The sequence below is a fragment of the Maribacter sp. PR1 genome (assembly GCF_028464145.1).
Taxonomy (GTDB): domain Bacteria; phylum Bacteroidota; class Bacteroidia; order Flavobacteriales; family Flavobacteriaceae; genus Maribacter.
On sequence record NZ_JAQPCG010000003.1, the window covers coordinates 1 to 57,671 of the forward strand.

Consider the following 57,671-nt stretch of genomic DNA (forward strand, 5'->3'; position numbering starts at 1 on the left):
AAGTGGCCTGCAACGGTTATTTGAACCCCGTCAAAACAAGCCGAAATTTGTCATTGACTTTTGATTGATAAAAGAAAAAGCCGCTTAGAGCGGCTTAAAAGGACATGCTTTTTTGAATATTAATGGCTTGTGCAACGGTTACCGTTGTGGGCTGCAGTTATTATTAGTTTATTCCAAATTTCAATTGTCGCTCATATTCTTTATTATCAAAATAGCCTTTTGATTCTTGGATTAGTCCATCCTTGTTTAAAGTCCATTCTTCAATTCCGCTAATTTTAACTTTATTTCCAGTTCCTTTGGTGCCGTTATTTGTTCCAGTAAGTGTCCAATAAAACCGAGTTTTATCTGATTTGGTGGTCAAACTGTCAAGTGAAACAACCATATCTGGAAAAGTCTCCATAAATCCTTTTGCGACATTTGTTATCGCTTCAGTTCCTTTTGCTGATGAGCCATCATTTATCTGTAGAACGCCATCTTCAGAGAAAAAGGATGAGACAAAATTCGGTTTTTGACTACACCAAGCTTGTGCATATCCACGAGCAAAGATTTTCAAATCATATTTCTTTTTTTCTTTAGAAATTTCCTCTTTAGTCCAAGATATGTTGAGTATTTTCCAATTCCCATTTTCTTTGATGAATGTAAAATGGTTTATTTCTCTTGTTTGAGGAATACCCCATCTGTATAGAATACAATCAGCTCTTGCTAAAGCTAACTGACCTTCCGTAATTATTATGTCATAGTCATTAGGTATCTCACAGTAAGGACTACGTTCCATCTTTTCTACACTTTCAAAGAAATCCTTAATTGCTATTTCTGAATTAGACCAAGTTCCATCTTTTAAAATGCTTATTCCAAGCATTGCCTTATCGGACATCATTGAATCCAATGCCAAAAGATTATAATTTCCAGCATTGAACAACAATTCGTTGATAGTTGTTTTTATTTTTTCTTCATCTGGATTATGTTCTGTTCCCGTTGTTTCGGTTGGAACAATTTCAGAAACTTCGCAATTATTTTTTTCTTGGTTACAACTTAAAACAAACGTACCTATTGTTATAAATGATAATATTACATATCTCAATTTTTTATTCATAACTAGGTTTTCTTTAATTGCTGCCAACGCCGCGCTATGCGCAGTCCGTCAAATTTTTATGGAAATATAGTGAAAACCGTTAACGATAAGATAGTTATCTGTCCTGTTTTTGGGTATCGTGAAGCTCATTATCGGTCGTCGATAAGGCTATGAAGTGGCCGTATATCTTGGCTTTCATGGTATTGGGATTAAAAATTGGACGACCTGATTGCTTTTAGCGTCCTAATATGTAGCGTTGAACAGCCGTAGCGGCGTTCTTGGTTGATAGGTCCCTTATCCTACGGTCCTTGCAATCCGGCATAGCGCGGCGATGATGTCCACGCGCTTTTGGTGCGATGACTGCGCTAGCAGTGCAACAAAAGTAAGCCGCAGGCGATCGACCGGGCGGAACTATAAAGCAGTATCGTTTTAACGATTAAGCGTACTATACTCTAATTTTTTTCTAAAACAAACACTGTTCTCTATTCCCTCATAAGGCGGGTAGTTTGCGGAGACCTCGTAACCATTCTTTTTATAAAGGGCTATAGCTTCGGGTTGGCGTAAGCCCGTTTCCAAAACACAATAGGTAAATCCCATTTCCTTGGCCCAAATCTCGAGGGCCAATAGTATTTTTGAGGCAATTCCTTTACCGCGCATTTCCGGATTTACGTACATGCGTTTTACCTCCACGCTTTGTTCATCAAAACTTTTAAAGGCACCACAACCCATGGTAATGCCATCCTCGGAATATAGGATGCAGTGTTTTAGTTGGTCAATGCCATTGAATTGGGAGTAAAAGGCGGTATCCTCCCCGTCGCGCTCCGCCAAATCGGCATCGAGCAATTGTACCAGATTAATAAAGGCTTCGTTCGTCGAATCTGTCCTTAAAATTTCTTCCATGTCCCATGTATTCAATTAAACAGATATGCTTACACCATTGGAAGTGGCACCGTTGGCATCAAAATAAAAATCTATCCTCCCCAAGTTTACCCCAAAACAACCTACTTGGTTCACCAAAACTTCCCTATCGTTGGCATTGGTCACTATAGTGGGCCTTTCCAAAAAAGTATGGGTGTGGCCACCAATAATCAAATCGGTATGTTTTGTTTTTTTACCTAAAGTCAGGTCATCTGTCCGGTTCTCATTTTCATAGCTGTACCCCATATGGGAAAGACAGACAATGAGGTCGCAGTTTTCGGTTTCCTTTAATTGGGTTTCTATATCCCTCGCAATCTCATAGGGGTCCAGGTATTCGGTTTCCTTATATAGCTTTTGGGTTACCAGGCCTGCCAATTGTATACCCAGTCCATAAACACCTACTTTAATACCATCTTTTATATACGTTTTATAGGGTTTTGTTTGCCCGTCCATCACGGTATTGGTAAAATCGTAGTTCGCAATTAAAAAATCAAACTGGGCGTGGGGCATTTGTGCCAGGAGTCCATCGATGCCATTGTCAAAATCATGGTTGCCGATGGTAGCGGCATCATACTTAAGTTTGCTCATCAATTTAAACTCCAATTCCCCGCCATAAAAATTAAAATAGGGCGTTCCCTGGAAAATATCACCGGCATCAAAAAGCAGGGTATTTGGGTTTTCTTCCCTAATTTTTTGAACCAATCCCGCCCTGCGGGCCAAACCGCCCAACCCCGGAAAATCTGCATGATCTTTGGGAAAAGCATCGATATGGCTATGCACATCATTGGTATGGAGAATGGTAAGGTGTTTTTCACTCCCGGAGGAGCAAGCATTCAAAGTGAGTCCACCGGCACCGATCAGCGTGGAGGTGGCAACAGTATTTTTAATAAATTGTCTTCTTTTCATACTTAGCTTAGTCCAATTTATAATATCTTAAATCTACCTTGGGTGAAAGGGTATCTACTTTGGAAAAATAATCGATCATGGCGTTCCTGATTTTGTAATCGATATCCGTCACCTCCAATGCATCCTTAAAAAACACCATATCATCACCACCCGATACCAAATAGTCCGATGTGGCCACGTAATAATTTCGGTTTGCATCAAATGGTTGACCTTGAATTTTTATGGATTTAATGCTATCATCTTTATTCAGAACAAGTTCAATACCCGCAACGGGGTGCGCTCTTTTGGATGTAATAAGGTAGGTCAACATTTCCTTTACGGAAGGGCCGGAAAGTTCTACGACCACGGTATTGTTTTCAAAGGGCATTACCTCAAATGCAGTCCTTGCGGATACATTTCCTTTACTAATACTGGAGCGAATGCCACCATGGTTCAATAGCACAAAATCAAGGTTCTTTCCAGTCCTACGCTTAAAAATGGGAGCGGCCTGTTCAAGGATAATATCGGCCATGAGGTTACCTGCAGTGGTATTATAACTTCCGTCCGTCTTGGTAATATCTAGCGAGGCATAGGCCAAAGTACTGTCCAAAACATTTTCTACATGGTTATGGTAGGGAAGGATAAACTGTTCAAGGGAGTTCACAGCCTGTGACGTACTATCAATTTTTAGTTCCTTCCCGGTAATATGGGATAATTTTTTAGGTGCTTCCTTGCACGAGTATCCCATTACTATTGTTATAAATACAACAAAATGTTTTATTTTTAAACAATCAAAGTGTTTTAACTTCGTCATACAGTTGAACGGATATTATTTACATTTGTAGAAATGTAAAAATACATGTTTTTAAAAGGAATTAAGGACAAGTTTAAACAGAAATCCGGCCTTAAATTTATAAAGCAGGAACTCGAAAAACCTGGTTATGTAAGTACTAGGAAGAAAGGGATAAGTTCTTTGGGTTGTATCGTGGATTTGGACAAATTTGACAAGTCAGATCTGTTCTATCAGTTTTTGGATGATTTCTCTTTAAGGCCCAATGCCGTAAAGATTATTGGTTATAAGAGCTATTATGACAAAAACTCTCCGTATGCTACGCCAATCTTTTCAGATAAGGATTTGGGTTGGAACGGTGAAATTCAGAACAGCTATGCGTTGGAGTTCTTGAGTAGGGAGTATGATTTGCTGGTGAATTATTACGATGAGAACAACCTGCTTTTAAACTTAATGTCCATTAAGACCAAGGCGAGAATGAAAGTCGGTTTTGGAGATGTAGGTCCCGATTTCAACGATTTGATATTGGAAACGCCAATATCCGATTTTAAAACGTTCAAGGAAGAGTTAAAAAAGTATTTAGGCGTTTTTAAAGAAATATAAGTTAGACACGAATGAAAGAGTTAATGGGTACAGGTGTGGCATTGATTACCCCGTTTAAAGCGGATGGTAATATAGATGTGGATGCCTTAATGGATATTGTTTCCTTTAACATAAATGGCGGGGTAGACTATCTGGTGGCTCTGGGGACAACGGCAGAGTCGGTAACACTAACCAAAAAAGAAAAGCAGTTGGTGCTAGAAACCATTGTACGTGCCAATAATGAAAGACTCCCATTGGTTGTTGGGGTAGGAGGTAACAATACGGCAGGCGTTGTTGATGACCTACATACCTTGAACCTCTCTCCCTTTGATGCTGTACTCTCCGTATCTCCCTATTATAATAGACCCACACAAGAAGGTATTTATCAACATTTTAAGGCCATTTCGGAAGCGTCGTCACTCCCTATAATCATGTATAACGTACCTGGTAGAACGGGGAGCAATATGCTTCCTGGTACCACAATACGTTTGGCCAAGGACTTTGATAATATTGTGGCGATAAAGGAAGCTTGTGGAAATATGATTCAGGTCATGGAATTGATAGACCACAGACCAGAAGGATTTTTGGTGCTTTCCGGGGATGATATTACCGCATTACCAACTATTCTAGCGGGTGGGGAAGGTGTTATATCCGTGATAGGACAAGGGCTACCTTCCGAGTTTTCACAGATGGTCCGTTTAGGGAGAGCTGGTGAAAATGAGGAAGCCTATGAATACCATTACCTGTTGCAAGAGGGAATGGGTCTTATTTTTGAGGAGGGAAACCCGGCCGGAATAAAGGCGATATTCGAAGTTTTGGGAATGTCCGGAGCGTCGGTGAGATTACCGCTAGTGGAGGCGAGTCCTTCGCTAAAAAACAAGATTGCCCATTTTATAGCCTCACTTTCAAGGATACCTGCATAGGTAATTTGCGTTAAATCTTACCCAAAATCAGCTATTTTTAGAAGGAATGACCCTATTTTTGACGGGTTAAAAATGTTTTTTAAATCCATTGGGAATCACTAATTTTGCAAAATGTTTTTTAAAATGAGGCAATTTTTTGTTTTAGGGTTGTTGTTGATTGTTTTTCAATCCTGTAGCGAATACCAGAAAGTTCTGAAGAACGACGATGTTAAAGCCAAATATGATATGGCCGAAAAATACTATGATGAAGGTGATTTCAGGCGTGCCAATAGATTGTTTGAACAAATAGCTCCGAAGTATGTAGGTAAGCCTCAAGGAGAACGGGTTATGTTTTTTCTTGCGGACAGTTATTTTGAACGTGGGGATTATAACATGGCCGGTTACCAATTTGAGCGCTTTATAAAATCCTACCCCAAAAGCGAAAAACTTGCCCAAGCTTCTTTTTTAGGTGCCAAGAGTTATTATATGTTATCGCCTCGATATTCCTTGGATCAAACGGATACGGATAAAGCCTTGGTGAAATTACAGAATTTTATCAATGTCTATTCTGAGTCGGAATATTTTGATCAGGCTAACGAGATGGCCCAGGAGCTCACGACTAAAAAGGAGAAAAAAGCGTTTGAGATCCTAAAACAATATAATAAGCTTGGTGAATTCAACTATGACATGTTGAAATCGGCTATTGCAGCTAGTGATAATTTTATTTCGGATTTTCCAGGTTCGGAATTTAGGGAAGATGCCTATTTTGTAAAGGTTGATGCGCTGACACATTTAGCCATGAATAGTTTTGAAAGCTTACAGGAAGAAAGACTAAACGAGGCGCGAGAAGCTTACAATACCTTGAAGAAACAATATCCGAATACCAAATTCGAAAAAGAATCGGCCGATATAATTGCCCGAATCAATAGTGAATTACAAAAATTCAATACAGAAGAATCAAAATAAACAGTTTTCATTATGAACATGAACGATTTAAAGAACTCCAAGGCTCCCGTTTCTACGGTTACCGTCAACAGAAATGAATTTGACAAGCCTACGGATAACATTTATGAGGCAATTTCCATTGCGGCCAAGCGTGCAATTCAGATCAACTCTGAAATAAAGAAGGAGTTGTTGGAAAAATTAGAGGAGTTTGCAACATATAGCGATAGTTTGGAGGAAGTTTTTGAAAACAAGGAACAGATCGAAGTTTCCAAGTTCTACGAAAAGTTGCCGAAACCTCATGCTTTGGCAGTAGAGGAGTGGTTGAACGACAAAATCTACCACAGAAATACAGAGAAAGACGCATAAGAACATGTTGAACGGCAAAAACATCCTCTTAGGCATTACCGGAGGGATTGCTGCTTATAAGACCACATTTCTTGTTCGCTTATTAATAAAAGCTGGCGCTAACGTTAAGATAGTTCTTACCGAGAGCGCCAGCTCTTTTGTTTCATCACTGACCTTGGCGACCTTGTCCAAAAACCCTGTGGTCTCCAATTTTGTCAAAACCAAAAATCATACGACCGATTGGAACAACCATGTAAAACTGGGGCTTTGGGCAGACCTAATGCTTATTGCCCCTGCCACGGCCAACACGCTTTCTAAAATGGCGTCCGGTACTTCGGATAATTTATTACTGGCTTGCTATCTCTCGGCTAAATGCCCGGTCCTTTTTGCTCCAGCCATGGACTTGGACATGTACCATCATCCTACCACCAAAAAATCCTTCGATACGCTTCAATCTTATGGCAACATAATGATTCCTGCTACTTCGGGAGAACTGGCAAGTGGTTTGTATGGCGAGGGGAGAATGGCGGAACCGGAGGATATTATGGCCTTCATTCAAAATTACTTATCGCAAGGGCTGCCATTAAAAAATAAAAAAGTTTTAATTACCGCGGGGCCTACCTATGAGGCTATCGACCCCGTTCGGTTTATAGGAAACCATTCTTCCGGACTCATGGGTTTTGAGCTGGCCAACGCCGCAGCGAATTTAGGTGCAACCGTAATTCTTGTTTCAGGGCCATCCCAATATACCATTGAAAAGGAATTGGTCCAATTAATAAAAGTGATCTCTGCGGATGAGATGTACCTAAAGGCGCATGAACATTTTCCGGACGCCGACATCGTTATCTGTGCTGCAGCGGTGGCGGATTACAAACCTAAGGTTAAATCGGAGCAGAAAATTAAAAAGTCAGATAAAGAGCTTCAATTGGAATTGGTAAAGAATAGGGATATCTTATTGTCCTTTGGGCAGGAGAAACAATCCCAATATTTGGTGGGTTTCGCCCTGGAGACCGAAAACGAAATTGAAAACGCCAAAGGCAAACTGAAGCGTAAGAATTTGGATGCTATTATTTTAAATTCATTGAACGATCAAGGGGCAGGATTTGGAGGTAATACCAATAAAATTAGCTTTATAGATACCAATTTGGAGATACAAACGTTTGATTTAAAAACCAAGGCTGCTGTAGCCAAGGATATTCTTAATGAAATCGTTAAAAGACGCTATGCGTAAGTTCCTTACACTATTTACTTTTTTATTTATTGTTTGTACGCTTCAGGCACAGGAATTGAACTGTACGGTAACCATAAATTCCGATCAGGTCTCTCAGACCAATCAGCAAATTTTCAGGACCTTGGAACGTTCCTTGAGCGATTTTGTGAATAAGAATAAGTGGACCAATCGGGTATACAAGGAAAATGAACGCGTAAATGCACAAATGTTCATTACCATTACGGAGTACGAATCTGATCGATTCAGTGGTAATATTCAAATACAATCTTCGCGTCCCGTTTACAATACCTCTTATGAAAGTCCGGTGTTTAATTATAAGGACAATCAGTTGAACTTTCAATATATAGAGTTCCAACCCTTGGTATTTAATGAAAATGTATTCGAATCTAATTTAGTGGCCGTGGTGGCCTACTACGCCTATATTATACTTGGATTGGATGCCGATACCTTTTCTTTGGAAGAGGGTACTGATTTTTATAGAAAGGCCCAAAATATTGTCACCCAGGCCCAAGGTAGTAACTATTCGGGCTGGAGCCAGTCCTCGGATCGTAGTAGGTTTGAGTTGGTGGATAATCTTTTGTCCAATACCTATAAAGAATACCGAGTGGCTATGTATAATTATCATAGGAAGGGCTTGGATATTTTAGCCGACAATAATAGTACCGGAAAGCAGATTATTGCAGGAACCATGAACCTTTTCCAGACGATGATCAATAGAAGGCCCAATGCTTTTTTAATCCAAACTTTTTTCGATGCCAAATCCGAAGAAATTCAAAATATCTTTTCAGATGGCCCCAAAGTGGACATCGTTAAACTAAAGGAAACTTTGAATAAAATCGCGCCATTATACTCCAGTACTTGGAACGACATTAAATACTGATTCTTTTTTCAAACCGGAATATAGATTACCTTTGGTTTTCTAAAATTTCTGAGATTTGTTATCCAACCTTTCCATAGATAATTACGCACTCATCGACAGCTTAGAAGTGAGCCTGGACAGCGGTTTTACTATCATTACCGGTGAAACTGGTGCGGGAAAATCCATTTTTCTTGGCGGACTTTCCCTGGTTTTGGGAAAAAGGGCCGATCTATCTTCACTTCGTGATAAGGAAAGGAAATGTATTATTGAGGCTTATTTTCAGATTAAGGATTATAGCCTTCAGTCTTTTTTTGGTGAAAATGATTTGGACTATGAAGACAGCACGGTAATTAGAAGGGAAATTTTACCTAGCGGGAAGTCTCGTGCTTTTATAAACGATACTCCGGTCACTTTGGATATTCTGTCCCAATTGGGGGACAGGTTAATTGATATTCACTCCCAACATCAAACCTTACGGCTGACAGAGAACGATTTTCAGTTAAAATTAATCGATGCCTTAGCGGATAATAAAAAAAGGCTGTTTGCTTTCAAGGGAACCTTGAATTCCTATACAGCCCTAAAAAAAGAGCTACAAGACCTGATCGATTTTCAGAATACTGCCGTAAAGGAACAGGATTATAATGATTTTTTATTGACTGAACTAGAGGCGGCCCCTTTAAAGGAAGGGATATTGGAAGAGCTGGAGGATCAATACGAGCAACTGAACAATGTTGAATTGATTATGGAAGAGCTTGCGAAGGGAGATCAATTGATGAATGATGATCAGATGGGTATTCTTTCTTTGGTTTCCGAATTAAAGGCGGTTCTCTCTAGACTGTCGGGTTATGGCAAGCAGTATACAGGTTTGCACGAGCGAATACAATCTGTTTTTATAGAGATGGACGATATAAACTCCGAACTTCAGATTTTTCAGGATGGTGTGGAGTCCAACCCTTCACTTTTGGAAGAAACCAATGGTAAATTACAATTGTTGTACAATTTACAGAAAAAACATGGTGTTTCGGAGATTTCCGAGTTAATACAAATTAAGGAGGAACTTTCCCAAAAAGCCTTTGAAACAGCACACCTGGATGAAAAAATAGCATTAAAAACCCGAGAACTTCAGGATTTGGAGTCCAATTTGGAGGAACAGGCTTTGGTTATACGTGAAAAACGTAATGCTATTATTCCTGCTTTGAAAAAACAGTTGGAGGCCGACCTTTCGCATTTAGGAATGCCTAGTGCTTCTTTTAAGATTGGATTAAAAGGTGCCGAAACGTTCAAGCCGAACGGAATGGATGACCTCTCCTTTTTGTTTACGGCAAATAAAGGAAGTGATTACGGTGAATTGAAGAAAGTAGCATCAGGCGGTGAACTTTCCAGAATTATGTTAGTTATTAAGTCCATATTGGCGCAGTATGAAAAGCTACCGACCATCATGTTCGATGAAATTGATACTGGTGTCTCTGGGGAAATTTCCAATCGCATGGCAGATATCATGAAAGCGATGAGCAAGGATATGCAAGTGTTCTCCATTACCCATTTGCCGCAAGTAGCCTCCAAGGGAAACCATCATTTCAAAGTTTTTAAAACAGATGAGGAGGAAGGTACCAAAACCAATATGCGTAAGCTTTCCAATGACGAAAGGGTATTGGAATTGGCGCAGATGCTTGGCGGGAATGAATTGTCGGATTCAGCGATGGCCCATGCACGACAATTGTTAAATTAATTTGGGCAGGCTTAAAATAGGATTGGTTTATTTTAAATATCTTTGATTCACAAATAAAATTTAAGAACCAACACATGGCTTATAATCTATTAAAAGGAAAAAAAGGAATCATTTTTGGAGCTTTGGACGAAAACTCAATTGCTTGGAAAACGGCACAACGCGTGCACGACGAAGGGGGGACTTTTGTATTGACAAACGCTCCCATTGCTATGAGAATGGGTCAGATTAAGGAGTTGGCCGAGAAAACAGGTTCCGAAATTATTCCCGCCGATGCCACCAATGAGGAGGAATTGGCAAATTTGGTCACCAAGTCCATGGAAATATTAGGTGGTAAATTGGATTTTGTTCTGCACTCTATTGGTATGTCGGTTAACGTGCGAAAGGGAAGGGCCTATACCGATGAAAATTATGATTTTACGGCTAAGGGTTGGGACGTTTCAGCGCTTTCCTTCCATAAAGTGATGCAATCCCTTTATAAAAACGATGCTATGAACGAGTGGGGCAGTATCGTAGCACTAACCTATATGGCAGCTCAGCGAACATTTCCCGATTACAATGATATGGCAGACAACAAAGCCTATTTGGAATCTGTGGCCCGTAGTTTCGGATACTTTTTTGGAAAGGAAAAGAAGGTCCGTGTCAACACAATATCGCAATCACCAACAGCTACAACTGCCGGACAAGGGATTAAGGGGTTTGACGGATTCATCAGCTATGCGGAGAAAATGTCCCCATTGGGTAATGCGACTGCACAAGACTGTGCGGATTACACCATTACTTTATTCTCTGACCTTACCAGAAAAGTTACGATGCAAAACCTCTTCCATGATGGAGGATTTTCTAATACTGGGGTCAGCCAAGAGGTCATAGATAAATTCTAAAAGTTACACATCATCTTTTTTTCTTAGGTTTTTTTAATGCTTGAAAAGCTGAAATGAATTTATCATTTTCTTTTATTATTCCTGTTTTTAATAGACCTAATGAAGTACATGAGCTGCTAGAAAGCCTTATATTTCAGACCTACACTAAGGATTTTGAAATTGTTATAGTAGAGGATGGATCTTCGGTGCCCTCTAATGAGGTTATAAACCAGTTTAAAGACCAACTGAATATCTCTTATTATCAAAAACCCAATTCGGGCCCTGGGGATTCCAGAAATTATGGAATGCGAATGGCACAAGGGAACTACTTTATAGTTTTGGACTCAGACTGTATTCTACCCCCCCAGTATTTAGAGGAGGCAGAGAGGAGCTTATATGAAGAATTTGTTCACTGCTATGGAGGGCCGGATGCTGCACATGCATCTTTTAGTGATGTACAAAAGGCTATTAACTACGCTATGACCTCTTTTTTGACGACTGGGGGTATTCGAGGAAGAAAGGGATCTATAGATAAATTCCAGCCTAGAAGTTTCAATATGGGTATTTCCAAAGAGGCTTTTGAGAAAACCGGAGGTTATGGGAATATTCATCCCGGTGAAGACCCGGATTTAACGATTCGTATTTGGGATAAGGGCTACGATACTAAATTGATTCCCAATGCCTTAGTGTATCACAAACGAAGAATAGATTGGAACAAGTTTTACATTCAGGTAAAGAAATTTGGAATGGTACGTCCTATTTTGAATGTATGGCATCCTAAGACCGCAAAACTCACGTATTGGTTTCCTACATTATTCTGTATAGGATTTTTGGTTTCCTTAGGATTTGTTTTTTGGGATTTTTGGCTGCCGTCTACGCTATATATCCTTTATTTTTTGGCTCTATTCTTGGATGCGATAGTTAAAACGGGGAATATAAAAGTATCCCTAATGGCTTTATTTGCGACTATGGTACAGTTTACGGGCTATGGTTTTGGTTTTTTGAAGTCTACTATTTATACTACTTTTAGTAATAAGTCTCCAGAGACGCTTTTTCCGGAGTTGTTTTTTAAAACGAATGAACGACCGTGATTTTAGAAAGAATTAAAGTAGGTTTAAAGAAAAGAAAGGTCAAGGTATTCTTGGTCTTTTTGTTTTTTTCATTTTTGGCCTGGTTTGTCAATAACCTGGCACAATCCTTTGTTGGAAGTACTTCCTTTGAATTAGATTATGTAAATGTTCCTCAAGAATTTCTTCTGGCAGAGGCTCCAAAAAGTCAACTTAACGTGCGGCTAAGGGCCGTTGGTTTTCAATTTATTGGTTTTGGGATACGCAAGAAAAAAATTCAAATAAACCTTTCGGAGGTTAGAAAGAAGGATACCGGATATTATATTCCACCTTCAGTATACAGAAGACAAATTCAAGCACAGTTATCCGGCGATATGGAATTGATTGAAATGGATAACGATACCATTTTCGTAAAGTTCACCTCTTTGGTTTCTAAAAAAGTACCTGTAATTCCGCGCGTGAATATAACATTTGCTCAAAACCATGCCTTAGAGGATTCGTTGGTTATTTCGCCAAAAACAGTGACTATAACTGGGCCTGAAACACAAATAGATACCATTGAAAATGTTAGGACATCGTTCATAGAAATTATGAATGCCGAATCAGATTTTTCAAACACATATACCTTGGTCAAGTCAAGGGATTTGGACAAAACAAGTTTTAATCCGTCGGTTGTAACTGTTTCAGGTACGGTTTATAGATTTTCAGAGCAAGTTTTTGAAGTACCCGTTACCATGCTAAATCTCCCTGATAGTGTTCAGGTAAGAATGTTTCCAGATGTAATAAAGGTAGTATGCCAGGCCCAACTGGATACCCTTAAGGAAATCACCTCCGAGGATTTTATAATTACGGCAGATTACTCCAAAGTGGAGGGTAGTGATCAGAACATATTACCCTTAGTTTTGGAAGAAAAGCCCAAAGGAATAAATAATGCGGTTCTAAGGACCAAGGAAATAGAGTTTATTTTAAAAAAATAATGAAGGTAGTTGGCCTTACAGGTGGTATTGGTAGTGGAAAAACGACGATTGCAAGAATATTCGAGGAGCTGGGCGTTCCCGTTTATAATTCTGATGTCGAGGCTAAAAAATTGATGCATTCATCCAAGAAAATTAAAAAGGAATTAGTGGCCTTGTTTGGTGAAGAAGCATATCTCGAGGATAAGTTAAATCGTGCCTTTATTGCAAACGCGGTTTTTAAGGATGAGGTAGCGTTGAAAAAGTTAAACAAAATTGTGCATCCGGAGGTTAGAAAGCATTTTTTGAAGTGGTGCAGAGAACACAAGCATCCCTACGTTGTTCAGGAAACCGCATTACTCTTTGAAAACCAAGCACAGGATTTCTACGATAAGATTGTATTGGTGACCGCACCAAAGGAACTCAGAATCAAAAGGCTATTAGAACGCGACGGCAGTACCGAAGATGAAATTTTGGCACGGATGAAAAATCAATTGGAAGACGAAAAAAAAGTACCTTTAGCTGATTTTGTAATTGAAAATATCGTCCTAGAAAAGACTAAGCGTAAAGTAGCCGAGATAAATGACGCCATCCTTGATTTTTACTAACTATGGTAAATTTTAACATTTGTGTTAAGGTTTGGTTAAACGTGCTAAGGGCTTCCTTGTAAATATTTAATTTTAACATTATAATGAATAAGAGGTTATTTGTACTCTTGGTAGTTCTAATGAGCCTTTCTCTCATTGGATTGATTTTTATCCAAAGTATTTGGATTAAAAATTCAGTTGAGAACAAGGAGGAGCAATTTTCCAATGTTGTTTCAGAAGCTCTAAATAGTGTTACCGATCAGATAGAAGGAAGGGAAAAAAAAGATTACTACGACAGATACCTTTATGCAAAGGATAGCGTCGGGGAATTGAAAGAAACCCAATTTCGAAATTTCTTTTTCATAGACAGGGATGTTAATTCCAACGAGATATTACTTTATGAGCATGGTATCTTAGAGGAGGATTACGGCATTTCTTCCACGTTCTTTGATAACGGTGATGTGGGTGATACCACTTTCATCAAAAACTATACGAGCAAACGTACCACCTCTATTTTTAGGGAAGATTATGATATAGATGGTAAAGGATATCGATTAACGCCTATCCAAAGAGTAGAAAAAATAGGAGGGCTAAGGGATATCGACAAATTTGCCATGGAAGATTTGTTCACGACCTACGCTAAAAGAGTTCCGATTCATAAACGGGTCTCGAAACAGGAAATTGAACTTTTGGTACAAAGAGAGTTGGAGGATAGGGGTGTTGACATCGATTTTGAATATGGAGTTTACAGTAATGGTTTACCCACCAAGCTTAAATCTCGAAAATTTAAATATTCGGAAGCAAACCTCTATAAATCGCCACTTTTCACGGACTTTGATGGGGTTTCCAACTTTGATTTGTTGGTTTCATTTCCTAAAAAGAAGCGTTTTTTGGTGCAATCGATTTTAGGACTCGCATTATTGTCGCTTTTGTTTACCCTGATAATAGTAATAGCTTATTCGGGAGCTATTTATCAATTAATTAGGCAAAAGCAGATTTCTGAAATTAAAACGGATTTCATTAATAATATGACCCACGAGTTTAAAACACCTATAGCAACCATAAATTTGGCAGTAGAAGCTATCAAAAATCCAAAAATAATTGTGGATCAGGAAAAAGTTTCCAGATACCTACAAATGATAAGGGACGAGAATAAAAGAATGCATGCCCAAGTAGAAAACGTGCTTAGAATTTCCAAGTTGGAGAAAAACCAATTGGATATTAGCAAGGATAGGGTAGATGCCCATGATATAATAAATGATGCTGTTACTCATGTAGAGTTAATTGTGCAGGACAAGGGCGGGTATATTGAAACTCATTTGAATGCAGAACGGTCAGAAGTATTGGCCAATGAGATGCACTTTACAAACGTAATTGTAAACATTTTGGACAACGCAATTAAATATTCCAATGATGCTCCCAAAATTGATGTTTATACAGAAGTGGTAAAAAACAATATAGTTATCAAAGTACAGGACCAAGGAGCGGGAATGAGCAAAGTTGTCCTAAAAAGAGTCTTTGAAAAATTTTATAGAGAGCATACAGGAGATATTCACAACGTTAAGGGTCATGGACTTGGTTTGGCCTACGTTAAAAAAATAGTAGATGATCACCAAGGGGAAGTATATGCGGAAAGTGAAAAAGACAAAGGAAGCACTTTTTATATTAAACTACCTTTAATTTAAAAATTATGGAAACAGTAAACAAAAAAATACTTTTAGTGGAAGACGATCCAAATTTTGGTATTGTCTTAAAGGACTACCTATCCATGAACGACTTTGATGTCACCTTGGCCAAAAATGGTATGGAGGGTTTTGAGAAGTTTAAAAAGGACAATTACGATATCTGTATTTTGGATGTTATGATGCCATATAAGGACGGGTTTACTCTAGCAAAGGAAATTAGGGAAAAGAACGAAAACGTCCCAATTGTATTCTTAACGGCCAAAACAATGAAAGAAGATGTTTTAAAGGGGTATAAAGCCGGCGCAGATGACTATTTAAACAAACCTTTTGATTCTGAAGTATTACTAATGAAGATTAAAGCAATACTTCAAAGGAAAGCTTCCAGTAGTTTGGCTGAAAGCAAAAAATTTGAATTTGAAATTGGTGGTTTTCATTTAAATTCAAAATTAAGGTTCTTAAAATATAAGGATGAAGAAGCCATAAAATTATCTCCGAAGGAAAACGAACTTTTGCGATTATTGGCACTACATGAAAACGACCTGATGCCTCGTGAATTGGCACTTACCAAAATATGGCGCGATGACAATTATTTCACATCGAGAAGTATGGATGTGTACATTGCCAAACTTAGGAAATATCTGAAGCGCGACGATACAGTTGAAATTCTTAACATTCATGGTGAAGGATTCCGATTGGTCGTTAAAACTGAAGACGAATAAGACTACTCAAAATGTTTAAAAAAAGCATCCTTTTCTAAAGGATGCTTTTTTGTTTATAGCAATTTAATCGCCTGTGCTACAATTTTTTCCGGTGTCTTTGCTATAGAAAGGGTAATGGCATTTGAAGGTTCTTCCAATGTTTCAAATTGCGATTGGAGTAATCCCGGTGGCATAAAGTGATTTTGACGAGCCTGTAGTCTTTTGCTAATTTGTTGTAGTGTTCCCTTTAAATACAGAAATCGGCATTCATTTTCAATACCATCCTTTAATTGTTGTCGGTATTTGGATTTAAGGGCTGAGCATACGATAACAGCTCCTTGGCCTTTATATGTTTTTGCTAAATGGTTTAGTGTTTTCAACCAGTCTTCTCTGTCTAAATCATTTAGCGGTGTTCCATTTGCCATTTTCTCAATATTGGCGTTTGGGTGATAGTCATCTCCATCAAAAAATGACCACCCTAAGTTTTCTGCCAAGAGTTTCCCTACAGTAGATTTTCCACTACCGGAAACGCCCATTACATATATAATAGAAGGTTTACTCATTTTTTAGTTTTAAAGTTGCTTTTTCCACCATCTTTAAAAGCTCTTTTTTTTCATAATCATGATTTACCCAGATTGTTTCCCTATTTTTTTTAAACCAGGTATTTTGCCTCTTTGCAAATCTTCTGGTGTTCTTTTTTATTTCCGATATGGCAAATTCTTGCGTCCAATTTCCATCCAAATACTGGAATATTTCCTTATAACCAACAGTTTGTAGGGCATTCAATTCCTTGTGGTCGATAAGTGATCGAACCTCTTCCAACAAACCGTCCTTCACCATTATGTCTACACGTTGATTTATTCTTTCATAAACTTTTTCACGAGTAGCATCGATCCCTATGGTTAGCACCTTAAAATTCCGTTTACTTTTTGGTTTTTTCAAAAAGCTGGAATAGGGTTTTTCAGTGCCGATACAAATTTCCAATGCGCGAATAAGACGGTGTGGATTTTGGATATCTACCTCGGTAAAATAATCAGGATCTAATTTTCTTAGCTTACTTTGTAAGGGTTCAATACCATTAGTAGCTAATTCGTAGTTTAATTTTTCACGAATGCTGCTATCCACCTCAGGAAATTTATTTAAGCCATCCGTTACTGCATTCACATATAACCCACTTCCACCTACCATAATCACTATATCCTTCTCTTCGAAAAGCTCATTCAGTTTTTTAATGGCATCTCTTTCAAAGTCCCCAACAGAGTAGTGGTCGTGAATGCTTTTGTGTTGGATAAAATGATGATGGGCAGTAGCTAATTCATTTTTGGAAGGTACTGCCGTACCTATGGACATTTCCTTATAGAATTGCCTCGAGTCGGCGGAAATGATTTCCGTATCAAAATAATTGGCCAGAACTATACCTAATCTAGTTTTTCCAATGCCTGTAGGCCCAACAACGGAAATAAGGACTTTATTCATTTAACAAACTTCCGCAATTATAGCAATGAGTAGCATCATCCCTATGTCCTTCCTTGGCACAAGTTGGACAAGCTTGAGTGTTCACATGCACAAAATGTTCCACACTTTCATCGCCCGATGCTTTTTTGGACCGCTTACCAAATTCTACGGTAACTATTCCAGTAGGTACGGCGATAATTCCATAACCTAAGAGCATAATAATGGTCGCTATTAATTGACCCTGTGGGGTTATTGGTGCAATATCGCCATACCCAACGGTCGTTAGGGTTACAATGGTCCAATATATACTTGTAGGGATGCTGGTAAAACCTGCTTCGTCACCTTCTATGATATACATTAAGGTTCCCAACATAACAGAAAGAATAAGAACGGCGAAGAGGAATACTGTAATCTTAGCCCTACTTGCCTTCAAGGCACTTTTAAGTTGGGAGGCCTCTCCTAAAAATTGAACTAGTTTCAATATCCTAAAAACCCTTAAAAGTCGGAATGCCCTTACGGCCAACAAAACTTGTGAACCCGCTAAAATATAGGATAGGTATAATGGAATGGTAGATAAAAAGTCAATTATACCGTAAAAGCTGAATATATATTTAGTGGGTTTCTTTATACATATAATTCTGGCGAAATATTCTATCGTAAAGAAAATGGTAACTACCCATTCAAGTGTCAATAAAGTTTTATGGTATTCTGCGTCGATATTTTTTACGCTTTCCAGCATGATTAAAAGGACACTGAATAGTATGATGACGATAAGAATAATATCAAACCATTTACCCATGGGCGTATCCGCTTCATAAATAATTTCATGAAGTTTATTTTTCCAACCGGTATTTGACTTATCCTTTTTCAATAAAGTTTATAACGGAATTGTTTTAAGAGTCTTCTTTTTTCTCAGATAGGATTCTATAATAAAATTTGCATTTTGAGTCCCGTTTATGGGAGTTATCAAAGTTTCTAAGATATGAATATTATTTATTTGATGGTTTAAATCATAATAACCAACACCTACCAAAGAGCCTTTCTTTATAAGTATTGCGGCATTTTCACCTAATTCCCTTCCTTTGTCTACCAGGACTATATCCTTATTCTTAAGGCTGTATTTGTTCAAGGACTCCATTACTCGAATATTGTAATCTTCTACTGTTTCTTTTTGAATACAAGCTCCCTTGCATTTTCCTTCGGCGTAATTGGAACAACTTCCTCTTGCCTCACTAATGCCATTAAGTTTGTCACACAATGTAAAATCCTTTGTGATTTTGAATAAATGATTTTTGGCACTGAAATCACCATTGAAATATCCCCACTTTTCAGAACATTGGCTTATCGGTGTAGACTTAAGCTCTAAATACCCATAATCGTTTGTTGTGAGGCATAGGGTGTGCGAGAACATTCTTTTTCTAGGTATAGCATTGTATTTGGGCCTATTCCTTAAAAGTTCTTGATGCTCCTTTAAAAGGGCTACAAGCTCACTACCCGTTTTTTCAAAAGTTACCTTTTTTGTGTCTTTCGCCAACTTTCTGGAACGATCACCAGTTTTTGTAAATAGTTGGTTTACCCTTTTTTTAATGTCCGTACTTTTGCTCAGGTATATAATATCGCCTTCCTTTCCGTGCATATAAAAAACCCCCGTTTCGTTGGGCATACTTCGTACAATATCCAATTGTTTGTCCGAAAGTTCACCTTGGGCTTCTTTTCGTATAACCTCTTTTATAATGGCCTTTTCCGAATCTTTTGCCAGTAGGAGCTTAAACAATTTTACCGTGGCCAAGGCATCACCATTGGCTCTATGGCGGTCGCTTACAGGTATACCTAAGGACCTAACCAATTTTCCCAAACTGTAGGAGTCTGCATCTGGTAGTAAAGCTTTGGACAAATCTACCGTACAAAGGCTTTTGCGTTGGTAGTTATAGCCCAATCTTCTAAATTCGGTTCTTAAAATTCTATAATCGAATTGTGCATTATGGGCAACTATGACGGTATCTTCAGTAATTTCTACAATTCTTTTGGCAACCTCATGAAACTTAGGTGCCGTTCGGAGCATTTTATTATTGATACCCGTAAGGTTTACCACAAACGGCTGTATCTCTTTTTCCGGGTTTACAAGGCTTATGAAAGAATCAATGACTTTATGGCCGTCAAATTTATGTATCGCAATTTCTGTGATGCCCTCCTCATTAAATTTTCCTCCGGTCGTTTCTATATCCAGTATGGCGTACATCTAAACTTTCTGTTCTTATACCTATTTATGGTATCTATTGATAATTTCTTTTCCCAAAGATACTACTTCCAATACGCACCATAGTACTTCCTTCTTCAATCGCAATTTTATAGTCACCGCTCATTCCCATGGATAGTATGGATAAATCAGGGAATTCGGATTTCAAATTTTGAAATAACTGATTTAAGGACTGAAATTCTCTTTTTATTTGCTGTTTATCATCCGTAAAGGTGGCCATTCCCATTAACCCAGTTATTTTTATGTTTTCAAATTGATGAAATTCATCAGAACTTACCAATTCTTTGATCTCCGACTCATCAAAACCGAACTTGGTGTCTTCTTCGGCGATATGGACTTGTAAAAGACAAGGGATTTGTCGGTCATATTTTTTCGCCTGTTTATTTATTTCCTTCAACAATTTAACGCTATCCACACCATGAATTAAGGTTACGTATTCGGCCATGTACTTGACCTTGTTTCGTTGAACATGACCTATCATGTGCCATTCGATATCTTTCGGTAACTCCTCCCATTTCTTGGTCATTTCCTGAACCTTATTTTCCCCAAATATTTTATGACCGGTATTATAGGCCTCCATGATATCGGATTCAGGCTTTGTTTTGGAAACTGCAACTAAAGTCACCTTTTCAGGTAACGTTGCTTTTATAGTATTTAAGTTTTTTGCTATGGACATATTATTCTAAAAATTGATTAGAAATCTTCTCGGCTTTTCTGCTTGTTGTATAGTCGTAAAATCCTTCTTTGGATTTAATACCCAGTTTGCCTGCAGTCACCATATTAACAAGTAGGGGAGAAGGTGCATATTTGGGGTTTTTAAAACCATCATACATTACACTTAGAATAGAAAGACAAACGTCCAGACCTATGAAGTCCGCTAGCTGCAAAGGTCCCATAGGGTGTGCCATACCCAATTTCATAACAGTATCAATTTCCACTACACCTGCGACTCCGTGGTGCAAGGTTTCGATGGCTTCGTTGATCATGGGCATAAGAATTCTATTAGCGACAAATCCAGGATAATCATTAACCGCTTTAGGAACCTTGCCTAATTTTTTTGAAAGTTCCATAATCTGATGTGTCGTGTCGTCAGAGGTACTATATCCCCGTATAATTTCAACCAGTTGCATAATAGGAACCGGGTTCATAAAATGCATTCCGATCACTTTTGCAGGTCTGGAAGTGACCGAGGCAATTTTTGTGATGGAAATAGAAGAAGTATTGGTAGCTAGGATAGCATCTTGATTACAATGGGTGTCCAACTCCTTAAAAATATTCAACTTTACATTTAAGCTTTCTGAAGCGGCCTCTACCACTAAATCGGCTGATTCAACTCCGTTTTTTAAATCGGTAAAGGACGAAATACGTTCCAAAGTTGCTTTTTTTTCTCCTTCAGAAATTTTCTCTTTGGCAATCATTCTGTCCAGGTTCTTGGTAATGTTCAAAATTCCATTTTCCAAGGCACTTTCGTTAAGATCGATTAAATGGACGGTATATCCATTTTGTGCAAAAACATGGGCAATTCCATTTCCCATTGTTCCCGCGCCGATTACTGTTATGTTTTTCATCCCTTGTAATTTTAAAAAGGTTTGATTTTTTTCTTTTTCTAAATCAATTTAAAACTGATTTGTTTTCGAAGGCATTTATAATTTGCAACGCTACTTTTAGAGCTTCCGTACCTTGTTTTAACGTTACGACTGGTGTTGTGTCTGTATTAATGGCCTCTGCAAAGGATTCCAATTCATCTAGAATGGCATTATTTTCTGCTATAGTAGGATTTTCAAAATATATTTGCTTCTTTACGCCTTCGGCATTTTGTAGCACCATGTCAAAATCTCCGGGTACTTCGGGAGCATCCTTCATTTTTACAACTTCCACTTTTTTCTCTAAAAAGTCAACAGCGATATAGGCATCTTTCTGAAAAAATCGTGTTTTACGCATGTTCTTTAGGGATATTCTACTTGCGGTAAGATTGGCGACACAGCCATTTTCAAATTCCAGTCGTGCATTAGCAATATCAGGGGATTGGCTTAAAACGGAAACACCACTGGCATTAATTCCTATCACTTTGGACTTTACAACACTAAGAATGGCATCAATATCATGAATCATTAAATCTAACACCACAGGTACGTCGGTACCTCTTGGATTGAATTCGGCCAACCGGTGTGTTTCGATAAACATAGGCTGTTTTATGGCATCCTTAACCGCAGTAAAAGCGGGGTTGAATCGCTCAACATGGCCAACCTGTCCCTTTACTTTAAATTTGTCTTCTAAAACCAGAAGGTTTTCTGCTTCTTCCAGCGTATTGGTGATAGGTTTTTCAATAAAAATATGTTTGCCCTTTTCCATTGCTTTCTTGGCACAATCGAAATGTGATAACGTTGGGGTAACGATATCTACTATATCAACGGCATCGATTAGGTCATTTATATTTTCAAAATAAGTATAACCAAATTCGGTTTCAACCTTTTTTCCATTAATGATATCAGCGTCATAAAAACCGATTAAATCATACTTTTCAGATTGATTGAGTAAACGCAAATGTATTTTACCAAGATGTCCGGCCCCTAAAACACCAACTTTGAGCATATCATTTCTTTTTTCTCAAAAATACACATACTTTATAAGTTAAAAGAAGAATGTAATTTTCAATTTTAGCATTAACTTTTTTTGGAACCTTCTTTTCTATGTCCAACTTTTATAACTTTGAGAACCAAACCAAACAAAATTGAAAGATACCTATAAGCATAGGGGCATGCGCAACCAATTGGCCGAGGTGCTGATTGGAAAAGGCATTACCGATAACAAAGTTTTAGACGCCATTAGGGAGGTTCCAAGACACCTTTTTATGGATAGTAGTTTTGAGGGCCATGCCTATCAAGATAAGGCGTTTCCCATAGCGGCCGATCAAACCATTTCACAACCCTATACCGTTGCGTTTCAATCCGAGTTATTGGAACTGGAACCTAATCTGAAAGTTCTGGAAATAGGTACTGGTAGTGGCTACCAAACTGCGGTGTTATTAAACTGCAAAGCTAAAGTTTACACTATTGAACGACAGTTGGAACTTTTTAAGAAAACCAACCTCTTCTTCAAAAAAATGGGTTATCGTCCTAAGAAGTTTATTTTTGGAGATGGTTATAAGGGGCTGCCAGAAGAGGCACCTTTCGACAGAATAATAGTTACTGCAGGTGCTCCTGAAGTTCCCAAGGCATTAATGTCCCAACTAAAAGTTGGAGGGCGATTAGTGATTCCCGTTGGATTTGAAGAACAGATTATGACACTTTATGAGCGAACTTCAGAAAAAGAATTTAAAAAAACAGAGTACGGTTCTTTTAGGTTCGTCCCTTTGTTAGAAGATAAAAACTAAAGGGTTTTATGAATTAAAACTTTTTTTAATTCGATCTAAGTTTCTTTTGTTGTCCCTATCCTTAATCGTATCACGCTTATCGTATAGTTTTTTACCCTTAGCCAAGGCTATTTGTAATTTGGCGAGTCCACGATCATTAATAAATAGGGTCAAGGGTACTATGGTAAGCCCCGAGGCTTTTACTTCTTTATGGAGTTTCTTTAATTCCCTCTTATTCAATAAAAGTTTTCTTTCGGCCTTTGGTTTATGATTAAAATGTGAGGCATGTGAATATTCATCGATTTGCATATTGATGACAAATAATTCCCCCTGGTCGTTAAACTCACAAAAACTCTCGGAAATTGAGGCCTTTCCATATCTAATAGACTTTATCTCCGTACCGGCAAGCACAATTCCTGCCGTATACTTATCCAGTAACTCGTATTCAAAGCGAGCTTTTTTATTTTTTATATTGATATTCTTCTGCATGGGTGACAAAAATAAGGACAATTAAATAATCTCTTTGATCTATAAACAGATTTAAAGCGCTTATTTTGTAATGAACTCTAATATCTTACGATTAACTGAAAAAATAATTCATATGCACCGTGTTTTGCTCGTAATGATTCTAGTTTCTCTATCGGGTTGTGAAAAGAGAAAGACCCTTACCGCACAGGAGATTGTAGATAAAAGCATATTGGTTAGTGGTGGTGAAAACTATAAACGTTCAAACATTGATTTTGACTTCAGGGATATGCACTACAGTTCAAAGTTGGAGAATGGAAAAAAGATACTACAAAGACAAATCAAAACCGATACTGACCGGATTTTTGATAGGAAAACTTCATCGGGTTTTGAAAGGTATATTAATGATACATTGATGGTTCTGGCCGATACCACGGCAAATAAATTTGCCAACTCGGTCAACTCCGTACATTATTTTGCTTACTTACCTTATGGGCTAAATGACAGGGCCGTTCAGAAAAAATTATTAGGAACTGTGGATATAGAGGGTAAAGAATATCACAAGGTTGAGATTAGTTTTCAAGAAGAAGGGGGAGGGGATGATTATGATGATGTATATATTTATTGGTTCAATACCCAAACCAATAAGCCTGATTTTTTAGCCTATGAATTTCATGTAAATGGTGGTGGTCAACGCTTTCGTGAGGCTTTCAACGAAAGAACCATTGGAGGTATTCGGTTTGTAGATTATAAGAACTATAAACCTAAACAGGAAAACACTTCAATTTACCAAATAGATAGCTTGTACCTGAAAAATGGATTGGAATTATTGTCCGAAATTAAGTTGGAAAATATAGAAGTTAGTCCGGGCAGTTACAATTGAAAACCAGTCTACTGCTATTGGCAACTCCATCAACTATGTTTACGATAAACAAAGTACCGTTTTCACTGTCGTCTATTTGGGTGTATTTTTCCTCTCCCAAAAGAAGATTAGCAAATTCAGGAGTTGTATTGCTATGTCCTACAACCAAGACTTTTTTGTTTAGGTTATCTATTTTAAATTGATCTATATCCATTATCCTTGGATCATAATATTGTACATCGATATTTTTCTTTACGGAAGTAGGTGCTGCGGTCATGGATGTTCTGTTGTAATCGGTAGAATATATGGCATCTAAATCGACCTCGTTTAGAATTTCTGCCCAATGCATAGCCCTGCCGAGTCCTTTCTGGCTAAGCTCTGGATCGGCATCTTCTGGGTTGCTTCTATCTTTTTCAGCATGTCTTATTAAATAAAACGTGGAAATATTCGGGTTTTCGTTTGTATTGTCGGTAGGTTTGTCTTCTTTGCAGGAAAGAAAGGACATTATAAAGCAAAGTGATAGAATCTTTAATAGTTTCATTGGTGTAGAGATAATAATTCCTTTAATAGAGAACTAAATTTACTTTAAAATAGTACGTTAAACCGCTATTTTTTGTTTTTTTGCATATGAATAAATTTTGTGGGGCACTTCTTATTGTATTTGTAGTTGTTGGTTTAAATGCTCAGGATGTAGAACTTCCAAGTGATTATCGACAACACAATTTAACTGAATACAATTCCAGTCTACTTAACCCTGCCTATTCCTTAGATAAGAACAACCCTTCCTCCTTGGCTTTTTGGTCGAGATGGCAATGGCAGACTTTTGATGGTGATCCTACAACGTTATTTTTTAATTATTCCCATCGTTTAAGTGAACTATCCACTGCAGGTGTTGGTTTTTTTCAGCACAATACCGAAATATTTATAAATACAGGGCTGAGCATCAATTATGCCTATAACATTGAATTAAGCGAACGTGCAAGTCTAGGTGTTGGGGTAAATATTTTAGGATTTCAACAAAAATTGGCAGATCAACGTTTTTTTACGCCAAACCCCATACAGACCGAAATCACCAATGATTTTATAGTACAATTGGCACCAGGGATAAATTTTAGATACGATAGCTTTAGTTTAGGGCTTTCCTCTGAAAATTTAATGGATTATAATATTAGCACCAATGAAAGGAATACAAGTTCGGATGGTAGGATGTTCTTGGCACTCGCAAGTTATGATTTTCCCATAGGTATTCTCAATTCCGATGATAATTCGGTTTTGATACCAGCTATTTATTATAAATCTATTCCCGGTTTTGATGCTCAACTAGGGTTGACTACCTTATTGTCTACCAATAAATTTTGGGCACAATTAGGATATAATAGCTTTTATGGGATTTCCGGTGGAGTGGGAGGTAGATTTTTTAAACGATTTTCTATCGGAGCTCTGGTGGAAGTGGGAGCTTCTAGTGATATAAGTGGAACAGACCCAACATTTGAATTAGTCACCTCTTACAAGCTTGGAAAACCCAGTGCTGAAGAGCGATATCCAACAGAAGAATTAATAGTTGAAGCGGTAACGGAAAAAGAATTGACCAGAGCTGAAAAATTGGCGCAAAGAGAAGTTGAAAAGGAACGGGAGAGGTTGGAGAAAATACAGCGTCAACGTGAAAAAGATTCTATACGGGAGGCATTAAGACTGACAGATTTAGCATTGGAGGAATCCAAAATGGCGGAGAAAAAAAGAAAAGATTCAATTGCTCAGACTAATGAAGACAAAGCTTTAGCCGAAGTGCAGGCAATAGAGAGGCAAAGAAAAATCGATTCTACCAACGCAGCAAATAAAGCCAAAGAGGCTGCCTTGGCATTGGAGCTACAACGGAAACGTGACTCAATAGCTCAGGCTAAATTGGCGGAAGCTGAAGCGCTTAAACAACAGGAGGAAATTGAGCGCCTCGCCCAGCAAAAAGAGGAGGTTACCCCAGAGAAAGGGGAACGTTACGAAGAAGTAGCCAAACAGGGATCATTAGAGCCAGGCTACTACCTGATTGCAAATGTTTTTGGGACCAAGCGCTATTTTGATGCTTTTATGGCAGATTTACAGAAAAAAGGACTAAATCCTGGTTCATTCTATAGGGATGTCAATAAATACAATTATGTGTATTTAGCTAAGTTCAATTCAATCTCTGAAGCACGAGCAGCAAGAGATTCTAACTTTGGAGGAAAATACACGGAAAAAACTTGGATATTTAGGGTTGTAGGGGAATAGGTTTTAATTAATGGTCGATTTAATTAATTTTTTTTTTACAGTTCCCTTTTTATGAGCACCTCCAAGTAAGTAATTGTGTTGAGCAGATATTTTCTATCGGATGTAATTGTGGACATAGCGATTGCTCCTTGAATCATGGTATATAGTTGTTTGGCAAATTGTAATGGGGTGACAGGAATTTTAATTTCTTCCTTATTAACTCCATTTTCCAGGACCAAGGCAATTTTCCCTTCAATTTCCTTTATGGTTTCTCTTGCCGCTGCTGCTAATAATTTATTGTTATGCTGTGCGTCCACACCTACATTTAGCACAGGACAGCCGCCCATAGGAAGCGTAAAAACATCATATTTTTTATAGAAGTTCGTAAGGTTAGCCAATTTATCCAAAGATGTACCAGAAACACTAAAAACATCATCCAAAGCATTAAGCAGAATTTTGCTGTTATATTCAAATGCAGAAAGAGCTAGAGCCTCCTTATTTTCAAAATTACCGTAGAGGGCTCCTTTGGTTAATCCTGTAGCCTCGGTAAGGTCACTCATACTTGTACCAATGTAGCCATGTTTATTAAATACAGGTGCTACCGTTTCGATAATATATGCGGTGGTTCTTTCAGCTTTGGTGGACATGGATTGGCAGTTTTTTACGAAGATAAAAAAACTATACTGCATGGTATATCTTGACCACAAAAAAAACGCCCTAAATAATGTTTAGGGCGTTTTTCTATTTAATATTCAATTTAAACAACTAAATCGTTTTGATTTCTGAAAACCAGTTCATCATCAAATGCATCCAATAAGATTACACTGTCCGATTTAATTTTACCGCTGAGTAGTTCTTTGGACATATTGTTCAACACTTCTTTTTGAATGGTTCGTTTCACAGGCCTTGCTCCAAACTGAGGTTCATAGCCTCTTACCGCTAAGTAATCAATAGCTTCTTCCGTAGCATCCAAAGTGATATTTTGCTTGTCCAGCATTTTCTTCAAACCTTCTAATTGAAGTTTTACAATTTGTCGTATATCCTTCTTGGTCAATGGTGTAAACATGATGATATCATCAATTCTATTTAAAAACTCAGGTCTTATCATTTTGTTCAAAAGACCGAGGACTTCGACCCTTGCCGCTTCCGCTGCGCTATGGGTATCGGTAGCATTCTCAAATTTTTCCTGAATTATCTGACTTCCCATATTACTGGTCATGATTATAATCGTGTTCTTGAAATCCGCTACACGTCCTTTGTTGTCCGTTAGCCTACCTTCATCCAAGACTTGTAACAGAATATTGAACGTATCAGGATGTGCTTTTTCTATTTCATCGAGAAGAACTACGGAATAAGGTCGTCTTCGAACGGCCTCTGTTAATTGACCACCTTCATCGTACCCCACGTATCCTGGAGGTGCACCGACCAGTCTACTAACCGAGTGCCTTTCCTGGTATTCGCTCATATCTATTCTAGTCATAGCGTTTTCATCATCGAATAAATAGGAGGCCAATGTTTTTGCCAATTCCGTCTTACCGACCCCAGTAGTACCGAGGAAAAGAAATGAACCTATGGGTTTTTTCATATCCTGTAATCCAGCTCTACTTCTTCTAATGGCATCAGATACGGCTTGAATAGCTTCATCTTGACCCACAACTCTTTTATGCAGTACATTCTCCAGACTCAACAATTTTTCTCTCTCACTTTGCAACATTTTGGTAACTGGGATACCGGTCCACTTGGCCACTACTTCCGCAATGTCCTCACTGGTAACTTCTTCCTTTATTAAAGTTCCGGCATTCTGCTGTTCTGCAAGCTCATCTTGGAGTTTGGCAAGATTCTCTTGGGCATCCTTTATTTTCCCATATCTAATTTCGGCAACCTTTCCGTAATCTCCATTTCGTTCTGCTCTTTCCGCTTCGGCTTTAAAGTTTTCAATATCCATCTTTGTTTTTTGAATATTGTCGACCACTGATTTTTCCGTCTCCCATTTGGCAAATATCTCATTGCGGTCCTCCTTAACGTTGGCCAGTTCTAAATTGAGCGATTTCAATTTAGACTGGTCGTTTTCCCTTTTAATAGCCTCGATTTCAATCTCGAGTTGCATTATTTTTCTATCTAGGACATCAAGTTCCTCCGGTTTAGAATTTATTTCCATCCTTAACTTGGAGGCTGCTTCATCCATCAAATCAATGGCTTTGTCAGGTAAGAACCTATTCGTGATATAACGTTGGGACAATTCAACGGCCGCTATAACGGCCTCATCCTTAATTCTCACTTTATGGTGTGTCTCGTACCTTTCTTTTATTCCCCTTAAGATTGAAATGGCACTTTCCGTATCGGGCTGGTCCACGATAACCTTTTGAAACCTTCGCTCTAAAGCCTTGTCTTTTTCGAAGTATTTCTGATACTCATCCAACGTGGTGGCTCCAATAGCTCTTAATTCACCTCTAGCAAGTGCAGGTTTAAGAATATTGGCTGCATCCATGGCTCCTTGGCCACCACCAGCGCCCACCAACGTGTGAATTTCATCAATAAAGAGAATAATGTTGCCATCTGCACTGGTAACTTCTTTTATGACCGCTTTAAGACGTTCCTCAAATTCCCCCTTGTATTTTGCACCTGCGATCAATGCGCCCATATCCAAGGAATAGAGTACCTTGTCCTTTAGATTTTCTGGAATATCCCCTTGAACAATACGATGTGCCAGACCTTCTGCAATGGCTGTTTTACCTACCCCTGGCTCTCCGACCAGCATAGGGTTGTTTTTAGTTCTTCGGGATAATATTTGAAGTACCCTTCTAATCTCCTCATCCCTACCAATGACAGGGTCTAATTTGCCACTGTCCGCAAGTTCATTGAGGTTTTTTGCATATTTGTTCAAGGAATTATAGGTCTCCTCGGCACTTTGAGAGGTAACGTTTGTACCTTTTCTAAGTTCGCTTATGGCCGCCATCAGGCCTTTCTCTGTAACCCCTTGATCTTTTAGGATTTGAGATATTTTGCTTTTGGATTTAAAGATAGCCAATAGTAAATGCTCAATGGAGACGTACTCATCATCCATTTTCTTGGCAATGATATTCGCTTCGTTAACTGTTTTACCAGCCTCACGAGATAGCATGATGTCACCACCTTGTACTTTTGGAAAGGAATTTAGTTCCTTATCTAAGATTTGCTTTATTAAGTTAGTATTAAGCCCTAATTTTTTAAAGATAAAGGGAACTACATTTTCCTCTACCTCTGTGATAGCCTTAAATAGGTGCTCGTTTTCTATTTGCTGATGCCCCAAGGACTGGGCTATCACTTGGGCCTGTTGAACGGCCTCTTGTGATTTTATGGTGAAATTATTAAAGTTCATATATATTAGTTTTGTATTGAATGTTACTTTTGTAGAGAAAAGGGCAACAACCCTACCAATTATTTTAACACGACAACATGTCTGTTAATACTTGATTTTTAAAGACAAAAAGTCAGTTCTTTATAAATAAACGGGAAGCCTATTAAAGTTAATGGAAGATGGGAATATTTGGTAATTTTTTTGGTAAAAATGAGGATGAAAGAGCAGAATCAGGAAAAGAAATACTTTGGATTGACCTGACTGAAACAAATCAGTTGGACGCGATTATTGAAAAATCAAAAGCTAGGCCTCAAGCAATATTTAAACATTCGACCACCTGCGGGATTAGTAGAATGGTCTTGAACATGTTCAAATCGTCTTATAGTCTGGAGCCTTCACAAATGGATTTTTATTTTTTGGATTTACACGCCAACAGAAACGTATCTAATGCTGTTGCTGAAAAGTTGGAGGTAATGCATCAATCGCCACAATTGCTAATAGTTAAGAATGGGGTAGTGGTTGCCCATAGTTCCCATGGAGGTATATCAGAAATACAATTAGAAAACCATATATAAAAAAACTCCGCAATCGCGGAGTTTTTGTTAATTGAAGCTTTGTCGAGTTAAAATCGATTTGAGGTTGTTTTTTAAATCTTCCCCGGCATCATAAACCATTTGTTCATTAGTAGGAAATGGAACTCTTGCTGCTTGTAAAAAGGGTAGCAAGTCATTGTCCAACGCACGTTTATCTCCATTATAGTTTGCAAATATGTGTTCAAAAACAAATTCACTTGCCAAAGGGTATTGGTTTATCTGTTGTTGTTTTCTCAAATCGGTGAAATTAACAACTCCTAAGACTTGTGCGCTCTTAAACTGAGTAAACTGGTAAAAATCACAACGTACGGTTTTGAATTTTTCAATTTTGATTTTGTTGCCAAGACTATCCTTAATTACATTTCCGTTCTGATCCTCCACATATTGATACCCATCCTTGATTTGCTTTTCTTTGATGATTTGTTTCTCATTTACCTGTTCAGGTGAAATATTGATATCCTGAAATGAAACTTCCATTGAATAGTCGTAATCAATATTGGATAATCTATTGGTGTGATATTCCGTCCATAGGCTGTTAAGGCCATAGGTGTTCAAATTCAATAACTCATCCTCCAGTCTTTGTGGAATAACCTTATCTGTATTGTTTATCATTTCAACTACCACATAATCCAAACCTTTTTGATAGGCTTCATCCATTTTATCGGATGTGTCTTTGTAATTAGGATTTATTTCTTCTAAATATTTTAGGTCTTCGTAGGCATTTCTGTATTCGGTCTTATACCTGGCATCTTGCAAAAGGCCTATAGCATTATCATAAAGGAATTCTGAGAGCTTGACTTTGGCCGCTATTAAGTCTGAATCATAATTTTTAAAACTGAAATGTGCATTTCTGTTTTCCTCCACTACATGTAAAGGTAATAAGGGTCTTATACGTTGCTGTATTTCTTTTAGACTTGCCAAGGATTCGTAAATAGTTTCGTAATTGGCAGGGTTACCATCTTTCTTAAGAAATTTTATATTTTGGATTTCCCTTTCCGTATTTTTTTTAAAAGCTTCCTCTAAAAGTAAAATATAGGCCTGATTACTTTTCTTTGACTTATTCTCGGCAATGTTTACAATAGCCTTGTTAATGGCTGCATTATAATTTCCAGAATTCAAAGCTTCCTGTGTCTTTTTTACACCGCTACAAGAGCAAATAAAGACAATAGTGCCAAAAAGTAGAAATTTTCTCATAACTATAAATTAATTGGTTTCAAGAATCATATTTCAATAGCTATGCCAGAAATATTCCCATACATAACGGAAAAGGTCAAAGATTAGTGTAAAATCGGTGAAATACCACGTTCACAATCCCAATGAATACTATTGAAATCATAATTTCTACGGAGTTATTAACTTTCGTTTGATAAATTATCACTCGTGTTTTTTATTTTTTAGCAATGAAATCAAGAGCTATTTGTACTTTTGCACAAGATTTTAATACTTTAAAGCAATGGAAAGGGATACTCGAATTTTTGAACTTATTGAAGCAGAGAAAAACCGTCAAATTAATGGTATAGAATTGATTGCTTCCGAAAACTTTGTTAGCCCGCAAGTCATGGAAGCCGCAGGTTCTGTTCTCACCAATAAATATGCAGAGGGATATCCTGGAAAACGTTACTATGGCGGTTGTGAAGTGGTAGATGAAGTGGAGCAATTGGCCATTGATAGAGCTAAGGAGTTGTTCGGTGCAGCATATGCAAACGTACAACCACATTCCGGCTCACAAGCAAATGCATCAGTATATCATGCTTGTTTGCAAGCTGGAGATACTATTTTAGGTTTTGACTTATCCCACGGGGGCCATTTAACGCACGGTTCCCCTGTAAATTTCTCCGGTAAGCTATATAATCCCGTTTTTTATGGAGTTGACGAAGCAACTGGAACATTGAATTATGATAAAATTCAAGAAATCGCAACGAAGGAGCGACCTAAATTGATTATTGCTGGCGCTTCAGCCTATTCTAGGGATATTGATTTTAAAAGATTTAGGGAAATTGCGGATAGTGTAGATGCCTTGTTGTTAGCAGATATTTCACACCCTGCTGGTTTAATTGCCAAGGGCCTGTTAAACGACCCAATTCCTCATTGCCATATTGTAACCACAACTACGCATAAGACCTTAAGAGGTCCACGTGGTGGCCTAATATTAATGGGAAAGGATTTTGATAATCCCTTTGGAATAAAGCTCAAGAATGGTAACCTGCGTAAAATGTCCGCACTTTTGGATCTTGCCGTTTTTCCCGGTAATCAAGGGGGCCCATTGGAGCATATAATCGCAGCAAAAGCAGTTGCTTTTGGTGAAGCCTTAACGGAAGAATTTGGTATTTACATGCAACAGGTAAAGAAAAATGCGGATGCTATGGCCAAGGCTTTTGTAGCCAAGGATTACCATATTATTTCTGGGGGTACAGACAATCACATGATGCTGATTGACCTAAGAAACAAGGGAATTACAGGGAAAGATGCTGAAAAGGCACTTGTACTTGCCGATATTACGGCTAATAAAAATATGGTCCCATTTGATGATAAATCTCCTTTTGTTACGTCGGGTATTCGATTTGGAACTGCTGCCATTACCACTAGAGGTTTATTGGAAGAGGATATGAAAACCGTAGTCGATTTAATCGATCAGGTATTGACAAATCCGGAAGACAGTCAAGTTCTAGAAGCTGTAAAGAAAAGTGTAAATACAATGATGAGCGGAAGAGCCATTTTTAATGAAATGACCGTTAAGGCTTAATTATTGTCATCTAAGATACAATAATCCAAATGTGCAGGTATGAATTTATTTTTCTGTACATCGAAAATTAACCCATCTACTTGAGATTCTAAATATATTCCCCAATATTCTTTATAGGTTAAAGATGTTGGGGTTTTTTCTACTTTACCTATAGATGTTGAATTAACTTCGGGAATAGTATCCTCAAAAACGGGTACGAATATTTCTTCGGGCTGTTCGGTTAATCCTTTGGTAATGTGGATATATTGTTTTGCAATTTCTGTAATAATATGGTTGAATTGCTCAGGAATGCTATTTTCGTAAATTCTTTTTACCACGATATTAGTATCATTTAGAAATAAACTGACTTCTTGTAAGTCTATATCCAAATCTTGATTTTGCGCCAACAAAGTTTCAAAACTTTTGGCCATTGTTGATATAGCATTATCGTTGGTCCCCCAAAGCCCTTTGTTGGAATGCCCTAATACATCTATTAGGTTTAAAGAACAGTTCAACTCTAAGACCAAATCAATCTTTGGGTACAAATCGCCTTTATTTTTCAAAATGACATCTGAAAAGTAATTGAGTTCCAAAGATTTTTGGAACTCACCTAGACCAGAAACTTGAGAGGTGCTGCTGGGGTTTAATAGCTTAAATGATTTGTAGGTGTGCAATTTAAACGGCATCCTTGGCAATTCTTTTAATATAAAGATAGCTTTAATGCCTATTCAGGGGACTTAGGAAAACCTTATAATTTATGAGGATATTATAATATTCTGATTTTTAAAAAGTTAAAATGTTTAAAATCAGACTATTATAGTTTAATGTTTTTTGGACTAGAGAAAGCCCCTTTTCTTTGCTTCTTGAATTAGAGCAAGGTCATTGCCGTTTTTCACCCCAAAAATCGCTTTTAATTGTCTTTTTCTAGCCTCAACGGTAGTATTTGCAGAGGCAATCAATGGAGCTATATCCCTAGTATTGGTTCCTAATGATAAATAGTAAAGAATTTTTTGATCTTGTTCGTCAATATCAATTTTACTGGCCATTCTCCTTCTTACGGCACCTAAGGCACTGGCAGTGTAGTAGGGAGGTTTATTGGTAACGGTGTCTACCATTGCTTTTAGGGACATTTCATCAATTTCGGATTTTACCATGCATCCATCCGGGTTTACGGCTTTGAAAATATTGTTTATTCTATAGCTGTCGCTAAAGGAGGACATAAAAACAACTTTCGATTCTGGGACAATTTCACGGGCTAACTTTCCTAAATCCACGCCGGATCTTGGATCATTGGATTCAGCAGGGAACAATTGAATGTCCAACAAAATAATATCAAAAGGTAATGTCCTTGCTGAGTATTCAATTTTCTCTTTTCCCTTATCATAACTTTTAGCAATCTCAACTTTGACTGTAAAATCATCGAATTCGGCATCCTCTAAAATATACTTATAGCCTAGGGTAGTCATTTCATGATCATCTACCGCTAATATCCTCACCGTTTTCATGCCTTTATCCAATTTCTAGTTTTCCTTTAAACGTTTTGAATCTCATTTTTAGTATTAGATTCTACAAAGTAGAGTGGAATCTCCAAAGTTAAGGTCGTCCCTTGATCAGGTGCCGAATCTACAAACCATTTTCCATTTAATTTTTCGATTCTAGAGCTAATATTCCTCATTCCAATTCCCTTTCGCTCTTTATCAAGATTAAAGCCCTTGCCATCATCTCCCATTTGAACGATGAGGTATTCCTCTGAGCGTTCAAAGTTAACAAAGAAATTGTTACAACCAGAATGTTTAATAGCATTTTGTAATGTCTCCTGAATCATCCGGTATACATTTATTTTTATTTCACCTTTTAAGGCATCATAATCTTCATCCTCATCATAATTAAATGTCGTTGAGATATTTACATTGTCTTTGGCCGAACTTAACAAGGTGTCGATAGAGTTGACAAAATTATTAATTTTTTGATAGGCGGTGTGACTCAATTCGTGTGAAATGGATCGAACTTCCTCTTCCACATTTTTGAGCGCTTTAATTGCCTCCATTCGTGCCTCAATCACTTCATCCCCTGTTTTTTTGTTAAGACCGGTCAACACCATTCGTGCCCCCAACATTTTACCCAAAACCCCATCGTGAAGCTCCTCCGAAATCCGCTTTTGCTCCATTCTTTTCACCTCGTCCACTTTTTGTTTTTGGGTAAGCATAAGGTTAAATACCTCTTGGTTATTTGCATGTTGTTGCTGGGTGAATATCAATTTTTGGTTTTTAGCCCTTTGATTGATTATGATATAGACCGAAAGTCCTAAAAGAAAGAAACCCAGGGCAATACCTGCCCACATTTGTTTTTGACGGGCCAACACTACGGCCTCTTCTTCCAATTGTTCATTTTCAGCAATAAATTCGTCGGTCTCAAAACGGATACGGGCAAATTTGTTTCTGGCTTTGCGTTCTTCTTTGACGATACTATCATTTAAAGCAATATATTTTTGGGCATACTGCGAGGCATTTTCATCTTCTAAACGGGCCAAAAAAGTATACGTTTCCAACAGGCGCTCATTACTTGAGCTTTCCTTGGCCAAGCGCATTGTTTTCTTTGCGTTGACCACGGCCTCTGTCGTATCTTTAAGGTATAAATGATATTGGGCTTCGGTAAAAAAGGAGAATGCCAAGCCTCTTATATCTTGAAGACTATCATTTATTTGTATTGACTTCTCAATTAATTTCTTAACGCCGGTAGTATCATTCAATTGTATTTTGGTATAGGCAAGATTGCTTAGTGTTTTGGCGTAAAGCTCCTTATCATTATTTGCCAAATTTTTATTGCTAAGGCTTTCATTAAAAATAGCCATAGCTTTTTCGTATTCCTCCAGACCCTGATAAACCATACCCCGATTATTCATATTCTGTAAAATATCTTGTTCTGAATAGTCTGTTTTTTTTAAATAAAATAAAGCTTCATCATAATATTCAATCGCTTGTTGGTACTCTTCCAAGTCTTGTGAGATTATAGCCAGGGTATTATAAGAAGAATAAAGTTCTTTGCTTTTGTTTAAGGGCTTTAGGCGTTCTATGGCAGCTATGGCACTGGCCTCACTACCGACATAATCCTTTACCTCCAACTGTTGTATGGCCATGTTGTTTAGCATACGCCCTGAAAGAAAGGAATTCCCTTGGGCTTCAAATATTTTCTGGGCTTCGGAATAGCTTTGATAAGCACTGTCCTTTACTGAGTTTTTAGCATAAAAATAACCCCGGTCCCAAAAGGCATTGGCCAATGCAGTCGAATCATTTAAATCTTTGGACAAACGTATGGTCTCCAAATTTATTTCTTTAAAAAAATTCCTGTCTGGAGAACTGGAGCTATAGTAGGATAGGTTTGATAACAACTTTATTTTTAGACTATCTTGCTTCAGGTCATTCAGAAGCCTATGGGCTTGTTTGAAAGTTTCGATCTTTTGTTCAGAAGAAATTTGATTCGAAGTACTCAACTTAATCAAACTATCAATTTGAAACCTTAGGGTAGTATTCTTATTCGAGCCATCATTAACCTGGCTTTGTAGCAGATTTGAAATAAGAAGGGCCAATACGTAGAATAGTGATTTGTTCAATCGTAATTTTTTAAATCTTGTAACTAATTACTTACAAGATATAAAAATGCCCCGAACTAATTAGTACGGGGCATTCAAATATTTTACTTATTGCTTAGGCTTTACCGTAAGGAGGGTCTCTTCTATCATCAGTTGTAGAACAACCGTCACAGGCTAACATCGTACTCAGGTCTTTCATAAAATCGAACTCATTTGCTGTGTTTTCAACTACATAGGTGGTTAATCCTAATGCCATTAAGGCTACTGCTGCAATACTTACTACTTTTTTCATTTTTTAAGTGTTTTTTAGTTAGGGAACTGTTTTTTTATTACACTACTAATGTAATAAGGTGGTTTCGGGAAAGAGTTGCTTTTGCAGCGTCTTTAGTGAACAGGTCAATTCTGTTAGTATTTGACCCAGTTTTGAGAGAATTCGATTAATTTAGCGAGGAAATGCTCTTTTTAGATAGGGATTTCTTGAGTTGATCCATTTTATCTTTATAGGATTTAGAAAAAGGCAGGTTTTTCTCACCTTCTTTTAGCGCACAAATATTTTTACCGAAGTTGATACGGGATACATAGTCCGTATTTACGATATAGCTTTGGTGTATTCGAATAAAGTTTTTGGGTAATTGCTTTTCAAAAGTTTTTAGCGTTTTAAAAGCATTTGTAACCGTACCGTCTTTCATAAAGAATTCCGTGGTATTATTATCAGCCTGTAAATAGAGAATATCTGCGGTATTGATATATTGGAAATCATTATAGGATTTTAGACAGATGGTCTGTGCTTCCTTTTCCTTGGGCATCCTTTTCCTCAGTTTTAACAAGGATTTTCTAATGTCCAATTCATTAAAGGGCAAAAGCCAATAATCAAAAAAACCATTTTTAATTGCTTCATAGGCATGCTTTTTTGTCTTAGAGATACCTATCACTAAGGGAATGTTCATCAAATACTGATGCATTTCCATTACAATTTGAAAAAGTGCTTGAGATTTTTGGTCCAGGTTAATGAAGACCAAATCCGGTGAGAACTTCAATACTTGGTTCAAGCCATCATCAGGAGTCTTTGCTAATCCTGCGCAACTAAAATCACCGTACTCTTCCAAAAAAGTGCTTAATTGCAAATTGGAAACAGCATCGGGATCGATGATGACATATGAATATTCCAAATCTAATAGTGTTCTACCGCAATTTACTAATAGACTGAAAATCTTTGAACTAGGAAATCCTTATAAAAATGGAGGATATTGTAATATTCTACGGCGAATAGGAGTAATTGAAGGGTTTTTCTTTCTTGAAAATTAAGTTATGGACTACTCCTCTTTTAAAATAGCTTGATAAGCGCCTAAATCCGGAGCAACAGTTCGATCTATATTGCGAATGTCCAAAGGCACCTGTTGTGCAAAAGAAGTGTCTCCTTGGTTTACAACATCGGAATCCAATCCGATTCTAAAATCATAATGCTTTGGATTAAAATAATCAGGGTTTCCATTTATAATGATTGCCTTGTAAGCTTCACCTTGAAAATCATAAAGCTGATTATCTTCTAACTGTTGATTCAAATCGCGAAACTTGATAAGACAGTTTTGAAAACTATAATTGAATAGATTTTCGCCATTCGAAGTTAGGGACAACTCGGAGGAGGAGTTTCCATCTATAATGCTGTTTTTAAAATTTGCCTGAATTAAATCCATGCCCTTGATAGCTTCCGTGGTATTGCGGTTATCAACCCAGAGTGCTTTTCCGCTTCTAAAACCATTACTCCAATAATTGGCTATTGTTGCATGGGTAAAATCATAACTGCCGCCAAGGTTACAGTATAGCGAAGAGTTGCCAGAACTACCTAAAACTATATTCTCTGCAGTAATTGTGGCCGATTTTGCCCAAAGATTGTGAATTGCACTATTATGGATTTGGCTGTTCTTAATATCTAAAGTAGCGGTTTGACTTGCTCCATTTCCTTCTACATAAATACCAATCTCAGCATTTTTAATGGTTAGGTGATTAATATAATTGTCGTTACTCCCCTTAGCAATCCAGACCGCCCCCCATTGTCCCGGAATATTAGAGAAGGCAGGTTCTAGCCGGTCACCCTCAAAAATAACCTCACCTTCTAACAGTTCTTGGTCCATACTGTAGGATCCATTAATATTTATGGATGCTCCTTTTTGGATGAAAAGCCCAGAATTTTCGTGAAAATGTAGTCTGGACCCCGCTTCGATGGTCAATTGTTTACCCTCAGGAACACGTGCATATCCATAAATTACATAGGGTTTTTCTTTGGTAAAGGTTAACTCACTATTAGATAAATCAAAACCATCTACCCGTACTTCGGTTCCATCGTTTTGGGTATAAAGTTTAATAGTCGTTTTGTTGCCTTGCTGGTCAAGGGTAGGATGAAGGAACTTGGCGTCCTTAACCAAAGTGACCAATTCCACCTCTTGTAAAAAAACTTCGTTATCGAACTGTATGGCATCCGTATATAGCATAACATTTTCTGGACGAGTAGATAGATCTACAGTGGTTTCAATAAATATGAATAGACTGTCCTGGGCGTAAAGCGGGATGTCCTGAAAATTGTTTCCGGCTCGGCCATCTACGTTTAGTCTATAATAGCTTTCGGCCCCATTTCTTAATTTAATAGAAGGAATAAGCACATCATCCTTTGTATCATTATATACTTTTAGGGAATATGTGCTACTGCCAATTGTACTAAAAATAGTATCCAAGTACACGGTATCCTTAGAAAATGACAGATGACCATCACTAGAAGCATATTCAAAATCCTTTCTACAGGAACTTGACCAAAGTAGCAATAGGAATAAAATGGATAATAAGGAAATTTTTAATCTCACATCCAATATTTTGACCTGCTATTTAAGAAAATATAGCTTTTATATCTTCTGAAATTCGCATTGGTTTTTGGGACTGTTTGTTAAGCAGGCACCATTCAGTACTAGAACGTACCAATAGGTCTTTTGTTATTTCATGGACCATTTCTACTACTCGAACCGAGATGGCTCCTTTACTTTTTTCAATATATGTGGAGACTATGATAGGGTCATTTAAAACGGCCGGTGCCTTATATTCTATGTAATGAGTCAAAACCACCCAAATAGATGCCTCTTGAATGTCTTTTGGAGCGGTATTCTGCCAATGCTCTTTGGAAATATCTTGAATCCACTGCACATACCTAACATTATTAACATGGTTTAGGTCATCTAAATCGGCCGGTTCTACTACGATTCTTTTCTGATAGGGCATACTACTTCTTTTGAATTTGCACTTCAAAAAGCTTATCCCAATCTTTACCTGTTACAAAAAAAGTCTTCCTTCCGGGGTGATAAGCAATACCGTTTAACACATTTTCGGTATCCACCCAATTCACTGTTTTCGTAACTTTTTCACTTAGTCCGCCAAAGTTAATAACTCCCTCAATGGCACCACTCTTGGCATCTATAATCATGACACCAGGCTTTTGATATACGTTGGCAAAAATTCTTCCATCAACATATTCCAGTTCATTGGTATCTGCAAATAAGGATGTATTGGTAGCGATTTCAATATGGTCTTCTTCCATTAAGGTAGTTGGGTTTAAAATCCAAATTTTATCCGTACCATCACTCTTATATAATTTTTCACCATCATTAGTAAGTCCCCAACCCTCACGGCTTTTTCCGTATTGAAAGTTATCCAGCTTTTTCATATTGTTTAGGTCATAAACAAACCCAATTCCGCTACGCCAGGTTAATTGATAGATTTTGTCATTCAGAATTGTAATTCCTTCCCCAAAATAAGTGTTGTCCAAATCTATTTGCTGATACACCTCTCCTGTTTTATAATCGAACTTTCTTAGGAAAGAACGCCCCTTTTTACCTGTACCTTCGTAAAGTGTGTCCTTATAGAATTCTAAACCTTGGGTATATGCGTTAGGATCATGGGGATATTCATTCAAGATCGTATAGGTATAAATCTCGGGTGTTTTGGAAGCCAGTACTTTCAACTTTTTGGTAACCTCTACAGTAGTACCTTCATAGGTAATATTAGCTTTTAAGACTTTATTGCCTAATTTAGGAATAGAAAAATTCAATTTGCCATCGTTGACCTTTAACTGATTTCCGTCGATACTGTAGATGACATTTTGTATTTCCTTGTTTTTAATATTCTTTATTGAAACCCCTAATTCATCATTCTGATTTATTTGTTTGGCATTTCCTTCAAGGACAATGGTGAATAAGGAAGAAGGCTTTTGGTTTCCGCTTCCGCAAGATGTTACAATGAGTAAACAAAAGCTTACTGCAAGTATTTTGAAAAGATTCATTTAAATATTTTTACTAAATTTTGATGGAAATTTTAGGAATACCGGCAAGTTAATTCATAAAATTTAGAATGTAAAAAGGATTGTGAAAGTTTTAAAAGGTTGTATATTTGCACCCGGCAAGTCCTACACGACCAGCTCCTGTAGAATCCCCCAGGGTGGGAACGCAGCAAGGGTATACGGTCGTAGCGGTGCGATGTAGGTAGCTTGCCTTTTTTTGTACCCTAAAGTCAAGGTTGCGAGATAGACTTTATCTTTGATCGGTCAAACCAGTGATTTTAAATGAAAACGAATTTTAAAGTTGTACTTATCACAGGCGGTTCTTCGGGAATTGGAAGAGCTATTGGTGTATACCTAACTAAAAAGGGACTTACCGTATATGGCACAACTAGAAATCTAGCCAAACATTCCGATTTCCAGGATTTTGAATTGCTCGAAATGGATGTAAATCAACCAGAATCTATTAAAAGAGCGGTTGGTGACTTATTAATGAAGGAAAACCGTTTGGATGTATTAATAAATAATGCGGGTGTGGGGATTACAGGTCCATTAGAGGAAACTCCTAATGAGGAAATATTAAAAACTTTTGGAACCAATTTTATTGGGCCATTGAATGTAATTAAAGCTGTGCTTCCTAAGATGCGAGAGCAAAATTCAGGTCTTATTATTAACATTACCTCAATTGCCGGTTATATGGGTTTGCCTTATCGAGGAATATATTCAGCAAGTAAAGGGGCATTGGAGCTGATTACTGAAAGCCTAAGAATGGAAACGAAGGATTTTGGAATTCAATTAACTTGTTTGGCACCTGGTGATTTTGCCACGAATATTGCTGCTGGTCGATATCATGCTCCCGTATTGGAAAATTCGCCGTATAAAAGGAAATATGGTGCAATATTAAAATCTATTGACCAAGATGTTGATGAAGGAGGAAATCCTGAAGATGTTGGAAGAAAGATTTTTCAAATTATCCATACCAAAAAACCAAAAATTCATTATAAGGTAGGAGCACCTTTACAGAAAATATCGGTTCTTCTCAAGAAGTTGCTACCGGATTTATGGTATGAAAAGCTACTTATTAAACACAGCCAAAAAGATGATAACGGAGCGTAGTTTATTAAGTACTATAGGTTGTTCCAATAAATATTGGAGAAGGCATCTACTATAAGTTCGTCCTTGGCAATGACACACTTGTTCATTGGAACCAGAATCAATTTTTCTGTAATTTGTTCAAAATCGTTCGCTTTATACTGCGAATTGGTATCGAAATCAAATTTTTTCACAATTGCCTTCCAATTCGTGTCGTCAGTTTTAATATTTATACCGATGAACTCGTAACCAGGTTTTTGCTTTTGCAATTCCTTTACCCTACTAAAAATATTTTGGTAATGATTTTTGTCAGCTCCTGACCAAAAATAAAAAACAACGTTCTTGTCTTCTGTTAAAGTTGGTAAGGATACCGTATCATCTTCTATGGAAATCACGTCAATGTTAGGAACAGGGCTGTTGGGTTGTATATTCCGAATCCCTTGATACAAATTTTCAATCTCCTTAATATGCATGTTGTTTCCAGATATTTTCTGGAACTCATCAATGAAGACCTTATTACTATCCGGAGCATTGTGCTCTCTTAACAAATAATTGAAAGCAACATTTCTAAAAAGATTGTCTTTTAGTTCTTTTTCCCCAATCAGACTATCGATCATACCTAATTTGTGCTGATTGAAATGCAAGTGATTTTTTATTGCGCCATTAATTTTATCACAGGATTCAGAACACGTCATATACGATAGATTTCCCATATGAGTTTTCATAAATTCATAATAGGGCCGAAGATAGGTAAGATTGCTATCGCCGTAATCTACATTTTTGCGGTAGTCGTAGAAATTAGAAGGTAAATCGTGTAGTTCCTTCTCCTTTAATTTACCTTTATGCTTAAAAGGATAAACCTCTTTGTATCGGTAAAAAGTGTAATTTATACTAGCTTCGGCGATTGAGTGGGCCATTTCTGTTAATTCTTTCTCCTTGCCTAATTCCTCCAGAGTTTGGAGTTTATCTTTTCTTAGTGCATCAATCTTTTCTGAGAATTCATCAGCCTCCAACTCGTAATATTCCGAGTACATTAACTGTTCCACATCCTCATTTGCCAAAAAGACTTCAAGTAAAAAATTATTTAAATCCTCATTAGTTCCTGAAAAAGACAAAGATTCATCAAAGTAAAGGGTATTTAATCGAATCCAAACACTATCCCCTCGTTCAAGATAAACATATTGTTGTTCAGGACTATGGTTAAAGTGATAGAGACCATCCTCCACTGAATTGAGCTGAAATGCGAATCTGTTGTTATCGTCTAATTTGGCCGAATCTAATGCCGTACTTCCCTTAAAGAGCACAACGTATTCATTTGTAGGGTTAACAATTTCCCCAGCGAAGAAGACCCCATCATTTTTATCAATGGGTGTATTACAACTTATTAACGATAAAACAAGTGCAATAGGTAAAATTTTATCCATACACAAAATGGGCATCATTTGGAATCAAAAATAATCAACGGAGACTTCGCTCCCTGTTAATACCTAGTTAAAACTTAGGGGTTTAAGATATAAGGCCATTTATAGTGGATGATACGCATTCTTTCTTGGTTTTCGCCTTTAAAATTCAGTATTTTTGCACGGATTTTTAAAACGAAGTATATGTTATCGGTATCCAATCTATCTGTGCAATTTGGTAAAAGAGTTCTTTTCGATGAAGTAAATGTATCCTTTACTGAAGGAAACTGTTATGGAATTATTGGTGCCAATGGCGCAGGTAAATCTACCTTTTTAAGAATTTTATCGGGCCAGATTGACCCTACTTCCGGACACGTTCACCTAGAGCCTGGAAAAAGAATGTCCATTTTAGAACAGGATCACAATGCTTCAGATGATTTTACGGTATTAGAAACGGTGGTCAAAGGGAACAAGCCGCTTTATGATATTAAAAAGGAAATAGACGCCCTCTATGCTGATTATAGTGATAAAAACGCGGATAGAATAGGGGAGTTGCAAGTACAATTTGAAGAGATGAACGGTTGGAACGCCGATAGTGATGCAGCCGCACTGCTTTCCAATTTAGGAATCGGGGAAGAGTTACACTACACCTTAATGTCCGAGGTTGATTCCAAACTAAAGGTTCGCGTACTACTGGCACAGGCACTTTTTGGTTCACCGGATGTATTGATTATGGATGAGCCTACCAATGACCTGGATTATGAAACCATTAATTGGTTGGAAAACTTTTTAGCGGATTATGAGAATACGGTCATTGTTGTTTCACATGACAGGCACTTCTTGGATACGGTTTGTACCCATATTGGAGATATTGACTTTGGTAAATTAAACCTGTATTCCGGTAACTATACCTTTTGGTATGAAAGTAGTCAGTTAGCAGCAAGGCAAAGAGCGCAACAGAATAAAAAGGCCGAGGAAAAAGCCAAAGAATTACAAGAGTTTATCATGCGTTTTAGTGCGAACGTTGCAAAAAGTAAACAGGCAACTTCTAGAAAAAAAATGTTATCCAAGCTGAAAGTAGATGATATAAAACCTTCTAGTCGAAGATATCCCGCAATTATTTTTGAAAGGGAGCGTGAAGCAGGTGACCAGATACTTAACGTAGAAGGATTGAAAGCGACAACGGAAGAAGGTGAATTGTTGTTCGACAATGTTAATATTAACCTTACCAAAGGAGATAAAGTTGCTGTTATTTCAAGAGATTCGAGGGCAACAACAGCTTTTTATGAAATTATCAATGGAAATAGAAAAGCGGACAAAGGCAAGTATGATTGGGGAATCACTACCAACCAATCCTATCTGCCCGCAGATAATTCCAGTTTTTTCACCCAGAATATAAACTTGGTAGATTGGCTTAGACAATGGGCCAAGACCGAAGAGGAGCGCGAGGAAGTTTATATAAGGGGATTTTTAGGAAAAATGTTATTCAGTGGTGAGGAAGCTTTAAAAAAATGCACGGTGCTTTCGGGAGGTGAAAAAGTGAGGTGTATGTTGAGTAGAATGATGATGATGAGGGCAAATGTTCTTATGTTGGACGAACCTACAAATCACTTGGATTTGGAAAGTATCACTGCATTCAACAATTCCTTGAAGAATTTCAAGGGAACCGTTCTCTTTACGACCCATGATCATGAATTTGCACAAACGGTGGCCAATAGGGTGATAGAACTTACACCTAAAGGCAACATTGACAGATATTCTACGTTTGATGAATATATGTCCGATAAGGCATTGAAGGAACAGAGGGGCAAGATGTATACTGTTCCTGCCTAAGGAGATACAACCCAAATCTATACATCATGAAGACCTATACCAATTTGGTCAGCATTCTGCTGATGGTTGCCTTGGCTGGGTGCAGTAAGTCTGCTTCGGAACCCCTTGAGATTGAACCCCCTGTTAAAATTGAAGCTGATTATTCCATTCTTCTGGATGAAAGTGGAGTTTTAAAAACAAAAAATTTAAAGGAATCCGATAGCGGGTTAAAAATAGGGACGGGGGAAAGTACCATACCCAGTTTTCCTACATCTGAACTAACTTATTTTGCAGACAATTCACTAAGTTTTTTCCAACTGACCGATGATTGCGCAGGAGAAATTTTGCTTTATGATTTCGAATCGGATAGTCATCAACTCATAGATGCCTTTTTAGACTTAGATGCCTGTAACCTACAGATAACCTCTGTTTCCCACTCAGATTCTCGTGTTTTCATGTCATTTACTAAAAACGAGGTCGGAAAGGAAGATGCTTTTTACGTTAGGATTATCGATATCGATACTGGGGATGAAAATGCAGTCGATATTGAATTGGACCTAAAACCCCTTCAAATTGTTCCAAGTGCAGGTAAACTCTTCGTTTTGACAATAGATGATGAAATTACAGATGAGAATGCACTTTCTGTGATTGATATTGCACAGGAATCCATAGTTTTTGAAAAAATGATTGGGTTCGATGCAAAGAAAATTTTCAGGAACCCAGCTGGTGATATAATCATCAGTTATCCTGAATTACATACGACATTGGATAGCAGTACAATGGCCGAAGTTTATACACAGTATGGCGAATTGACTAAGCCAAACCTTTTTTCTTCCGAATACCATAGGTTTGATGACCAGGGAAAAATGTACTATACCCTGACAACAGAAGAAGGTTCAGGTGTAGCGAGTATTCCCGCAGTATATGACTTTAACTCCAATATTTCGACCCAGTACTTTTATGAAAACTTCTTAACGGACACCCAACTTAGCGTAGAACTAAATATACATTCAACGACAGCGATGGCTTTTGATGAAGAAAATAATTTCATTCTTGTTGGTTATAAAAAGAATGGAAACGAAAATACAGGAGGTTTGTTACGATTAACGCCAACCCCTGATTTTACGTATGTGGATAATCTGAATTTACCAGGAATTCCAAAAACAATCTATGTGAATTAAGAATACATACCTAGGCGTTATAGTATTTACTGTTCCAAATCGCCGGGCTAAAATTCTTACCCAAGGCAAAGCCATAAAAAATAGTAACTGCCACGATACTTTTAAACATAAAGAAGAATAAAATTCCAAATTCGGCTACCGAATTTGTTTTAGAAAAAAGTCCTGTGGGAATCAATAGTGTGGCGATATAGCTAATTAAAACAATCAAAAAAGTAAGGTTAGCTACGTTTTTAAAGGGCCACATCATAACTTTTCTAAAAGGATGCAGATCATTTCCCCATTTATGTATTAAATAAAAATAATTGTTGCCGATTGGAGCAAATAAAAGTGGGTCGTCCTTATCTTCCAATTTAAAAAGTTTTGATGGAGCAATTATTTTAAAACCTTTTAATTCAATTCCATGATTTGATTCTAGTTTTCTTATCTGGGATACAGCCTCTACAGGAATTTTACCTTTAAAAAATTTGGTGTCCAAAAACCGAAGCCGATAATCAATACAAACATTCTTAATTTGATCGATGTGGTAGATTCTGTCAGTTTCAAGTAAATCAAAATTAAAGGAGTTGCCGGGAATGTGGTTATTACCATTCGCAAGATTGTCCTCGATTCGAGAATGTTGGTCGTCAATGGAATTCAAAATTCCCCTGACTTCTTCTATTATGTTGTCATTGACTTGATTATGTTTCGATTTCTCCTTATTCAGTTTGTACTGTAAATTGGTTCTTTTAAATAACATCTTCTTTTTCTTTTTTAGCAACTCTCTCAAAGTTAGCCAATAAATGAGTTTATTTTAAACCCAAAAATTTTCTTTAGTTGTTAAAAATATGTTAAAACAATTAAGCTTGGTTTTTTGCTGTGTAATAATTGAGACTTAGATTGTATATTGTCGGTGATTGATTACCATTCATCGATAATTAATCGCTGCCCTAACCTAGAACACCAATTATGAGAAACTGGACAACCCCCGTATGTCTTTTACTTTTGTTTACTTCCGTTTTAAGCTCGGGCCAAGAGCTACAAAAATCGAATAGTCTTGAAAAGTTTGGAACAGGTTTCAAAGCGCTTACACAAAATTCGATTCTTAGAACAACCGAGGAGACCCAGAGTCACAGTTTTTTACTTAAAGCCTTACGCGCCTCTGATTTGGACTGCATTTTGGATTACGATGGGCAATTCACTGTGTTTGCTCCTTCAAATTCGGCTTTTGATAAATTGTCCGAAGTCACCAATAAATTATTATTAAATCCAGAAAACAAGGAAAAGCTTAAAGCTATAATGTCCTATCATATTATTGCCGGGAACCTATCGGCCTCTAAAATTTTAAGAGCGATGTGTAGAGGGGAAGGTAAAGCATCTTTCACTACGATTCTCGGGGAAAAAATAACGGCAACCATGAACGGTATAGATATTGTGCTAACCGATAATCATGGAAACAAGGCAAAAATAACCTCGGCGGATTCCAGACAACGAAATGGTGTTATTCACGAAATAGATAGTGTTTTCTTCCCTGTAGATTTATTTTGAAACTATCTAAGTTCCGCTTGTAACTCCCTTTCGTAACTATTCTGAAGCTTCGACATTATTTTATCGATTTGCTTATCGGTTAAAGTTCCTTTGCTGTCTTTTAAAGTGAAACTGACAGCATAGGACTTTTTACCATCGGGTAAATTTTTACCTTGGTAAACATCGAACAAGTTGATGTTGCTCAATAGCTTGCGTTCCGTTTTAAACCCTATTTCATAAACCTGCTTAAAAGTTGTGCCTTCATCCAATAACAAAGCAAAATCTCGTTTGACTTCTGGATATTTGGATATTTCCTTAAAAGTGATTTCAGTCCGATTCAGATTATCTAAAATGGCGTCCCAATTAAAATCCGCATAAAAAACATGTTGTTTAATATCAAACTCTTTCAGAACTGATGTTTGTACTACGCCAAAGGAGACCAAAGTGACATCATCTTTTGATTTATAAGAAATCCCTTCTGAAAATAAGAGGGACTCATCTGGTGTAGTTGTCAAGTTTTCAATGCCCAGACGTTCCAGCACCGTATCAACTATAGATTTTAATTGGAAAAAATCCGTTTTTTTTGAAGGTCCGGTCCAACTATTTTCATTGCTCTCACCACAAAGCAAAATACTTAAATATTTTTCCTCGATTCGCTCGTTTTCTTCCTTGAAATATGTTTTGCCGAATTCGAACAGCCTAAGGTTCTGACGCTTTCTGTTCATGTTATAACTGGCAGATTCCAATGCACTGAACAAAGAAGATTTTCTAAGCACGGATAATTCCCCACTCAGTGGGTTTAAAACAGTAACATGTGGCCTATCTTTAATAGGACCGTCCAAAAAATTGTTGTATTCTGGTGAAGTTAAACTATTGGTCAATATCTCAAAATATCCCCGAGCTGCCAATAAATCTCCAATAATCTGTTGAATTTTATAATCTTCGAAAGGACTGGTTGAAGCCACGGAGGCATTTAATTTTTCACTGAATGCGATATTGTTATAACCATAGACCCTAAGTATTTCTTCGATAACATCAACTTGACGCTGTACGTCAACGCGATAGGAGGGGACACTCAATCCCATACCTGCTTCGGTTACGTTTTTAACCTTAATATCCAGGGAGGCCAATATCGATTTTATGGTATCCTCCGAAATATTTTGCCCAATAAGTTTGTTTATTTTTTTAAAAGCAAGGAACACCTCAAAATCTTTTTGTTTGTTAGGATATAGATCAACAATATCCGAGGTAATTTCCCCCCCCGCTATCTCTTTTATTAATAGTGCAGCACGCTTTAAGGCATATTCCACATTTTCAATGTCTATTCCACGTTCAAACCTAAAGGATGCATCTGTATTTAACCCATGCCTTTTTGCTGTTTTTCGAATGGAAACTGGATTAAAAAAAGCACTTTCTAGGAATATAGCCGTCGTGTGTTCCGTTACCCCTGAATGGACTCCTCCAAAAACCCCTGCAATACACATTGGTTTTTCAATGTCACAAATCATTAGGTCATCTTCGTGTAGTTCTCTTTCAATCCCATCTAAAGTGATGAATTTAGTGCCTTTTGGCAGAGTCTTTACTTCGATTTTTCCACCCTTAATTTTATTTGCGTCAAAGGCATGAAGCGGTTGACCTAGCTCATGAAGTACGTAATTTGTAGCATCTACCACATTATTCTTCGGGGTAAGGCCAATAGCCCTTAATCTATTTTTGAGCCAGTCCGGTGAAGGTTGAACGAGAATATCACTAATAGTTACACCGCAATATCTCGGCGCCAAAGTGTTATTCTTAACATCTACATCTATTCTGAGTGACCTATTTGAAACATTGAAATGACTCACAGGTGGTGTTATCAATTCCTTATTGATTTCCTGTTGTTTTAACCCAGCCTTTAAATCCCTTGCCACCCCAAAGTGGCTCATGGCATCGGCACGATTAGGGGTTAGCCCTATCTCAAATACCTCATCTTTTTCAACTTTGAAGACATCCGATGCTAATGTTCCTGGTTTTAGACTGTTGTCCAATATCATGATTCCATCATGGCTTTCACCCAGTCCAAGCTCATCTTCGGCACATATCATTCCATGGCTTTCTTCTCCTCTAATCTTACCTTTCTTAATTTTCCAGGCCTCTCCTTCTTTTGTGTATAGCGTTGTGCCAATGGTCGCAACCGGAACTTTTTGGCCTTTTTCGACATTAGGTGCACCACAAACAATTTGAACGGGTGTCTCTGTTCCAATATCGACCAAAGTAACTTTTAACCTATCGGCATTACTATGCTGTTCACAGCTAAGAACATGGCCTACCACAATGCCTTCAAGTCCACCTTTAACGGATTCAAAGAGTTCTATTCCTTCGACCTCTAAACCTAAATCCGTTAATAATTCACTAGTTTTATGGGAGTTCCAATCAATTTTGATAAACTGTTTAAGCCAGTTATAAGAAATTTTCATCCATCCAATTTAAAGCTGGTAAAGATAAAACAATGCAATAAGAGATTCAACAGACTTGCCTTCCTTTTATTTCTTATTTTAAAATGAAACTATTATGTTGTTAATTCGCAGAGGAAAAAAAATTATATGAAAAAATATAGCCTTCTTTTATTCATTTTCATTTTTATGGGTTGTGGACCCAAAGACAGTGTTAAACAGCCTAATACCGGTATGTGGCAAGCCAAGTTAAAAGTAAAGGATAATAATACCTTGCCATTTAATTTTGAGCTTTATGAAACAGATAACCAGCAGCTACAATTAAAGGTTTTGAATGGTGAGGAAATCATAACGGTTGACGAGATTACGATTAATAATGATTCTATTTTAATTAAAGCTCCTGTTTTTGAAGGATATATAACGGCACAGTTTTCTGAAACAGCAATGAAGGGAAAGTTTATTATTGAAAGTTTGGACAGAATCGTTTCTTTTGAGGCCATTTTCGGAGAAGAAAATCGATTTAGTGCTACCAAGTCACCTAACGGTAATGTTTCGGGGATATGGGAAACAGTGTTTAGTCCAAATACGGAAGATAGCTATATGGGGAAAGGAATTTTTACACAAAATGACGGAGTCGTTTCCGGAACATTTAGAACGACCACGGGAGATTATAGGTATTTAGAAGGAGTCATGGACAAGGATTCGCTAAAATTATCGGCATTCGATGGCGCACATGCATTTCTATTCCTAGCTAAAGTTGATGATAGTATTATGGATGGAATATTTTATTCTGGCAATCATTTTAAGGAACCATTCACTGCAAAAAGAAATGAAGCTTATGAACTTCCTAGTCCCGATTCATTAACATTTATAAAGGAAGGTTACGATGAGCTTACCTTTACTTTTCCTGATATGGATGGAAATCAAGTTGCTTTATCCGATTCAAAATTTGAAAATAAAGTGGTCATTGTTCAGTTGATGGGATCTTGGTGTCCAAATTGTTTGGATGAAACCAAGTTTTTGGTCGATTATTTAGAAAAAAATAAAAATGAAGATTTGGCTGTTGTTGGGCTGGCATTTGAACAAGCCAAAACGAAGGAGTTGGCAAAAAAAAGTATCCAACGTCTAGTGGACCGAATAGGAATAACGTATCCTATTTTATTGGCTCAATATGGAACGTATGATAAGGAAAAAGCACAGGAGAAATTGCCTATGTTAAATCATGTGTTGTCCTATCCAACTACCATTTTTGTAGATAAGAAAGGGGAAGTTAGAAAAATTCACACTGGTTTTAATGGTCCTGCAACAGGTGATAAGTTCGAGGATTTTAAATTGGAATTCAACGAATTTATAGCACAACTTCTTTCGGAACAGTAACGATTATATAATTGTGGATTTTCCTAGGTCTATGTTTTCATCGTTCATATTAAAATCATCATCTAGCTCCATGATATTGTCGGCAATAAAATCACCAACATAGTCTGTGCCATATTTACTACTGCCCATGATGTCCGGCGTCACTATTTTTTTGGAGAATGATTTTAATACAGCGGCGACAACTGCGTTGGATTCTTCAATCAATTTGAAATGCTGTAAGAGCATGGCAACACTGAGAATCGCTGCGACCGGATTGGCTATATTCTTATCCTTGGCATTGGGATAGGACCCGTGAATGGGTTCGAACATCGCGTATTCCATACCAACCGATGCCGATGGGAGTAATCCAATAGAACCAGCGATAACACTCCCTTGGTCGGATAAAATATCGCCAAACATATTATCGGTTAAAATTACGTCGAACTGTTTGGGATTGAGAATCATTTGAACCGCGGCATTATCTATAAAAAGGGTTTCTAATTCTATGTCCGGATAGCTTTGAGAAATGGAATTGACTACTCTTCGCCATAAGCGAGATGTTTCCAAGACATTGGCCTTATCTACTAATGTCACCTTTTTTCTTCTGTTTTTTGCTGCTTTAAAAGCAAGGTGCGTAATTCTACTAATCTCACCTTCGGAATAAGAACAGGTATCCGTTGCGATGTTTGTGCCAGAATCGGTTGTTTTTTCACCGTAGTAAATACCACCGGATAATTCCCTATAAATCACTAAGTCCGTATCCCTTACAACTTTCTTGTTGAGCGGAGATTGCTTAATTAAAGCAGGAAAGACCTTGACCGGTCTTATATTGGCAAATAGGTCCAGCTCTTTCCTTAGTCTTAACAAACCTTGTTCCGGCCATATTTTAGAGTCCGGGTTGCCATCATATTTGGGCATACCAATAGCACCGAATAATACGGCTTCGGAGTTTTTGCAAATCTTTAAAGTGTCTTCGGGTAATGGAGTTCCTTTTTTATCTATGGCTTCAGCACCGACAAGGGCTTGGGTGAATTTAAAATTGTGACCAAAAGTTTCTTCTACCGAACGAAGGCACTTAAGGGCTTGGGCAACGACCTCAGGGCCAATACCATCCCCACCTAAAACTGCAATATCTAATTGCATTTAACTTATGCTTTGAAGATTCAAATTACTCGCCTCGATGATTTCATGAATATCATCGTCTAGGATTTCCTTTTTTCTGTCGGCAAAATTGAGAAATTCGTCATATACTTTATCCAATTGTGTTTTGGTAAGTTCATATCCAACAAGTTTTGCCCTATATGCCAATGCTGCTCTCCCGCTTCTTGCAGTAAGTACGATGGAAGACTCCGTAACCCCTACATCGGCCGGGTCAATAATTTCATAAGTTTCCCTATTTTTTATTACTCCATCTTGGTGAATACCCGAACTATGCGCAAAGGCATTGGCTCCAACAATGGCTTTATTTGGCTGAACCAGCATTCCCATTTTACTGGAAACCATTTTACTGGTATCAAAAAGTAATTGGCTATTGATAGTAGTATCCAAGTTAAGGCTAGGATGTTGCCTCATAATCATCACAACCTCCTCTAAGGAAGTATTTCCTGCTCTTTCCCCTATGCCATTAATGGTACATTCTATCTGTCTGGCTCCATTAATGACTCCAGCTATGGAATTTGCCGTGGCTAAACCAAGGTCATTATGGCAATGACAGGATAGGACGGCCTTTTCAATACCTTTCACATTATCTTTCAGATATTTCATTTTGGCCCCATACTCATCAGGGAGACAATATCCAGTCGTATCAGGTATATTAAGAACAGTGGCACCTGCTTTTACAACGGCCTCACAAACACGTGCTAAAAATTCGTTGTCCGTTCTACCTGCGTCTTCCGCATAAAACTCAACATCCTCCACGAATTTTTTTGCATAACTAACGGCTTCGACCGCCCGTTCTATGATGGCATCCCTGTTAGAATTAAATTTATGTTTAATATGGGAATCCGAAGTTCCTATTCCCGTATGAATTCTCGGTTTTTTTGCGAATTTTAAAGCTTCGGCAGCTACTTCAATATCCTTTTTAACCGCTCTTGTTAATCCACAGACCGTAGCATTTTTAACTAATTTGGCAATACTCTCAACCGATTTAAAATCACCCGGACTTGAAATTGGGAATCCTGCTTCTATAATATTAACACCAAGTTCATCTAACCTTTCAGCTATCACTAACTTTTGGTCCATGTCCAATTTGCAACCTGGAACCTGTTCTCCATCCCTAAGTGTAGTATCAAAAATTTGTACTATATCTTTACTCATTATATTTATGTAGTTTTAGCTAGTTAAACGAATATATAACGCAGATAACGAAAAAAGCAAATTTTGTTAGAACATTTACAACGTTAATATACTTTTCGACTATAACAATCAATTGATTTACAACAATTTAAACATATATTATTACGATGACAAATGCTCATAAAGATGCTTTGTTCGTTTTGGTGAAATCGCTTTCAAAATCTGAAAAGCGTCAATTTAAACTCTATGTAGGCCGCTTAGGGGTAAATACCGACGCTAAATTCCTTGCGTTGTTCAATTTATTGGATAAAATAAAACGATATGATGAAAAGGTAATACTATCTAGTGGTATCGTAAAAAAGGCTCAACTTTCAAATTTAAAAGCTCACCTCTATAAGCAGATATTGGTGAGCCTTCGTTTAAATCCGGTAAATCAAAATATCCGTGTTCAAATCAGGGAACAATTGGATTTTGCCACTATCCTTTATCAAAAAGGATTATATAAGCAAAGTCTGAAAATTTTGGATAAAGCTAAATCAACCGCGATAGACAATGAGGAGAAGAATATAGCCTATGAGATTGTTGAGTTCGAAAAGATAATTGAAACCCAATATATTACTCGGAGCATTCCCGATAGGGCAGACGAATTGGCCGTACAAGCGAAAGAGCTATCTGGTCAGAATGTGATTACCAGTAAGCTTTCCAATTTATCCATGCAACTTTATAGCATGATGTTAAAAGTTGGCTATGTTCGTAGCGATGAAGATCTGCAAAAGGTAAAAAATTATTTTGCCAAGCATTTACCCAAAGTAGATGTGGATAAATTAGGCTTTAGAGAGAAATTATGGTTATATAAAGCGCATTTATGGTATAGCTTTTTAATTCAGGACTTTCTTTCTTCTTATAAATACGCCAGTAAATGGGTGGACCTTTTTTATGATTATCGCGAGATGATCTATTTAAATCCAGTTTTTTTTCTAAAGGGAAATCATTATTTGTTAGAATCCTTATTCTATGTTAAATATAGTTCTCAGTTTAAAGAAACACTTCAACAAATGGAAGTAGCTCTTGAGGATAAAAATTTTCCTAAAAATGATAACATAAATTCACTTGCCTTTCTCTATTTGAACGCAAATAAGTTGAACCTGCATTTTTTGGAAGGCACTTTTGAGAAAGGACTATATCTCGTGAAAATAGTGGAATACGGAATTAACAAACATAAGGACCGTATTGATGCACACCATGTCATGGTACTGTATTATAAAATTGCCTGTCTCTATTTTGGTGTTGGTGACAATAAAACGTGTATTGTCTATTTAAAGAAAATCATAAACAATAAGAATTTAAAGATGCGCGAGGACTTAATGTGTTTTGCTAGGGTCTTAAGTCTTGTAGCGCATTATGAAGCAGGGATGGATTATCATTTAGAAGTTCAACTGAAAAGCACCTACAAATTTTTGCTGAAAATGAACGATATGCATGAAGTGCAGAAAGAAATGATCAAGTTTTTAAGGAATCTTGGGGGTATCTACCCCAATGAATTACGAAAAGAGTTTAAAAAATTGCATACTGAGCTTAAAAAGTATGAAGACCATCCTTATGAAAAACGAGCCTTTCTTTATCTGGATATTATTTCATGGTTGGAAAGCCATTTAGAAAATAAACCAGTTTCTGATATAATAAGGGAAAAAGCACTTAAACAAACCCGATAACCGCTCGCCTCTCTTTATGAACAGGACACACCTTTCCCATTTGTTGGAATTGAACTTGGCCATGTTATGTATAGCTACTTCGGGACCCTTGGGTAGATACGTTGATTTACCTGTTCCTCTTATTACGGGTATCCGGGGACTTATTGCATTTGTTTTATTGGTGCTTTTTTGTAAATGGAGGAATATTTCCTTAAAAGTCGATAAACAGGATTTACCTATAACGATTGTCACTGGAGTATTAATGGCAACTCATTGGTTGTTCTATTTTTACGCACTGCAGTGGTCTAACGTAGCTATTGGTATGTTATCCCTCTTTACTTATCCAGTAATTACGGCTTTTTTAGAGCCCATTATTTTAAAATCAAAATTGCAAAAAATGCACTTGGTTTTGGGTGGACTTGTTTTAATGGGCATCTATTTCCTTAGTCCAAATTTTAACTTAGAGGATTCTAATACCATAGCAATATTTATGGGGTTAATATCCGCATTATCGTATGCCCTAAGAAATATTATTTTAAAACTAAAAGTTGAAAAATATCAAGGTACCACCCTAATGGTTTACCAAACAGGTACTATTGGGGTGCTTATGTTGCCAGCCCTATTTTTGACTCCGATTAACGATATGCTAGGTCAATGGGAAGGTTTATTGGCATTAGGGGTGATAACCACAGCTGTTGGTCATAGCCTTTTTTTGATGACATTTAAACATTTTAGTATTACTACGGTAAGTATTCTAAGTAGTGTACAGCCAATTTATGGAATATTAATCGGAGTCGTTTTTTTAAATGAGATTCCAAAGACTACAACCATAATTGGAGGTGCACTCATTTTAAGTTCTGTCGTTATTGAAAGCTATAGATCGTCCAAAAAGAAGAATATTGACTCTCTGAGTTAATTTCTAGCGAAATTTCACTAATTAAAGTCAACATAATTTTGACTCCGGAATACCAATTAGAAAACCTAAAATTTATGAGCAGGCATCCCAAATAGGTCCTTTGGGCAATGGTGCAATAAAAGTAAGTTCCTCTTTTTTTACGGGGTGAACAAAACTCAACGTTCTTGCATGTAAATGTATACTGGCATCTTTATTACTCCGGGAAAAACCATATTTTAAATCCCCTTTTATAGGACAACCTATAGCAGTTAGTTGTGACCTGATTTGATGGTGCCTTCCTGTTTTCAAATCAATTTCAAGTAAAAAATAGGAATTTAGTTTTTTTACGAGTCGGTAATCGAGGATTGCTTTCTTGCTATCCTCCACTTCCTTGATGTGGGCGTAGGATTTATTTTGCTTTGGATTTCTCTTTAACCAGTGTATTAACGTGTCCTCGTCTTTTGGTGGAGTTTCCTTGACAACTGCCCAATAGGTCTTTTTTGCCTTTTTTTCTGAAAAAAGCTTATTTAATCGAGGCAGCGCCTTGGATGTTTTGGAAAAAACGACTAAACCGGAGGTCGGCCTATCTAAACGATGGACAACTCCTAGATAAACATTACCTGGCTTGTTATGCTTAACCTTTAAATATTCCTTGACAATTTCGCTTAAAGGGGTGTCTCCAGTTTTATCTCCTTGTACAATGTCACCCGGACGTTTA

Annotated in this window: 55 protein-coding genes and 1 other RNA gene (1 of these 56 running past the window's edge); 26 read left to right on the forward strand and 30 right to left on the reverse strand. The window is 37.4% G+C overall.

Annotated elements, in window-relative coordinates; genetic code table 11:
* Nucleotides 1–163: 163 nt before the first annotated feature.
* The 4 genes from PP182_RS06425 to PP182_RS06440 all read right to left on the reverse strand — a co-directional run bounded on the left by PP182_RS06425 (nucleotide 164) and on the right by PP182_RS06440 (nucleotide 3,623).
* Nucleotides 164–1,120: an ester cyclase gene (locus PP182_RS06425; protein WP_272650522.1), complete on the reverse strand. Its 957-nt coding sequence runs from the start codon at nucleotides 1,118–1,120 to the stop codon at nucleotides 164–166.
* A gap of 381 nt (nucleotides 1,121–1,501) precedes the next feature.
* Nucleotides 1,502–1,972, reverse strand: a complete 471-nt coding sequence (locus tag PP182_RS06430; protein ID WP_272650523.1) for a GNAT family N-acetyltransferase — start codon at nucleotides 1,970–1,972, stop codon at nucleotides 1,502–1,504.
* Nucleotides 1,973–1,987: 15 nt separating this feature from the next.
* Entirely contained in the window at nucleotides 1,988–2,896 is a 909-nt protein-coding gene (locus PP182_RS06435) for a bifunctional metallophosphatase/5'-nucleotidase (protein ID WP_272650524.1), read from the reverse strand.
* Nucleotides 2,897–2,903: 7 nt separating this feature from the next.
* Nucleotides 2,904–3,623 (reverse strand): 5'-nucleotidase C-terminal domain-containing protein, encoded by a 720-nt coding sequence (locus tag PP182_RS06440; RefSeq protein ID WP_272650525.1) that lies wholly within the window; start codon nucleotides 3,621–3,623, stop codon nucleotides 2,904–2,906.
* Nucleotides 3,624–3,734: 111 nt separating this feature from the next.
* On the opposite strand from PP182_RS06440, the gene PP182_RS06445 reads away from it, so the two are divergent.
* From PP182_RS06445 to PP182_RS06505, 13 genes are all read left to right on the forward strand, one after another.
* Nucleotides 3,735–4,268 (forward strand): DUF6913 domain-containing protein, encoded by a 534-nt coding sequence (locus PP182_RS06445; RefSeq protein WP_272650526.1) that lies wholly within the window; start codon nucleotides 3,735–3,737, stop codon nucleotides 4,266–4,268.
* Nucleotides 4,269–4,279: 11 nt separating this feature from the next.
* The gene (gene dapA / locus PP182_RS06450; RefSeq protein WP_272650527.1) at nucleotides 4,280–5,170 is read left to right on the forward strand and encodes a 4-hydroxy-tetrahydrodipicolinate synthase; all 891 of its coding nucleotides are present in this window, start codon (nucleotides 4,280–4,282) and stop codon (nucleotides 5,168–5,170) included.
* A gap of 123 nt (nucleotides 5,171–5,293) precedes the next feature.
* Nucleotides 5,294–6,115, forward strand: coding sequence for an outer membrane protein assembly factor BamD (locus tag PP182_RS06455; protein ID WP_272650528.1), 822 nt, complete (start codon nucleotides 5,294–5,296; stop codon nucleotides 6,113–6,115).
* 18 nt (nucleotides 6,116–6,133) lie between these two features.
* Nucleotides 6,134–6,460: a DNA-directed RNA polymerase subunit omega gene (locus tag PP182_RS06460; RefSeq protein WP_272650890.1), complete on the forward strand. Its 327-nt coding sequence runs from the start codon at nucleotides 6,134–6,136 to the stop codon at nucleotides 6,458–6,460.
* 4 nt (nucleotides 6,461–6,464) lie between these two features.
* Nucleotides 6,465–7,670 (forward strand): bifunctional phosphopantothenoylcysteine decarboxylase/phosphopantothenate--cysteine ligase CoaBC, encoded by a 1,206-nt coding sequence (gene coaBC, locus PP182_RS06465; protein ID WP_272650529.1) that lies wholly within the window; start codon nucleotides 6,465–6,467, stop codon nucleotides 7,668–7,670.
* The gene (porD, locus tag PP182_RS06470) at nucleotides 7,663–8,550 is read left to right on the forward strand and encodes a type IX secretion system protein PorD (protein WP_272650530.1); all 888 of its coding nucleotides are present in this window, start codon (nucleotides 7,663–7,665) and stop codon (nucleotides 8,548–8,550) included. Before coaBC ends, porD begins: the two co-directional genes overlap by 8 nt.
* A gap of 55 nt (nucleotides 8,551–8,605) precedes the next feature.
* On the forward strand, nucleotides 8,606–10,258 hold the full coding sequence (gene recN / locus PP182_RS06475; protein ID WP_272650531.1) for a DNA repair protein RecN: 1,653 nt from the start codon (nucleotides 8,606–8,608) through the stop codon (nucleotides 10,256–10,258).
* A gap of 74 nt (nucleotides 10,259–10,332) precedes the next feature.
* Nucleotides 10,333–11,139: an enoyl-ACP reductase FabI gene (locus PP182_RS06480; RefSeq protein WP_272650532.1), complete on the forward strand. Its 807-nt coding sequence runs from the start codon at nucleotides 10,333–10,335 to the stop codon at nucleotides 11,137–11,139.
* Nucleotides 11,140–11,192: 53 nt separating this feature from the next.
* Complete coding sequence (locus PP182_RS06485) at nucleotides 11,193–12,209, forward strand: glycosyltransferase (RefSeq protein WP_272650533.1); 1,017 nt, start codon at nucleotides 11,193–11,195, stop codon at nucleotides 12,207–12,209.
* Entirely contained in the window at nucleotides 12,206–13,162 is a 957-nt protein-coding gene (locus PP182_RS06490; RefSeq protein ID WP_272650534.1) for a CdaR family protein, read from the forward strand. The genes PP182_RS06485 and PP182_RS06490 overlap by 4 nt, the downstream gene beginning before the upstream one ends.
* Nucleotides 13,162–13,746, forward strand: coding sequence for a dephospho-CoA kinase (coaE, locus tag PP182_RS06495; protein ID WP_272650535.1), 585 nt, complete (start codon nucleotides 13,162–13,164; stop codon nucleotides 13,744–13,746). Before PP182_RS06490 ends, coaE begins: the two co-directional genes overlap by 1 nt.
* An 83-nt stretch (nucleotides 13,747–13,829) precedes the next feature.
* Nucleotides 13,830–15,410 carry a sensor histidine kinase gene (locus PP182_RS06500; RefSeq protein WP_272650536.1) on the forward strand — a complete coding sequence of 527 codons (1,581 nt, stop codon included), beginning with the start codon at nucleotides 13,830–13,832 and terminating at the stop codon, nucleotides 15,408–15,410.
* A gap of 5 nt (nucleotides 15,411–15,415) precedes the next feature.
* Complete coding sequence (locus tag PP182_RS06505) at nucleotides 15,416–16,129, forward strand: response regulator transcription factor (RefSeq protein ID WP_272650537.1); 714 nt, start codon at nucleotides 15,416–15,418, stop codon at nucleotides 16,127–16,129.
* A gap of 53 nt (nucleotides 16,130–16,182) precedes the next feature.
* Here PP182_RS06505 and PP182_RS06510 read toward each other — a convergent pair whose 3' ends face one another.
* Genes PP182_RS06510 through PP182_RS06540 form a run of 7 tightly spaced genes read right to left on the reverse strand, consistent with a single transcriptional unit; the run spans nucleotide 16,183 to nucleotide 22,412 of the window.
* Complete coding sequence (locus tag PP182_RS06510) at nucleotides 16,183–16,671, reverse strand: gluconokinase (RefSeq protein WP_272650538.1); 489 nt, start codon at nucleotides 16,669–16,671, stop codon at nucleotides 16,183–16,185.
* A complete protein-coding gene (gene miaA / locus PP182_RS06515; protein ID WP_272650539.1) occupies nucleotides 16,664–17,584 on the reverse strand; it encodes a tRNA (adenosine(37)-N6)-dimethylallyltransferase MiaA in 921 nt (306 codons plus the stop codon). Before miaA ends, PP182_RS06510 begins: the two co-directional genes overlap by 8 nt.
* Nucleotides 17,577–18,434, reverse strand: a complete 858-nt coding sequence (locus PP182_RS06520) for an ion transporter (RefSeq protein ID WP_272650540.1) — start codon at nucleotides 18,432–18,434, stop codon at nucleotides 17,577–17,579. Before PP182_RS06520 ends, miaA begins: the two co-directional genes overlap by 8 nt.
* Before the next feature lie 6 nt (nucleotides 18,435–18,440).
* On the reverse strand, nucleotides 18,441–19,802 hold the full coding sequence (locus PP182_RS06525) for an exonuclease domain-containing protein (RefSeq protein WP_272650541.1): 1,362 nt from the start codon (nucleotides 19,800–19,802) through the stop codon (nucleotides 18,441–18,443).
* Nucleotides 19,803–19,836: 34 nt separating this feature from the next.
* A complete protein-coding gene (locus tag PP182_RS06530) occupies nucleotides 19,837–20,496 on the reverse strand; it encodes a YggS family pyridoxal phosphate-dependent enzyme (RefSeq protein ID WP_272650542.1) in 660 nt (219 codons plus the stop codon).
* A 1-nt stretch (nucleotide 20,497) separates the two neighbouring features.
* Nucleotides 20,498–21,388 (reverse strand): 3-hydroxyacyl-CoA dehydrogenase family protein, encoded by an 891-nt coding sequence (locus PP182_RS06535; protein ID WP_272650543.1) that lies wholly within the window; start codon nucleotides 21,386–21,388, stop codon nucleotides 20,498–20,500.
* 43 nt (nucleotides 21,389–21,431) lie between these two features.
* Entirely contained in the window at nucleotides 21,432–22,412 is a 981-nt protein-coding gene (locus tag PP182_RS06540) for a Gfo/Idh/MocA family protein (RefSeq protein ID WP_272650544.1), read from the reverse strand.
* A gap of 139 nt (nucleotides 22,413–22,551) precedes the next feature.
* Here PP182_RS06540 and PP182_RS06545 point away from each other — a divergent pair, with 139 nt between their 5' ends.
* Nucleotides 22,552–23,193, forward strand: coding sequence for a protein-L-isoaspartate(D-aspartate) O-methyltransferase (locus PP182_RS06545; RefSeq protein ID WP_272650545.1), 642 nt, complete (start codon nucleotides 22,552–22,554; stop codon nucleotides 23,191–23,193).
* Between the two features lie 6 nt (nucleotides 23,194–23,199).
* Here PP182_RS06545 and smpB read toward each other — a convergent pair whose 3' ends face one another.
* The gene (smpB, locus tag PP182_RS06550) at nucleotides 23,200–23,661 is read right to left on the reverse strand and encodes an SsrA-binding protein SmpB (RefSeq protein WP_272650546.1); all 462 of its coding nucleotides are present in this window, start codon (nucleotides 23,659–23,661) and stop codon (nucleotides 23,200–23,202) included.
* Between the two features lie 70 nt (nucleotides 23,662–23,731).
* Between smpB and PP182_RS06555 the strand changes: the two genes are divergently transcribed.
* A complete protein-coding gene (locus tag PP182_RS06555) occupies nucleotides 23,732–24,520 on the forward strand; it encodes a DUF6503 family protein (protein ID WP_272650547.1) in 789 nt (262 codons plus the stop codon).
* On the opposite strand, the gene PP182_RS06560 is transcribed toward PP182_RS06555, so the two are convergent.
* The gene (locus PP182_RS06560; RefSeq protein WP_272650548.1) at nucleotides 24,498–25,040 is read right to left on the reverse strand and encodes a SixA phosphatase family protein; all 543 of its coding nucleotides are present in this window, start codon (nucleotides 25,038–25,040) and stop codon (nucleotides 24,498–24,500) included. The two genes, PP182_RS06555 and PP182_RS06560, sit on opposite strands and share 23 nt — an antisense overlap.
* Before the next feature lie 86 nt (nucleotides 25,041–25,126).
* Here PP182_RS06560 and PP182_RS06565 point away from each other — a divergent pair, with 86 nt between their 5' ends.
* Nucleotides 25,127–26,761 carry a PorP/SprF family type IX secretion system membrane protein gene (locus tag PP182_RS06565; RefSeq protein WP_272650549.1) on the forward strand — a complete coding sequence of 545 codons (1,635 nt, stop codon included), beginning with the start codon at nucleotides 25,127–25,129 and terminating at the stop codon, nucleotides 26,759–26,761.
* Between the two features lie 35 nt (nucleotides 26,762–26,796).
* Here the strand turns inward: PP182_RS06565 and PP182_RS06570 are convergent, their stop codons facing one another.
* A complete protein-coding gene (locus tag PP182_RS06570; RefSeq protein WP_272650550.1) occupies nucleotides 26,797–27,387 on the reverse strand; it encodes a TetR/AcrR family transcriptional regulator in 591 nt (196 codons plus the stop codon).
* 110 nt (nucleotides 27,388–27,497) lie between these two features.
* Nucleotides 27,498–30,098, reverse strand: a complete 2,601-nt coding sequence (gene clpB, locus PP182_RS06575) for an ATP-dependent chaperone ClpB (protein WP_272650551.1) — start codon at nucleotides 30,096–30,098, stop codon at nucleotides 27,498–27,500.
* A 158-nt stretch (nucleotides 30,099–30,256) separates the two neighbouring features.
* Here clpB and ytxJ point away from each other — a divergent pair, with 158 nt between their 5' ends.
* Nucleotides 30,257–30,652 (forward strand): bacillithiol system redox-active protein YtxJ, encoded by a 396-nt coding sequence (gene ytxJ / locus PP182_RS06580; RefSeq protein ID WP_272650552.1) that lies wholly within the window; start codon nucleotides 30,257–30,259, stop codon nucleotides 30,650–30,652.
* Between the two features lie 27 nt (nucleotides 30,653–30,679).
* Here the strand turns inward: ytxJ and PP182_RS06585 are convergent, their stop codons facing one another.
* Nucleotides 30,680–31,864: a hypothetical protein gene (locus PP182_RS06585; protein ID WP_272650553.1), complete on the reverse strand. Its 1,185-nt coding sequence runs from the start codon at nucleotides 31,862–31,864 to the stop codon at nucleotides 30,680–30,682.
* 259 nt (nucleotides 31,865–32,123) lie between these two features.
* Here PP182_RS06585 and glyA point away from each other — a divergent pair, with 259 nt between their 5' ends.
* Nucleotides 32,124–33,413 (forward strand): serine hydroxymethyltransferase, encoded by a 1,290-nt coding sequence (gene glyA, locus PP182_RS06590; RefSeq protein ID WP_272650554.1) that lies wholly within the window; start codon nucleotides 32,124–32,126, stop codon nucleotides 33,411–33,413.
* Here glyA and PP182_RS06595 read toward each other — a convergent pair.
* From PP182_RS06595 to PP182_RS06630, 8 genes are all read right to left on the reverse strand, one after another.
* Nucleotides 33,410–34,078 carry a hypothetical protein gene (locus PP182_RS06595; RefSeq protein ID WP_272650555.1) on the reverse strand — a complete coding sequence of 223 codons (669 nt, stop codon included), beginning with the start codon at nucleotides 34,076–34,078 and terminating at the stop codon, nucleotides 33,410–33,412. The two genes, glyA and PP182_RS06595, sit on opposite strands and share 4 nt — an antisense overlap.
* A gap of 150 nt (nucleotides 34,079–34,228) precedes the next feature.
* Nucleotides 34,229–34,897, reverse strand: a complete 669-nt coding sequence (locus PP182_RS06600) for a histidine kinase (RefSeq protein WP_272650556.1) — start codon at nucleotides 34,895–34,897, stop codon at nucleotides 34,229–34,231.
* Nucleotides 34,898–34,923: 26 nt separating this feature from the next.
* Nucleotides 34,924–37,002 carry an ATP-binding protein gene (locus tag PP182_RS06605; RefSeq protein ID WP_272650557.1) on the reverse strand — a complete coding sequence of 693 codons (2,079 nt, stop codon included), beginning with the start codon at nucleotides 37,000–37,002 and terminating at the stop codon, nucleotides 34,924–34,926.
* Nucleotides 37,003–37,096: 94 nt separating this feature from the next.
* Nucleotides 37,097–37,273, reverse strand: coding sequence for a hypothetical protein (locus tag PP182_RS06610; RefSeq protein ID WP_272650558.1), 177 nt, complete (start codon nucleotides 37,271–37,273; stop codon nucleotides 37,097–37,099).
* A gap of 145 nt (nucleotides 37,274–37,418) precedes the next feature.
* The gene (locus PP182_RS06615) at nucleotides 37,419–38,150 is read right to left on the reverse strand and encodes a LytR/AlgR family response regulator transcription factor (RefSeq protein ID WP_272650559.1); all 732 of its coding nucleotides are present in this window, start codon (nucleotides 38,148–38,150) and stop codon (nucleotides 37,419–37,421) included.
* Nucleotides 38,151–38,294: 144 nt separating this feature from the next.
* A complete protein-coding gene (locus PP182_RS06620; protein WP_272650560.1) occupies nucleotides 38,295–39,836 on the reverse strand; it encodes a hypothetical protein in 1,542 nt (513 codons plus the stop codon).
* A 22-nt stretch (nucleotides 39,837–39,858) separates the two neighbouring features.
* Complete coding sequence (locus tag PP182_RS06625) at nucleotides 39,859–40,245, reverse strand: acyl-CoA thioesterase (protein WP_272650561.1); 387 nt, start codon at nucleotides 40,243–40,245, stop codon at nucleotides 39,859–39,861.
* 1 nt (nucleotide 40,246) lies between these two features.
* Nucleotides 40,247–41,302 (reverse strand): glutaminyl-peptide cyclotransferase, encoded by a 1,056-nt coding sequence (locus PP182_RS06630; RefSeq protein ID WP_272650562.1) that lies wholly within the window; start codon nucleotides 41,300–41,302, stop codon nucleotides 40,247–40,249.
* A gap of 114 nt (nucleotides 41,303–41,416) precedes the next feature.
* Between PP182_RS06630 and ffs the strand changes: the two genes are divergently transcribed.
* Both ffs and PP182_RS06640 read left to right on the forward strand, forming a co-directional pair.
* Nucleotides 41,417–41,515: signal recognition particle sRNA small type (gene ffs, locus PP182_RS06635), an RNA gene on the forward strand.
* A gap of 66 nt (nucleotides 41,516–41,581) precedes the next feature.
* A complete protein-coding gene (locus tag PP182_RS06640) occupies nucleotides 41,582–42,412 on the forward strand; it encodes an SDR family oxidoreductase (RefSeq protein ID WP_272650563.1) in 831 nt (276 codons plus the stop codon).
* An 11-nt stretch (nucleotides 42,413–42,423) separates the two neighbouring features.
* On the opposite strand, the gene PP182_RS06645 is transcribed toward PP182_RS06640, so the two are convergent.
* Entirely contained in the window at nucleotides 42,424–43,812 is a 1,389-nt protein-coding gene (locus PP182_RS06645) for a TlpA family protein disulfide reductase (RefSeq protein WP_272650564.1), read from the reverse strand.
* Nucleotides 43,813–43,992: 180 nt separating this feature from the next.
* Here PP182_RS06645 and PP182_RS06650 point away from each other — a divergent pair, with 180 nt between their 5' ends.
* On the forward strand, nucleotides 43,993–45,621 hold the full coding sequence (locus PP182_RS06650; RefSeq protein WP_272650565.1) for an ABC-F family ATP-binding cassette domain-containing protein: 1,629 nt from the start codon (nucleotides 43,993–43,995) through the stop codon (nucleotides 45,619–45,621).
* Between the two features lie 26 nt (nucleotides 45,622–45,647).
* Nucleotides 45,648–46,781 carry a hypothetical protein gene (locus tag PP182_RS06655; protein ID WP_272650566.1) on the forward strand — a complete coding sequence of 378 codons (1,134 nt, stop codon included), beginning with the start codon at nucleotides 45,648–45,650 and terminating at the stop codon, nucleotides 46,779–46,781.
* Nucleotides 46,782–46,791: 10 nt separating this feature from the next.
* On the opposite strand, the gene PP182_RS06660 is transcribed toward PP182_RS06655, so the two are convergent.
* Entirely contained in the window at nucleotides 46,792–47,517 is a 726-nt protein-coding gene (locus PP182_RS06660) for a hypothetical protein (protein WP_272650567.1), read from the reverse strand.
* Between the two features lie 209 nt (nucleotides 47,518–47,726).
* Here PP182_RS06660 and PP182_RS06665 point away from each other — a divergent pair, with 209 nt between their 5' ends.
* Entirely contained in the window at nucleotides 47,727–48,305 is a 579-nt protein-coding gene (locus tag PP182_RS06665) for a fasciclin domain-containing protein (protein ID WP_272650568.1), read from the forward strand.
* Between the two features lie 2 nt (nucleotides 48,306–48,307).
* Here PP182_RS06665 and pheT read toward each other — a convergent pair whose 3' ends face one another.
* Nucleotides 48,308–50,740 (reverse strand): phenylalanine--tRNA ligase subunit beta, encoded by a 2,433-nt coding sequence (gene pheT, locus PP182_RS06670; RefSeq protein ID WP_272650569.1) that lies wholly within the window; start codon nucleotides 50,738–50,740, stop codon nucleotides 48,308–48,310.
* Nucleotides 50,741–50,866: 126 nt separating this feature from the next.
* Between pheT and PP182_RS06675 the strand changes: the two genes are divergently transcribed.
* Nucleotides 50,867–52,093 carry a peroxiredoxin family protein gene (locus tag PP182_RS06675; RefSeq protein ID WP_272650570.1) on the forward strand — a complete coding sequence of 409 codons (1,227 nt, stop codon included), beginning with the start codon at nucleotides 50,867–50,869 and terminating at the stop codon, nucleotides 52,091–52,093.
* A gap of 3 nt (nucleotides 52,094–52,096) precedes the next feature.
* Here the strand turns inward: PP182_RS06675 and leuB are convergent, their stop codons facing one another.
* A complete protein-coding gene (gene leuB / locus PP182_RS06680) occupies nucleotides 52,097–53,215 on the reverse strand; it encodes a 3-isopropylmalate dehydrogenase (protein WP_272650571.1) in 1,119 nt (372 codons plus the stop codon).
* Nucleotides 53,216–54,388, reverse strand: coding sequence for a 2-isopropylmalate synthase (locus PP182_RS06685; RefSeq protein WP_272650572.1), 1,173 nt, complete (start codon nucleotides 54,386–54,388; stop codon nucleotides 53,216–53,218).
* A gap of 146 nt (nucleotides 54,389–54,534) precedes the next feature.
* Here PP182_RS06685 and PP182_RS06690 point away from each other — a divergent pair, with 146 nt between their 5' ends.
* Both PP182_RS06690 and PP182_RS06695 read left to right on the forward strand, forming a co-directional pair.
* Complete coding sequence (locus PP182_RS06690; RefSeq protein ID WP_272650573.1) at nucleotides 54,535–56,079, forward strand: hypothetical protein; 1,545 nt, start codon at nucleotides 54,535–54,537, stop codon at nucleotides 56,077–56,079.
* A gap of 16 nt (nucleotides 56,080–56,095) precedes the next feature.
* The gene (locus tag PP182_RS06695; RefSeq protein WP_272650574.1) at nucleotides 56,096–56,974 is read left to right on the forward strand and encodes a DMT family transporter; all 879 of its coding nucleotides are present in this window, start codon (nucleotides 56,096–56,098) and stop codon (nucleotides 56,972–56,974) included.
* A gap of 72 nt (nucleotides 56,975–57,046) precedes the next feature.
* On the opposite strand, the gene PP182_RS06700 is transcribed toward PP182_RS06695, so the two are convergent.
* Nucleotides 57,047–57,671: the 3' portion of an RluA family pseudouridine synthase gene (locus PP182_RS06700; RefSeq protein ID WP_272650575.1), read on the reverse strand. It continues 80 nt past the right edge of the window; 625 of the gene's 705 nt are visible here — the last part of the coding sequence; its start codon lies off the right edge, out of view — the gene reads right to left on this strand; it ends in the stop codon at nucleotides 57,047–57,049.

Excerpts from the sequence above, each read along its gene's own strand:
- PP182_RS06630 (WP_272650562.1), bottom strand. The coding sequence starts at position 41,302 with ATGAATCTTTTCAAAATACTTGCAGTAAGCTTTTGTTTACTCATTGTA.
- PP182_RS06445 (WP_272650526.1), top strand. The coding sequence starts at position 3,735 with ATGTTTTTAAAAGGAATTAAGGACAAGTTTAAACAGAAATCCGGCCTT.
- PP182_RS06540 (WP_272650544.1), bottom strand. The coding sequence starts at position 22,412 with ATGCTCAAAGTTGGTGTTTTAGGGGCCGGACATCTTGGTAAAATACAT.
- porD (WP_272650530.1), top strand. The coding sequence starts at position 7,663 with ATGCGTAAGTTCCTTACACTATTTACTTTTTTATTTATTGTTTGTACG.
- PP182_RS06430 (WP_272650523.1), bottom strand. The coding sequence starts at position 1,972 with ATGGAAGAAATTTTAAGGACAGATTCGACGAACGAAGCCTTTATTAAT.
- leuB (WP_272650571.1), bottom strand. The coding sequence starts at position 53,215 with ATGCAATTAGATATTGCAGTTTTAGGTGGGGATGGTATTGGCCCTGAG.
- PP182_RS06485 (WP_272650533.1), top strand. The coding sequence starts at position 11,193 with ATGAATTTATCATTTTCTTTTATTATTCCTGTTTTTAATAGACCTAAT.
- PP182_RS06480 (WP_272650532.1), top strand. The coding sequence starts at position 10,333 with ATGGCTTATAATCTATTAAAAGGAAAAAAAGGAATCATTTTTGGAGCT.
- PP182_RS06440 (WP_272650525.1), bottom strand. The coding sequence starts at position 3,623 with ATGGGATACTCGTGCAAGGAAGCACCTAAAAAATTATCCCATATTACC.
- PP182_RS06690 (WP_272650573.1), top strand. The coding sequence starts at position 54,535 with ATGACAAATGCTCATAAAGATGCTTTGTTCGTTTTGGTGAAATCGCTT.
- PP182_RS06650 (WP_272650565.1), top strand. The coding sequence starts at position 43,993 with ATGTTATCGGTATCCAATCTATCTGTGCAATTTGGTAAAAGAGTTCTT.
- clpB (WP_272650551.1), bottom strand. The coding sequence starts at position 30,098 with ATGAACTTTAATAATTTCACCATAAAATCACAAGAGGCCGTTCAACAG.
- PP182_RS06640 (WP_272650563.1), top strand. The coding sequence starts at position 41,582 with ATGAAAACGAATTTTAAAGTTGTACTTATCACAGGCGGTTCTTCGGGA.
- PP182_RS06600 (WP_272650556.1), bottom strand. The coding sequence starts at position 34,897 with ATGAAAACGGTGAGGATATTAGCGGTAGATGATCATGAAATGACTACC.
- PP182_RS06500 (WP_272650536.1), top strand. The coding sequence starts at position 13,830 with ATGAATAAGAGGTTATTTGTACTCTTGGTAGTTCTAATGAGCCTTTCT.
- PP182_RS06560 (WP_272650548.1), bottom strand. The coding sequence starts at position 25,040 with ATGAAACTATTAAAGATTCTATCACTTTGCTTTATAATGTCCTTTCTT.
- PP182_RS06660 (WP_272650567.1), bottom strand. The coding sequence starts at position 47,517 with ATGTTATTTAAAAGAACCAATTTACAGTACAAACTGAATAAGGAGAAA.
- coaBC (WP_272650529.1), top strand. The coding sequence starts at position 6,465 with ATGTTGAACGGCAAAAACATCCTCTTAGGCATTACCGGAGGGATTGCT.
- PP182_RS06695 (WP_272650574.1), top strand. The coding sequence starts at position 56,096 with ATGAACAGGACACACCTTTCCCATTTGTTGGAATTGAACTTGGCCATG.
- PP182_RS06525 (WP_272650541.1), bottom strand. The coding sequence starts at position 19,802 with ATGTACGCCATACTGGATATAGAAACGACCGGAGGAAAATTTAATGAG.
- PP182_RS06645 (WP_272650564.1), bottom strand. The coding sequence starts at position 43,812 with ATGGATAAAATTTTACCTATTGCACTTGTTTTATCGTTAATAAGTTGT.
- PP182_RS06570 (WP_272650550.1), bottom strand. The coding sequence starts at position 27,387 with ATGTCCACCAAAGCTGAAAGAACCACCGCATATATTATCGAAACGGTA.
- PP182_RS06555 (WP_272650547.1), top strand. The coding sequence starts at position 23,732 with ATGAACTCTAATATCTTACGATTAACTGAAAAAATAATTCATATGCAC.
- PP182_RS06435 (WP_272650524.1), bottom strand. The coding sequence starts at position 2,896 with ATGAAAAGAAGACAATTTATTAAAAATACTGTTGCCACCTCCACGCTG.
- pheT (WP_272650569.1), bottom strand. The coding sequence starts at position 50,740 with ATGAAAATTTCTTATAACTGGCTTAAACAGTTTATCAAAATTGATTGG.
- ytxJ (WP_272650552.1), top strand. The coding sequence starts at position 30,257 with ATGGGAATATTTGGTAATTTTTTTGGTAAAAATGAGGATGAAAGAGCA.
- PP182_RS06610 (WP_272650558.1), bottom strand. The coding sequence starts at position 37,273 with ATGAAAAAAGTAGTAAGTATTGCAGCAGTAGCCTTAATGGCATTAGGA.
- PP182_RS06565 (WP_272650549.1), top strand. The coding sequence starts at position 25,127 with ATGAATAAATTTTGTGGGGCACTTCTTATTGTATTTGTAGTTGTTGGT.
- miaA (WP_272650539.1), bottom strand. The coding sequence starts at position 17,584 with ATGAATAAAGTCCTTATTTCCGTTGTTGGGCCTACAGGCATTGGAAAA.
- PP182_RS06675 (WP_272650570.1), top strand. The coding sequence starts at position 50,867 with ATGAAAAAATATAGCCTTCTTTTATTCATTTTCATTTTTATGGGTTGT.
- glyA (WP_272650554.1), top strand. The coding sequence starts at position 32,124 with ATGGAAAGGGATACTCGAATTTTTGAACTTATTGAAGCAGAGAAAAAC.
- smpB (WP_272650546.1), bottom strand. The coding sequence starts at position 23,661 with ATGCAGAAGAATATCAATATAAAAAATAAAAAAGCTCGCTTTGAATAC.
- PP182_RS06460 (WP_272650890.1), top strand. The coding sequence starts at position 6,134 with ATGAACGATTTAAAGAACTCCAAGGCTCCCGTTTCTACGGTTACCGTC.
- PP182_RS06685 (WP_272650572.1), bottom strand. The coding sequence starts at position 54,388 with ATGAGTAAAGATATAGTACAAATTTTTGATACTACACTTAGGGATGGA.
- PP182_RS06530 (WP_272650542.1), bottom strand. The coding sequence starts at position 20,496 with ATGTCCATAGCAAAAAACTTAAATACTATAAAAGCAACGTTACCTGAA.
- PP182_RS06595 (WP_272650555.1), bottom strand. The coding sequence starts at position 34,078 with ATGCCGTTTAAATTGCACACCTACAAATCATTTAAGCTATTAAACCCC.
- dapA (WP_272650527.1), top strand. The coding sequence starts at position 4,280 with ATGAAAGAGTTAATGGGTACAGGTGTGGCATTGATTACCCCGTTTAAA.
- PP182_RS06655 (WP_272650566.1), top strand. The coding sequence starts at position 45,648 with ATGAAGACCTATACCAATTTGGTCAGCATTCTGCTGATGGTTGCCTTG.
- PP182_RS06585 (WP_272650553.1), bottom strand. The coding sequence starts at position 31,864 with ATGAGAAAATTTCTACTTTTTGGCACTATTGTCTTTATTTGCTCTTGT.
- coaE (WP_272650535.1), top strand. The coding sequence starts at position 13,162 with ATGAAGGTAGTTGGCCTTACAGGTGGTATTGGTAGTGGAAAAACGACG.
- PP182_RS06665 (WP_272650568.1), top strand. The coding sequence starts at position 47,727 with ATGAGAAACTGGACAACCCCCGTATGTCTTTTACTTTTGTTTACTTCC.
- PP182_RS06625 (WP_272650561.1), bottom strand. The coding sequence starts at position 40,245 with ATGCCCTATCAGAAAAGAATCGTAGTAGAACCGGCCGATTTAGATGAC.
- PP182_RS06505 (WP_272650537.1), top strand. The coding sequence starts at position 15,416 with ATGGAAACAGTAAACAAAAAAATACTTTTAGTGGAAGACGATCCAAAT.
- PP182_RS06535 (WP_272650543.1), bottom strand. The coding sequence starts at position 21,388 with ATGAAAAACATAACAGTAATCGGCGCGGGAACAATGGGAAATGGAATT.
- PP182_RS06510 (WP_272650538.1), bottom strand. The coding sequence starts at position 16,671 with ATGAGTAAACCTTCTATTATATATGTAATGGGCGTTTCCGGTAGTGGA.
- PP182_RS06455 (WP_272650528.1), top strand. The coding sequence starts at position 5,294 with ATGAGGCAATTTTTTGTTTTAGGGTTGTTGTTGATTGTTTTTCAATCC.